This window comes from Rhizomicrobium sp. (genome assembly GCF_056722145.1).
The window spans coordinates 1-56,522 of sequence record NZ_JBWZET010000210.1 but is presented as its reverse complement, the minus strand read 5'-3'; the positions used below and the strand labels follow the sequence as shown (position 1 = coordinate 56,522).

Annotated in this window: 52 protein-coding genes and 1 tRNA gene (1 of these 53 running past the window's edge); 23 read left to right on the top strand and 30 right to left on the bottom strand. The window is 65.1% G+C overall.

The window, feature by feature from the left end; translation table 11 throughout:
* Both AC1P6P_RS11520 and AC1P6P_RS11515 read left to right on the top strand, forming a co-directional pair.
* Positions 1-775, top strand: the 3' portion of a protein-coding gene (locus AC1P6P_RS11520) for a hypothetical protein (RefSeq protein ID WP_481402584.1). The gene continues 92 nt to the left of window position 1, outside the view; the window shows 775 of its 867 coding nt (coding positions 93-867); its start codon lies beyond the left edge, outside the window; its stop codon occupies positions 773-775.
* Between the two features lie 191 nt (positions 776-966).
* Positions 967-2,031 carry an AI-2E family transporter gene (locus AC1P6P_RS11515; protein WP_481402583.1) on the top strand — a complete coding sequence of 355 codons (1,065 nt, stop codon included), beginning with the start codon at positions 967-969 and terminating at the stop codon, positions 2,029-2,031.
* 82 nt (positions 2,032-2,113) lie between these two features.
* On the opposite strand, the gene AC1P6P_RS11510 is transcribed toward AC1P6P_RS11515, so the two are convergent.
* Positions 2,114-3,610 (bottom strand): tetratricopeptide repeat protein, encoded by a 1,497-nt coding sequence (locus AC1P6P_RS11510; protein ID WP_481402582.1) that lies wholly within the window; start codon positions 3,608-3,610, stop codon positions 2,114-2,116.
* Positions 3,611-3,794: 184 nt separating this feature from the next.
* Here AC1P6P_RS11510 and AC1P6P_RS11505 point away from each other — a divergent pair, with 184 nt between their 5' ends.
* The 5 genes from AC1P6P_RS11505 (at position 3,795) to AC1P6P_RS11485 (ending at position 8,164) form a co-directional block, all read left to right on the top strand.
* Positions 3,795-4,544, top strand: coding sequence for a 50S ribosomal protein L25/general stress protein Ctc (locus AC1P6P_RS11505; RefSeq protein WP_481402581.1), 750 nt, complete (start codon positions 3,795-3,797; stop codon positions 4,542-4,544).
* 72 nt (positions 4,545-4,616) lie between these two features.
* A complete protein-coding gene (gene pth, locus AC1P6P_RS11500) occupies positions 4,617-5,237 on the top strand; it encodes an aminoacyl-tRNA hydrolase (protein ID WP_481402580.1) in 621 nt (206 codons plus the stop codon).
* The gene (gene ychF, locus AC1P6P_RS11495; RefSeq protein ID WP_481402579.1) at positions 5,237-6,334 is read left to right on the top strand and encodes a redox-regulated ATPase YchF; all 1,098 of its coding nucleotides are present in this window, start codon (positions 5,237-5,239) and stop codon (positions 6,332-6,334) included. The genes pth and ychF overlap by 1 nt, the downstream gene beginning before the upstream one ends.
* 75 nt (positions 6,335-6,409) lie before the next feature.
* Positions 6,410-7,282 (top strand): DUF4349 domain-containing protein, encoded by an 873-nt coding sequence (locus tag AC1P6P_RS11490; RefSeq protein WP_481402578.1) that lies wholly within the window; start codon positions 6,410-6,412, stop codon positions 7,280-7,282.
* Between the two features lie 129 nt (positions 7,283-7,411).
* Positions 7,412-8,164: a dienelactone hydrolase family protein gene (locus AC1P6P_RS11485; protein WP_481402577.1), complete on the top strand. Its 753-nt coding sequence runs from the start codon at positions 7,412-7,414 to the stop codon at positions 8,162-8,164.
* Between the two features lies 1 nt (position 8,165).
* Here AC1P6P_RS11485 and AC1P6P_RS11480 read toward each other — a convergent pair whose 3' ends face one another.
* From AC1P6P_RS11480 to AC1P6P_RS11455, 6 genes are all read right to left on the bottom strand, one after another.
* On the bottom strand, positions 8,166-10,316 hold the full coding sequence (locus AC1P6P_RS11480) for a M20/M25/M40 family metallo-hydrolase (RefSeq protein WP_481402576.1): 2,151 nt from the start codon (positions 10,314-10,316) through the stop codon (positions 8,166-8,168).
* Between the two features lie 55 nt (positions 10,317-10,371).
* Positions 10,372-11,451 carry an S-methyl-5-thioribose-1-phosphate isomerase gene (mtnA, locus tag AC1P6P_RS11475; RefSeq protein WP_481402575.1) on the bottom strand — a complete coding sequence of 360 codons (1,080 nt, stop codon included), beginning with the start codon at positions 11,449-11,451 and terminating at the stop codon, positions 10,372-10,374.
* On the bottom strand, positions 11,448-11,888 hold the full coding sequence (locus AC1P6P_RS11470; RefSeq protein ID WP_481402574.1) for a hypothetical protein: 441 nt from the start codon (positions 11,886-11,888) through the stop codon (positions 11,448-11,450). The genes mtnA and AC1P6P_RS11470 overlap by 4 nt, the downstream gene beginning before the upstream one ends.
* A 10-nt stretch (positions 11,889-11,898) precedes the next feature.
* Positions 11,899-12,513, bottom strand: a complete 615-nt coding sequence (locus AC1P6P_RS11465; RefSeq protein WP_481402573.1) for a glutathione S-transferase family protein — start codon at positions 12,511-12,513, stop codon at positions 11,899-11,901.
* Positions 12,514-12,750: 237 nt separating this feature from the next.
* Positions 12,751-13,278 (bottom strand): adenine phosphoribosyltransferase, encoded by a 528-nt coding sequence (locus tag AC1P6P_RS11460; RefSeq protein ID WP_481402572.1) that lies wholly within the window; start codon positions 13,276-13,278, stop codon positions 12,751-12,753.
* 124 nt (positions 13,279-13,402) lie between these two features.
* Positions 13,403-14,278 (bottom strand): S-methyl-5'-thioadenosine phosphorylase, encoded by an 876-nt coding sequence (locus AC1P6P_RS11455; protein ID WP_481402571.1) that lies wholly within the window; start codon positions 14,276-14,278, stop codon positions 13,403-13,405.
* Positions 14,279-14,389: 111 nt separating this feature from the next.
* Between AC1P6P_RS11455 and AC1P6P_RS11450 the strand changes: the two genes are divergently transcribed.
* Together AC1P6P_RS11450 and AC1P6P_RS11445 are read left to right on the top strand one after the other, a co-directional pair.
* Entirely contained in the window at positions 14,390-14,905 is a 516-nt protein-coding gene (locus AC1P6P_RS11450; protein ID WP_481402570.1) for a hypothetical protein, read from the top strand.
* A 9-nt stretch (positions 14,906-14,914) separates the two neighbouring features.
* Positions 14,915-16,249, top strand: coding sequence for a glycoside hydrolase family 27 protein (locus AC1P6P_RS11445; RefSeq protein WP_481402569.1), 1,335 nt, complete (start codon positions 14,915-14,917; stop codon positions 16,247-16,249).
* Between the two features lie 5 nt (positions 16,250-16,254).
* On the opposite strand, the gene AC1P6P_RS11440 is transcribed toward AC1P6P_RS11445, so the two are convergent.
* The 4 genes from AC1P6P_RS11440 to petA are packed head-to-tail and all read right to left on the bottom strand — an operon-like array spanning position 16,255 to position 20,525.
* Positions 16,255-17,802, bottom strand: coding sequence for an ATP-dependent DNA helicase (locus tag AC1P6P_RS11440; RefSeq protein WP_481402568.1), 1,548 nt, complete (start codon positions 17,800-17,802; stop codon positions 16,255-16,257).
* Between the two features lie 31 nt (positions 17,803-17,833).
* Complete coding sequence (locus AC1P6P_RS11435) at positions 17,834-18,673, bottom strand: cytochrome c1 (protein WP_481402567.1); 840 nt, start codon at positions 18,671-18,673, stop codon at positions 17,834-17,836.
* A complete protein-coding gene (locus tag AC1P6P_RS11430) occupies positions 18,673-19,944 on the bottom strand; it encodes a cytochrome b (RefSeq protein ID WP_481402566.1) in 1,272 nt (423 codons plus the stop codon). The genes AC1P6P_RS11435 and AC1P6P_RS11430 overlap by 1 nt, the downstream gene beginning before the upstream one ends.
* 11 nt (positions 19,945-19,955) lie before the next feature.
* Positions 19,956-20,525, bottom strand: a complete 570-nt coding sequence (petA, locus tag AC1P6P_RS11425) for a ubiquinol-cytochrome c reductase iron-sulfur subunit (RefSeq protein WP_481402565.1) — start codon at positions 20,523-20,525, stop codon at positions 19,956-19,958.
* 211 nt (positions 20,526-20,736) lie between these two features.
* On the opposite strand from petA, the gene AC1P6P_RS11420 reads away from it, so the two are divergent.
* Together AC1P6P_RS11420 and AC1P6P_RS11415 are read left to right on the top strand one after the other, a co-directional pair.
* Positions 20,737-21,201 (top strand): tRNA (cytidine(34)-2'-O)-methyltransferase, encoded by a 465-nt coding sequence (locus AC1P6P_RS11420; protein WP_481402564.1) that lies wholly within the window; start codon positions 20,737-20,739, stop codon positions 21,199-21,201.
* A gap of 100 nt (positions 21,202-21,301) precedes the next feature.
* Entirely contained in the window at positions 21,302-22,015 is a 714-nt protein-coding gene (locus AC1P6P_RS11415) for a YjbE family putative metal transport protein (protein ID WP_481402563.1), read from the top strand.
* Here AC1P6P_RS11415 and AC1P6P_RS11410 read toward each other — a convergent pair.
* Genes AC1P6P_RS11410 through AC1P6P_RS11400 form a run of 3 tightly spaced genes read right to left on the bottom strand, consistent with a single transcriptional unit; the run spans position 22,012 to position 24,655 of the window.
* Complete coding sequence (locus tag AC1P6P_RS11410; RefSeq protein WP_481402562.1) at positions 22,012-22,854, bottom strand: protein phosphatase 2C domain-containing protein; 843 nt, start codon at positions 22,852-22,854, stop codon at positions 22,012-22,014. The two genes, AC1P6P_RS11415 and AC1P6P_RS11410, sit on opposite strands and share 4 nt — an antisense overlap.
* A complete protein-coding gene (locus AC1P6P_RS11405) occupies positions 22,854-24,035 on the bottom strand; it encodes a CCA tRNA nucleotidyltransferase (protein ID WP_481402561.1) in 1,182 nt (393 codons plus the stop codon). Before AC1P6P_RS11405 ends, AC1P6P_RS11410 begins: the two co-directional genes overlap by 1 nt.
* A 23-nt stretch (positions 24,036-24,058) precedes the next feature.
* Positions 24,059-24,655 (bottom strand): CoA pyrophosphatase, encoded by a 597-nt coding sequence (locus AC1P6P_RS11400; RefSeq protein WP_481402560.1) that lies wholly within the window; start codon positions 24,653-24,655, stop codon positions 24,059-24,061.
* 152 nt (positions 24,656-24,807) lie between these two features.
* On the opposite strand from AC1P6P_RS11400, the gene AC1P6P_RS11395 reads away from it, so the two are divergent.
* From AC1P6P_RS11395 to AC1P6P_RS11375, 5 genes are all read left to right on the top strand, one after another.
* Positions 24,808-25,800, top strand: a complete 993-nt coding sequence (locus AC1P6P_RS11395) for an AAA family ATPase (RefSeq protein ID WP_481402559.1) — start codon at positions 24,808-24,810, stop codon at positions 25,798-25,800.
* A gap of 10 nt (positions 25,801-25,810) precedes the next feature.
* On the top strand, positions 25,811-26,680 hold the full coding sequence (locus tag AC1P6P_RS11390) for a DUF58 domain-containing protein (protein WP_481402558.1): 870 nt from the start codon (positions 25,811-25,813) through the stop codon (positions 26,678-26,680).
* A 175-nt stretch (positions 26,681-26,855) separates the two neighbouring features.
* On the top strand, positions 26,856-29,546 hold the full coding sequence (locus AC1P6P_RS11385; RefSeq protein WP_481402557.1) for a DUF4159 domain-containing protein: 2,691 nt from the start codon (positions 26,856-26,858) through the stop codon (positions 29,544-29,546).
* A gap of 1 nt (position 29,547) precedes the next feature.
* Positions 29,548-31,596, top strand: coding sequence for a hypothetical protein (locus AC1P6P_RS11380; protein ID WP_481402556.1), 2,049 nt, complete (start codon positions 29,548-29,550; stop codon positions 31,594-31,596).
* A gap of 68 nt (positions 31,597-31,664) precedes the next feature.
* Complete coding sequence (locus AC1P6P_RS11375) at positions 31,665-32,555, top strand: S1/P1 nuclease (protein WP_481402555.1); 891 nt, start codon at positions 31,665-31,667, stop codon at positions 32,553-32,555.
* A 14-nt stretch (positions 32,556-32,569) separates the two neighbouring features.
* Here the strand turns inward: AC1P6P_RS11375 and AC1P6P_RS11370 are convergent, their stop codons facing one another.
* On the bottom strand, positions 32,570-33,115 hold the full coding sequence (locus tag AC1P6P_RS11370; protein ID WP_481402554.1) for a GNAT family N-acetyltransferase: 546 nt from the start codon (positions 33,113-33,115) through the stop codon (positions 32,570-32,572).
* Between the two features lie 42 nt (positions 33,116-33,157).
* Positions 33,158-33,616 carry an NUDIX domain-containing protein gene (locus tag AC1P6P_RS11365; RefSeq protein ID WP_481402553.1) on the bottom strand — a complete coding sequence of 153 codons (459 nt, stop codon included), beginning with the start codon at positions 33,614-33,616 and terminating at the stop codon, positions 33,158-33,160.
* Between the two features lie 72 nt (positions 33,617-33,688).
* Here AC1P6P_RS11365 and AC1P6P_RS11360 point away from each other — a divergent pair, with 72 nt between their 5' ends.
* Genes AC1P6P_RS11360 through motA form a run of 3 tightly spaced genes read left to right on the top strand, consistent with a single transcriptional unit; the run spans position 33,689 to position 35,653 of the window.
* Positions 33,689-34,204 carry a response regulator gene (locus AC1P6P_RS11360; protein WP_481402552.1) on the top strand — a complete coding sequence of 172 codons (516 nt, stop codon included), beginning with the start codon at positions 33,689-33,691 and terminating at the stop codon, positions 34,202-34,204.
* Positions 34,195-34,731, top strand: coding sequence for an Hpt domain-containing protein (locus tag AC1P6P_RS11355; RefSeq protein WP_481402551.1), 537 nt, complete (start codon positions 34,195-34,197; stop codon positions 34,729-34,731). Before AC1P6P_RS11360 ends, AC1P6P_RS11355 begins: the two co-directional genes overlap by 10 nt.
* Before the next feature lie 52 nt (positions 34,732-34,783).
* Positions 34,784-35,653 carry a flagellar motor stator protein MotA gene (gene motA, locus AC1P6P_RS11350; protein WP_481402550.1) on the top strand — a complete coding sequence of 290 codons (870 nt, stop codon included), beginning with the start codon at positions 34,784-34,786 and terminating at the stop codon, positions 35,651-35,653.
* A gap of 3 nt (positions 35,654-35,656) precedes the next feature.
* On the opposite strand, the gene AC1P6P_RS11345 is transcribed toward motA, so the two are convergent.
* The 5 genes from AC1P6P_RS11345 to AC1P6P_RS11325 all read right to left on the bottom strand — a co-directional run bounded on the left by AC1P6P_RS11345 (position 35,657) and on the right by AC1P6P_RS11325 (position 39,248).
* Positions 35,657-35,836: a hypothetical protein gene (locus AC1P6P_RS11345; RefSeq protein ID WP_481402549.1), complete on the bottom strand. Its 180-nt coding sequence runs from the start codon at positions 35,834-35,836 to the stop codon at positions 35,657-35,659.
* Between the two features lie 55 nt (positions 35,837-35,891).
* Positions 35,892-36,182, bottom strand: a complete 291-nt coding sequence (locus AC1P6P_RS11340) for a hypothetical protein (RefSeq protein WP_481402548.1) — start codon at positions 36,180-36,182, stop codon at positions 35,892-35,894.
* A gap of 62 nt (positions 36,183-36,244) precedes the next feature.
* Positions 36,245-36,487 (bottom strand): hypothetical protein, encoded by a 243-nt coding sequence (locus tag AC1P6P_RS11335; RefSeq protein WP_481402547.1) that lies wholly within the window; start codon positions 36,485-36,487, stop codon positions 36,245-36,247.
* Between the two features lie 101 nt (positions 36,488-36,588).
* Entirely contained in the window at positions 36,589-38,100 is a 1,512-nt protein-coding gene (gene amaB, locus AC1P6P_RS11330; protein ID WP_481402546.1) for an L-piperidine-6-carboxylate dehydrogenase, read from the bottom strand.
* The gene (locus AC1P6P_RS11325; protein ID WP_481402545.1) at positions 38,097-39,248 is read right to left on the bottom strand and encodes a saccharopine dehydrogenase family protein; all 1,152 of its coding nucleotides are present in this window, start codon (positions 39,246-39,248) and stop codon (positions 38,097-38,099) included. The genes amaB and AC1P6P_RS11325 overlap by 4 nt, the downstream gene beginning before the upstream one ends.
* A gap of 43 nt (positions 39,249-39,291) precedes the next feature.
* Between AC1P6P_RS11325 and AC1P6P_RS11320 the strand changes: the two genes are divergently transcribed.
* A complete protein-coding gene (locus tag AC1P6P_RS11320) occupies positions 39,292-39,714 on the top strand; it encodes an Lrp/AsnC family transcriptional regulator (protein WP_481402544.1) in 423 nt (140 codons plus the stop codon).
* Positions 39,715-39,757: 43 nt separating this feature from the next.
* On the top strand, positions 39,758-40,525 hold the full coding sequence (locus AC1P6P_RS11315) for a hypothetical protein (protein ID WP_481402543.1): 768 nt from the start codon (positions 39,758-39,760) through the stop codon (positions 40,523-40,525).
* Here the strand turns inward: AC1P6P_RS11315 and AC1P6P_RS11310 are convergent.
* Positions 40,506-41,711, bottom strand: coding sequence for a threonine ammonia-lyase (locus AC1P6P_RS11310; protein ID WP_481402542.1), 1,206 nt, complete (start codon positions 41,709-41,711; stop codon positions 40,506-40,508). The two genes, AC1P6P_RS11315 and AC1P6P_RS11310, sit on opposite strands and share 20 nt — an antisense overlap.
* A 152-nt stretch (positions 41,712-41,863) precedes the next feature.
* Here AC1P6P_RS11310 and AC1P6P_RS11305 point away from each other — a divergent pair, with 152 nt between their 5' ends.
* Positions 41,864-43,363, top strand: coding sequence for a tryptophan halogenase family protein (locus AC1P6P_RS11305; protein ID WP_481402541.1), 1,500 nt, complete (start codon positions 41,864-41,866; stop codon positions 43,361-43,363).
* Between the two features lie 3 nt (positions 43,364-43,366).
* Here the strand turns inward: AC1P6P_RS11305 and AC1P6P_RS11300 are convergent, their stop codons facing one another.
* From AC1P6P_RS11300 to flgK, 8 genes are all read right to left on the bottom strand, one after another.
* Positions 43,367-44,368, bottom strand: coding sequence for a cupin-like domain-containing protein (locus AC1P6P_RS11300; protein WP_481402540.1), 1,002 nt, complete (start codon positions 44,366-44,368; stop codon positions 43,367-43,369).
* On the bottom strand, positions 44,365-45,057 hold the full coding sequence (locus AC1P6P_RS11295) for a SapC family protein (protein WP_481402539.1): 693 nt from the start codon (positions 45,055-45,057) through the stop codon (positions 44,365-44,367). The genes AC1P6P_RS11300 and AC1P6P_RS11295 overlap by 4 nt, the downstream gene beginning before the upstream one ends.
* 2 nt (positions 45,058-45,059) lie before the next feature.
* Entirely contained in the window at positions 45,060-46,622 is a 1,563-nt protein-coding gene (locus tag AC1P6P_RS11290; protein WP_481402538.1) for a tryptophan halogenase family protein, read from the bottom strand.
* Positions 46,623-46,695: 73 nt separating this feature from the next.
* Positions 46,696-49,695 carry a TonB-dependent receptor gene (locus tag AC1P6P_RS11285; protein ID WP_481402537.1) on the bottom strand — a complete coding sequence of 1,000 codons (3,000 nt, stop codon included), beginning with the start codon at positions 49,693-49,695 and terminating at the stop codon, positions 46,696-46,698.
* A gap of 403 nt (positions 49,696-50,098) precedes the next feature.
* Positions 50,099-50,173, bottom strand: a tRNA-Met gene (locus AC1P6P_RS11280).
* A 68-nt stretch (positions 50,174-50,241) separates the two neighbouring features.
* Complete coding sequence (mnmA, locus tag AC1P6P_RS11275; RefSeq protein ID WP_481402536.1) at positions 50,242-51,324, bottom strand: tRNA 2-thiouridine(34) synthase MnmA; 1,083 nt, start codon at positions 51,322-51,324, stop codon at positions 50,242-50,244.
* A gap of 48 nt (positions 51,325-51,372) precedes the next feature.
* Positions 51,373-52,311, bottom strand: a complete 939-nt coding sequence (locus AC1P6P_RS11270) for a flagellin (RefSeq protein ID WP_481402535.1) — start codon at positions 52,309-52,311, stop codon at positions 51,373-51,375.
* Between the two features lie 8 nt (positions 52,312-52,319).
* A complete protein-coding gene (flgK, locus tag AC1P6P_RS11265) occupies positions 52,320-54,446 on the bottom strand; it encodes a flagellar hook-associated protein FlgK (protein WP_481402534.1) in 2,127 nt (708 codons plus the stop codon).
* 267 nt (positions 54,447-54,713) lie between these two features.
* Here flgK and AC1P6P_RS11260 point away from each other — a divergent pair.
* Positions 54,714-56,522: flagellar hook-length control protein FliK (locus AC1P6P_RS11260; RefSeq protein ID WP_481402587.1), on the top strand; the 1,809-nt coding region annotated here is incomplete at its 3' end.

The following is a 56,522-nucleotide window of genomic DNA, read 5'->3' as shown; positions in this document are numbered from 1 at the left end:
GCTGGAAACAGCACAAGAACTCGGTCGTCGCCGTCCGCTGGTGCTGCTGGCATTCGCCCCCCGAACAGCCGGCACTTTTCTGCGGACGGCGGCGATCGAGGCCCTCGGCGGCCAACTGATGCGCTTCACCCACGCCGAAGGCGGCCGTGACGCGACGCTCTATATTCCCTGGCTGCTCGCCTATTTCCGCGGCGCCCTGACCGCCGACGTCGCCGTCACTCACATGCATATGCCGGCCGCCACCGCCAATCGCCACCTGCTCGATGCCTTCGGCCTGCATCCCTGCGTCATGCGCCGTTCGATCCCCGACAGTTTGCAGAGCCTGCTCGCGATGATCGAAGACGACCCCGCCATGCCGATCGGCTTTTCGTTCCAGCTGCCGCCCAATTTTGCCGACAGCGATGCGACGCGGCGCGCCGACATGCTGATCGACCTGATGGGACCGTGGTACGCCCAATATTATGCCAGCTGGAAAGCGTACTCCGACGCGGCGCCCGGACGCGTGCTGTTCACCGACTATGCCGACTTCTGCAGCGAGCCGGCCGACGTGCTCGAACAGATCCTGGCGCATGCCCGCGCTCCCCAGCCGTTCGACCGCTGCCAGGGCGCCATCGACGCCGTCTGGCGGGTGCGCGAACAATTCCGCTGCAACCGCAGCCGCGCCAGTCACAAAGCGGCCCCGTTCACGCCGGCCCAGCGCCAACGGCTGGCGCGATTGGTGTCCTATTACCCCAACCTCGACGCTTGGCGCGATCTGCTGACGCCTACCGACTGAACAGCCCGAGCGGATTGCGCGCCCGCGCAGGAACGACCGGCCACCGCAGCGGTGTTGCCGCCGCGGCTGACATTTCCGGCAACTGCGGCATAATGGGCACCCTCGACCGAGGCGCCAGACCGCTCAGACACGGGATGGTCGCAAATCCCTGCCCAAAAGCGTGTATCGTCAGGCTCGACTCGGTGAATGCCATGGAAAACGACAGCCCCGAATTCGACGCCCCGCGCGGAACCATTCCGCACCAGCCCTCGCCCGACGCCGTGTTCCTGCGCCGCGCCCTGATCGCCGCCTTCGTCGTCGGCATGATGCTGGTGGTGTGGCAGGTGTCGCAGGTCCTGATCCTGACCTTCGGCGGCATCGTGGTGGCGGTGGCGCTGCGCAACATGGCCGGACCGTGGGGCCGGTTCCTGCGCATCTCCGACCGCATGGCGCTGCTGCACACCGTCCTCAACATCACCGCGGTCGCCATCGCCTTCTTCTATCTGTTCGGGGCCATGGCGGCGCACCAGTTCGCCGCCCTCGCCGACCGCCTGCCGCAGACCCTCGCCACCGCCCAGGACTGGCTCAACGAGACCCTGCTCGGACGGCAGATCCTCGGCGCGCTGAAGTCGGGCGGCGACCCGACCGAGCGGCTGATGGCGGCGCTGCCGTGGGCCGGCGGCATCCTCGGCGGCTTGGGCGAAGCGCTTCTGATGATCGTCGTCGGCATCTATTTCGCCGCCGATCCGCAGCTTTACGTCAACGGCGTGATGCGCCTGGTGCCGCCGCGCAAGCGCATGCGCCTGCATCAGGTACTCGCGGCTGTCGGCGAGGCGCTGAAGAACTGGCTGTTCGGCATGACGCTCGACATGCTGCTGCTCGGCGTCATGACCTTCATCGGGCTGTGGGCGATCGGCGTGCCGCTGCCGTTCGCGCTGGCGGTGCTGTCGGGCGCCGCCGTGTTCGTGCCCTATATCGGCCCGGCGATCGCCACCATTCCCGGCCTGTTGCTGGCGTTCAGCGTCAAGCCGATCCTGGCGGTATGGGCGGCGATCGTCTATCTCGTGGCGCTGACCATCGAAGCCTATGTCAGCCAGCCGCTGCTGCAGCGCTGGGCGGTGTCGCTGCCGGCGATCTTCAATCTTCTGGCCATCCTCGTCTTCGCGCCCTTGTTCGGCCTCTGGGGCGCCATCCTGGCGACGCCGCTGTCGGTCGCGGTGTGGGTGCTGGTGCAGAAATTCTACATCGAAGACGTGCTCGACGACCGCAAGCGGTAACCCCCTCGCGAAGGCTCGGCACCTCCCCCGCTTTCTTGCGAACACTCGCGCAAAGATCGCACCCCGCGGGGGAGGAAAGCATTTACTGCACGATCGGCAGGGTCAGGATGTGGCCGAAGGTTTCCACCGCCTTGACGATCTCCGGCCGCTTGCCGAGCGCGATCCAGCGCCCCCGCATCAACGTGCCCCACGGCTCGGCGGCGCCCCTGGCCGCCAGCTTTGTGATGTGCAGGGCATCGCGAATGCTGTCGCGTTTCTGCTTGTCGCCAAGGTATTTCAGCGCCACCGTCGCCGCTTCATCCTCGTGGCCGGCGCACAGGAGCATCTGCACCGCAGCGGTAGGCGCATCGTCGGCATGGGCGCGGGCGAACGCCAGCGTGGTGTCGAGATTGGCCGTGTCGCCGAGTTGGGCGTAAGCGCAGGCGCGTGCCTCCTCCGCCGCCATCACGCCATAAGGACTGGCGTGTTTGGGATCGAAATTGGCCAGCACCTTCACCGCTTCGGCGGGCCGGCCGAGATTGTCGAACATGTCGGCGAGATTGATCGTCTGGCTGACATTGAAGCCGTCCTCGCCGATGTGCGAACCGGCCTCCATCGCCACCACCGCCTCGTCGGCGCGGCCGAGCGCCATCAGCACATGGGCGCGCTGATTGTAGACCCAGTTGAGCTGGTCGCCGGCGTCGGCGAATTTCGTGCCCGCCTTGACCTTGGCCAGGGTGTCGTCGAGCAGCGCCAGCGCTTCGTCCTGGCGGTCGAGCTGATACAGCGCCTCGGCAAGATAGATCAGCGGCTCGAGCTTGTCGGGTCTGGCGGCTACGCGCGCCTTGTACCGGCCCACCGACGCCGCATAGGCCTTGGCGATATCGAAGCGCGCCGGATCGGTGGCAACGACGGCATCGAACAGCTTGGTGGCGCGGACCGCGGTGATGGTGTCGGCCGTGGTGATGATCGCCAGCGCCTTGCGGGACGCGGCGGCGTCGCCCGCCTCAGCGTCGTAACGTGCAAGCCGCAGCCAGAAGCCATCCGCCTCTTCCGGCGCCTCAACTGTCGGGCGCCAGTTGGCGGCGAACAGCGCCTTCAGGATTCGGGCGTTGCGGGCGTCCCCCTCCGGCTTGCCCGCGGCATCGTTGAGCAGACGATAAATCGCGCTCAACTTGAGGTCGTGCAGCGCATCCGGCCAGGTCGTCGCCAGCTTTTCCAGCGTCGCGGCGGCATCCTCATGATCATTGCCGCTATAGGACGCCAGCAAGCGCATGTACCAGTCGCCCCGCTCGGCCAGCGGCATCGCCGTCACCTGCCGCGAAACCCGCATCGCGGTTGGATAATCCTCGGTGTCATAGGCGCAGGCCGCCAGGATGCGCTGAGCGATATACTGTTGGCGGTCGCCGAGCTGGCTGAACGCGGCCGCATCGACCGCCTCGCGCATCGCTTTGATCGCACCCGGGCAGTCGTTGGCCTGGGCCCGCTCGATCCCGCGCTGCAATAAGGCAAATTCGTCGTCGGCAGTGCCCGCAGTGCTGGCAAAGGCCGCACCCGACAGCAAAACCAGCGCCAAAACCGTAAAACCTGCCCGCACCATCCCCGCCCCCGACATTTGGCCGGCCCAGAATGCGCTCCCTGGGGTGCGCCCGAAAGTACCAGTTTGGAGACGAGACGCCGCGGCCGTTGCCTTTGCGCCCTCCTTCCGCTACAAGCCAGCCCTTCGCGGCCGCGGGCACTTTGGGCTTCCGCGCGTTTTGCTGTACTATCAAGGACTTACCGATATGCGCGAAATTCAGGAACTCACCGTCTCGCCGCGCCTGGGAACGGGCAAGGGCCCGTCCTTCCAGACCCGCCAGAAAGGCCTCGTGCCGGCGGTCGTCTATGGCGGCAATGAAGAGCCCGAAAACGTCGCGGTTGACGCCCACACCCTGGCGCTCACCGTCGAAAAAGGCGCCTTCCTGACGACGCTGCTCCGCCTCAAGGAAGGCGACAAGCTCACCCGCGTGATCCCGCGCGACCTGCAGCTCGATCCGGTCAGCGATCGCCCGGTCCACGTCGATTTTCTGCGTCTTCCCGAAGGCGCCACCATCCGCATCGCCGTCCCGGTCCGCTTCCACGGCCAGGAAAAGTCGCCCGGCCTCAAGCGCGGCGGCGTGCTGAACGTCGTCAGCCACACCCTCGAGCTGGTCTGCCCGGCCGAGAGCATCCCGGAATACATCGAGTGCGACGTGTCCGAGATGGACATCCGTGACTCGCTGCACGTCAGCCACGTCAGCCTGCCGGAAGGTGCGCGCACCGTGATCCGCGGCAAGGACATCACCCTGGCCTCGATCGTCGCCCCGACGCATGTGATCGAAGAAGCCCGTGCCGCCGCCGCGGCGGCCTCTGCTGCCGCCTCCGCTCCCGCCGCCGAAGCCGCTCCGGCGGCAGGTGCCGCTCCGGCCGCGGGCGCTGCCCCGGCAGCCGGTGCCAAGGCTCCCGCTGCTGGCGGCAAGGCCCCGGCCGCTGCCAAGGCGCCGGAAAAGAAGTAAGTGTAGTCTGTTCTCGCGGGCGCGGCGCACCGCAAGGTGGCGCCGCGCTTTTCGTTTCAGGATCATCGATCGATGGCGGATGCCCCGCTTCTCATCGCCGGGCTTGGCAATCCGGGTTCGCAATACGCCCGCAACCGCCACAATGTCGGCTTCATGGCCGTCGATACGATGCATCAGAGCTACGATTTCGGCCCCTGGCGGTCGAAATTCCAGGGCCTGATCGCCGAAGGCAAACTCGGCCGCCGCAAGACCTTCCTCTTGAAGCCGCAGACCTACATGAACGAGTCCGGCGCCGCCGTCGGTGCGGCGATGCGGTTCCTCAAGCTGCTGCCGTCGGCGGTGGTCGTCATCCATGACGAAATCGATCTCGCCGCCGGCAAGCTGAAGGCCAAGACCGGTGGCGGCGATGCCGGCCACAACGGCCTGCGCTCCATCACCGCCACGCTGGGGCCCGATTACCACCGCGTCCGCATCGGCGTCGGTCATCCCGGCGGCCAGAGCAAAGTCGTCGGCCATGTGCTGGCCAATTTCGCCAAGGCCGACGAAGACTGGCTGGTGCCGATGCTGGGCGCCATCGCCGAGGCGGCGCCCCATTTCGCCAGCCAGGACATGATCGGGTTCATGAATCAGGTCGCCCTGATCCTGAAGCCGCAAGACCACAAACCATCCAAACCGAAGCCGGAGTCTGCCTGATGGGTTTCAAATGCGGCATCGTCGGATTGCCCAATGTCGGCAAGTCGACTCTTTTCAACGCCCTGACGCAGACCGCCGCGGCCCAGGCCGCCAATTATCCCTTCTGCACCATCGAGCCCAATGTCGGCGATGTGGCGGTGCCCGATCCGCGGCTTGATACGCTGGCCAAGATCGCCAGTTCCGCGCAGATCGTGCCGACCCGCATCACCTTCGTCGATATCGCCGGCCTGGTGCGCGGCGCCTCCAAGGGCGAAGGCCTCGGCAACCAGTTCCTCGCCAACATCCGCGAAGTCGACGCCATCGTGCATGTGCTGCGCTGCTTCGAGGACGGCGATATCACCCACGTCGAAAACCGCATCGATCCGGTCAGCGACGCCGACACGGTCGAAACCGAATTGATGCTGGCCGATCTCGAAAGCCTGGAAAAGCGCCTCAAGCCGCTCGAGAAGAAGGCCCATTCCGGCGAAAAGGAAGCCAAGGAACAGGTCGCGCTGATGACGAAGGCGGTCGAGCTCTTGCGCGACGGCAAGCCCGCCCGCAATGCCGAACTGACGCCGGAACAGAAGGAACCCTTCCGCCAGCTCCAGCTTCTTACCGGCAAGCCGGTGCTTTATGCCTGCAATGTCGACGAGGGTTCAGCGGCGACCGGCAACACATTCACCGCCGCGGTCGAAGAAATGGCCAAGCGCCAGGGCGCCGGGGTGATCGTGATCTCGGCCAAGATCGAAGAGGAAGTCGCCCAGCTGGCGAACGAAGAGCGCGTGGAATTCTTAAGCGCGCTCGGCCTCGAAGAACCGGGTCTCAACCGCCTGATCCGCGCCGGCTACGATCTGTTGGGGTTGATTACATTCTTCACCGCGGGGCCGAAGGAGGCACGGGCCTGGACGGTGGTGAGGGGAGCGCGCGCGCCACAAGGGGCCGGCGTCATCCACACCGACTTCGAAGCCGGATTCATCCGTGCCGAGACGATTGCCTATCAGGATTATGTCGCGAACAACGGCGAAGCCGGCGCCCGCGAGGCCGGTAAATTCCGCCTTGAAGGCAAGGACTACGTCGTGGCGGACGGCGACGTGATGCATTTCCGCTTCAACATCTGACGGCCGCGATCCGGCCCAAAACCCGCCCCAATCGCAGCGCCAAACTTCTCCAGTCCAAACTCTGGGGAGGGTGCGATGGTTCGCAAGATTGGACCTGTTGCGATCGCAGCGTTGCTGCTGATCGGATGCGGCAGGCAGGACGACCAAAAGGACGTCCGGCTGGCGATGGCGAATTCCAACAAAGCTGTGCCGGCCTTATACGCCCCGCCGCCGCCCTTCGTACCGCCGCCGGACATTGCCATTCAGACCGACGCGCCAAACAGTTTGTTCAGCCAAACTCATGCGCTAACCGTCGCGATGGCGCGGGCGGCGGTGGCGAGCCGTTATGAGGCGGTGCGCACGGCCTGCCTCAAAGACAAGGCCTTGAAATGCGTTCTGACCTCGGCCGCGCTCACCAGCGGCCCGCAATATAGCGCCTCGCTTTCTCTCGCCCTGCCGCACGAGGCGGTCGCGGCCCTGGAAAAGCGACTGATGGCACCTCTGAGCGCCGACGGCGGCGAAAAGCCCGAGATCACGGCGCAGTCGAGCGCGATGGAAAACGAAACCCGGCGCGCTGCCGATGTCGAACGTCAGCTTGCCCAGGCAATTTCGTACCGCGACAAGCTGGAAGAATTGTCCAAACGGGCAAACCTCTCGGTCGAAGAGGTGTTGAAGCTGCACGAGGCGCTCGCCCAGGCGCAAGCCGCCGTCGAGAACGCAACCGCTGCCAAACGCGCGACCGAAGCCGACGTCCGTCTTGAGAAGATGGACATCACGCTTGAGGAGAAGGAAGTGCCGCCCGAGACTTCGGCATTCGCGGGCTTCTGGCCTAATGCGGGCAGCAGTTTCACGCAGTCGCTTGCCGACATGCTGCTGTGGATATTCAAGGCCCTGCCGTGGCTGCCGATCCTCGTTGCCGGACTGTGGCTGGTGCGCTGGCTGTGGTCGAAACGGCGGCGGTCAGTGTAATCGCTGTGCGTCCACTGTTGTTGATACGACTGGCAATTTGGGGTGGGGGCCCACTTCCCCGGGCGTTGGCGGCGACGCGGCGTCCGGGGAAAAGTCAGCCGGCCGGGGGAACTTGTTTGCAATCCAAACATGCGGCCGGCTGACGAGCGCCCGATTGACGCCGCCCTGAACCTCGCCGACAGTGCACCGTGGACCCCGGCGGAGCGCGGCATGGGCAAAGGCAATATAATCACGATGACGATGGCGGACGGCGCCAGCGTCGGCGTCTATCACAGCGAACCGTACGGCGTCAGGCGCGGCGGACTGGTGCTGATCCAGGAAATTTTCGGCCTCACTGAGCACATCAAGGACACCGCCGATTCCTTCTGCAGCGAGGGCTATGAGGTGCTGGCGCCGTCGCTGTTCGACCGCGAGGAGCCCGGCTTCATCGCGCCCGCCGACGCCATGGAGAAAGGTGTCGAGCTTGCCTACAAGCGCCATCCCTTCGCGGCCTCGGTTGCCGATACGAAAACCTGCGCCCATGCCTTGAAAGCCAAGGGCCTCGTCTATGCCGTCGGCTATTGCTATGGCGGCTCGGTGGCGTGGGCGCTGGCCTGCCGCTCCGAGGAATTGGCGGCGGTCTCCAGCTATTACGGCAAGATGGCGCCGGACATGGCCGACGACGTGCCGAACTGCCCGGTGATCTGCCACTTCGGCAAGCGCGACGCCTCCATTCCGCTCGACCGCGTCGAACAGTTGCGGCTCAAGCGGCCGGAAGCGGAAATCTATCTCTACGACGCCGGCCACGGCTTCAACTCGTCACGGCCGACCCATCACGATCCCGAAGCCGCCCGGCTGGCCCGCGACCGCACCCTGGATTTCTTCCGCGCCCACGGAGCGTGATCTAAGGCATCCAGATGCGGCGCTTGATGGTTTCGGTGGCGGCGTAATGGCCGAATGCCATGCGCTCGCGCGGCAGCGGAGGCAAGGAGGCGGCATCGGCCGGCCAGAGCGGATAAAGCGTGGTCACACGGACCTCGACCTTGCCCTTCGGCGCTTTGACCTGCCAGGAAAAGCCATCGCGGCCCGGCACATAATAGCGGAACGCGTGCGCTTGCCCCGGCTTTATGGCGCCAAGCGCGACGCCTTCAAAAGTTGACGCGGCAAAACCGGATTCACTCGTCACCGTCACCAGCAGCGAGAAGGCACCGGGGCGCGGCTGCACCACGAGGCGAAGATTGCCGGCTTCGCTGAGCAACACGACATCGCTGTCGGGCACGTTGGCGGCACCGGCCGGGCTCCACCACACGGCGCGCTCGCCGCTCCATGGCAGCGACGAATGGTTCGTCTCGCCGAACGTGGCGCCGAGATAGGAGACGCGATAGGCTTTGTTGCTGTCGAGATCCTCGACGTAGTGCACCTCGGCCGGCGTCGGGCGTTCGGGCGTCGGTCCGGCGTAGCGGCCACAGGCGAACAGCACGACGCCCAGCGCGGCGATGGTCAGCGGCACCCACCGCGACGGCTGTTTCTCGGGCAGCAGCAACAGCACCGGAAGACCGGTGAGGAGCGGCAGCACCAGCACGGCCGGCAGATCGACCCCGACCGCGGTGAACAGCGCGATGGCGGTCGCCAGCGTCATCGCCAGCGACACCAGCGCCAGCACTGCGCAAATCATCGGCGCGGCGAATTTGCGGCGGCTGAGACCGAAACGGACGACGGCGATCGCGCCGGCGATCAAGGCCGGCCACACCAGCGCAAACGCCGCTTCGGGCACCAGGAATTGCGCCGCGGTGCCGAGGATCAACAACAGCAACACCAGCACCTGCCAGACCGCGGCGGGACGATCGCGCGAGATTAGCCGCACCATCGCCAACGCCGATCCGAGCGCCAGCGCGCCCGCACCGGCCAGGAGAAAATCGAAATGGGCGAGGCGCAGGAAATGGTCCGTGTCGCCCCACGCCATCCCGGCACCGACCAGCACCGCCGCCGGCACTACGAGTGCCGACAGGGCCGCCGCCGCGCCCCGGCCCCATGCCGTCGGACCAGCGGCACGGATGCCGATGACGGCGAGCACCGCCGCGATGGCAAGCACGATCCAGCCGAACCACAAGGGATACTGGATCAGGAAAAAGCCGAGCACGTCGGAGAAGACGGCATCGGCCTTCTGCTGCGGCAGGCGCCCGATGAAAGCACGGGCGGCGGCGAGCGACTGATCGCCCATGTGCTGCACGCTGCCGAGCGCGAGATGCGCCGGGGTCGCCAGCGGCGAATGATAGGCCGCCTCGTCGCCGATGAAGGCGAAGTTGAGCGCCGGCAGGCCCTTTTCGAGTGCGACGGAGAGATCGGTGCCGTTCGGCATGTTTTTGTAGATGGCGCGCGACAGCGAATTGGCGGCGGGCCGGCGAACGTTGGCATAGAGCGCGATCGCATCGGCATTGTTGGGGCCGGTCTCGAACATGTTGGCGAGGCCGCCGTCGCCGCGGGTCTCGAAATTGATCACGGCGCCGACGTGGCGCGCGAGCGGATCGTGATGAAAGAAGGCGACGGCGCCCATCAGGCCGAGCTCTTCACCGTCGGTGACGAGGAAAATCACGTCGCGCTCCGGCACGCCGCCGGTCTTCAAGGCGCGGGCGATTTCGAGCGCGGTCGCCACCCCGGCGGTGTCGTCGGCGGCGCCGGGCGAATCCGGCACGGTATCGTAATGGCTCATGATCAAGACGGCGGGCTGCGACCGGCCCTTGCCGGGCAGCGTGCCGATGATGTTGGCGACCGGGGCCGAAATCGTCAGACCACGGAATTGTTGGGTGGAACGCTCGGACTGCAGCCGCGGCGCCAGCCCGAGTTCGTTCATGCGGCGAACGATATAGTCCCGCACCCGCGCATGTTCGGCACTGCCGACCGGATGCGGTTTTTGCGCGATGGCACGGATATCGGTGAAGGCGCGCGCCGCGGAAAATTCGGTCGCAGGCGCGGTGACGGGTTCGGGCGCCGGCGGCTGCGACCGCCACACCGCCAAGATGAGCGCCAGAATGAGAACAATGTAGCCGTTACGCATGCCGCTCCCCCCAGTTGGTGGAAGGCTAGCACCGGTCGCGATACGCGCAAAACCCTCAGCGGTCCGGGAACAGGCTTTTCAAGCCCGCTTCGGTGGCGTCGCAGACGCCGCGTTCGGTGATGAAGGCGGTCACGAGGCGCGCCGGCGTCACGTCGAAGGCGGGGTTGGCGGCGGGCGAGCCGGGGGCGGCGATCTCCACGGTGGCAAGGCTGCCTTCGGCCAGCCGTCCAGTCATCTTGAGAAGCTCGTCCGAAGAACGCTCTTCGATCGGGATGTCGGCACCCTGGGCGAGGCTCATGTCGAGGGTGGGCGACGGCAGCGCGACGTAGAACGGCACGCCGTTGTCCTTGGCCGCCAGCGCCTTCAGATACGTGCCGATCTTGTTGGCGACGTCGCCGTTGCGGGTGACGCGATCGGTGCCGACGATGCAGAGATCGACCTTACCGTGCTGCATGTAATGACCACCGGCATTGTCGGCGATGATGGTGTGCGGTACGCCGTGGGCGCCGAGCTCGTAGGCGGTCAGCGAAGCGCCCTGGTTGCGCGGCCGGGTTTCGTCGACCCAGACATGGATGTCCATGCCTTCGTTGTAGGCCATGTAGATCGGCGCCAGGGCCGTGCCCCAATCGACGGTCGCCAGCCAGCCGGCGTTACAATGGGTCAGCACATTGAGCGTGCCGGTCTTCTTGGCGGCGGCTTCGCGGAAGATCTGAAGACCGTTCTCGCCGATGGCGCGGCAAACCTCCACGTCTTCGTCGCAGATCGCGGCCGCTTCCGCCCAGGCTTCGGCAAAGCGCTCGCCATGGGTTTTCGCATGCAACACATCGTGCATCCGCTTCAGCGCCCACCTGAGATTGACGGCGGTCGGGCGGGTCGAGCCCAGAAGATCGAGCGCGGCAATCAGCGCTTTCGACGACGGGTCTTTCTTCATCGCGAACGCCACGCCGTAAGCGGCCGTGGCGCCGATCAAGGGCGCCCCGCGCACCGTCATATTGCGGATCGCTTCGGCGCAGTCCTCGGCCGTCCTCAGCACCACGGTGTCGAAGCGATGCGGCAGCTTGATCTGGTCGATCACTTCCACGGATTCGTCGGGGCGGGTCCAGATGGTGCGGTAAGGGCGGCCGTGAATTTTCATTGGGCGGCAACGCCCCCAGGGAAGGCGGCGACCAGGGCGTCGATGTCGTCCGGGTCGTTCTTGAGGGTGATCTGCAGTTCCTTGGTCTTCACCGGCGCATAGATGACCGGAAGAAAGATCAGGCGACCATTGAAGAGGAAGGCAACGCGCTCGCCTTCCTTGTCGGCGGACAGATCGTACAGCCGCTGCGAGGCGGCATCGGAAATCTCCATGACGGCCTTGGGCAGCACCGGATAGCGCTGCACCTTCACCACGCCCGAGGCGTCGAGCAGGGTGTCCTTGCCGAGGCAGACTTCCTCGTTGCCGCCGACCAGCGCAAAGGTCGGGTCGCCGGGCTGACACGGCACCACCAACCGCACCTCCAGCTTGGCCGGCGGCGTCGCCGCCATCGCCGCCCCCGCGAAAGCAACCGCCATCCCCAGCAGCATCGCGCGCATCGTCATGTCCTCATACCAGTTGCGCCGGCCAAGTCGCCTGCATCGAGGGATATTGCGCAAATTTTTCGTACCAGTCTCGCAAATTCGGACGGGCATCGCGCCAGGACAGCTCCGGAATGCGGAAATCGAGGTAGCCGATGGCGCAGGCGACCGCGATCTCGCCAATGGTAACCTTATCGGTGAAGCGGGTCCGCTCCAGCACGTCCAGCCCGAAGGTCACCGCATTCATGTGCTTGGCGATCACCGCCGCGCTCTGCAATTCGGCCGGCCTCAGCCGCTCGTAATTGCGCGCCACCGCCGCGTCGCAGATGCCGTCGCCGAGTGCCTGCAGGGTCAGGGCCCGCCAATGGCCGGAATTCTCCCTGAGCAGCGCCCGGCCGGGGAAGAACCGGCCGCCGCCGGTTTCGTTGAGGTATTCGCAGATCACCCGGGAATCGAAGATGGTCGAACCATCCGCCAGCGCCAGGACCGGAATCTTGCCGAGCGGATTGATGGCGCGGAAGCCATCGCCGAGGCCTTCGCGCGGCACGTCCACTTCCTCGACCACGGTGGTGAGGTTCAATTCGCGCACGATGATCCGCGCCTTGCGCGCAAACGGCGAGGCGGGATTAGTGTAGAGCTTCATGGTGCTGCTCCAAAAAAACGAAGGGTCTCGTCCAACCCCCTGGTGTCATCCCCGGCTGAGCAAGCGAAGCGCAGCGAGGGGAAGGGGACCCAGGTCTCTCCACCTGGATAACTCGGCGCCATCTTGACGAAGAGCTTCTTGCCAGATGACCGAAACCGCCTTGCCGGCAAACCCTGGGTCCCCTCCCCGTCTTAAGCGCTTTCGCGCTACGTCGGGTCGGCCGGGGATGACAGAGGTTCACTCGCCTTCGAACGCCACCAGCGTGGTTACGTCCTTGCCCAGCGCGCGGATTTTGTCGGCGCCGCCGAGATCGGGAAGATCGACCAGGAACAGGCAGCCGACCACCTTGGCCCCGGCGCGCTCCAAGAGCTTGATCGCGGCAAACGCGGTGCCGCCGGTGGCGATGAGATCGTCCACCACCACGACATGGTCGCCGGGCTTGACCGCGTCGACGTGAATCTCGACCTGATCCTTGCCGTATTCGAGATCATATTCCTCGGACAGCGTCTTCCACGGCAGCTTGCCCTTCTTGCGGACGGGCACGAAGCCGGTGGAAAGCTGATGCGCCACCGCCCCGCCGAGAATGAAGCCGCGCGCCTCGATCCCGGCGATGCGATCGATGTTCACGCCGGCATAGGGCTGGACCAGGGCATCGACCGCGGCGCGGAAGGCACGCGGGTTGCCGAACAGGGTCGTCACATCGCGGAACTGGATTCCCTTCTTGGGATAATCCGGAATCGTGCGGATGTAAGGCTTGAAATCCATTCCCGAGGCTCCCGAAAGCTACGCCCCCGGGGCACCCCCGTTGGCGACCTTCTATTGCACATTTTCTGCCGCGGCGCACACCTCGATCAGGGGCCGGACCGCAGCGCAGCAGAACGCCGCAGCGCTATTTCTTCAGCACCCGTCCGGCGACCGCGTCGAGCTTGGCCATCAAGGCCGGATCGCGCTTGTCGGGCGCCGTCATGATGGCGACGTCGAGCACGGTTTCCACGCCGATCGGCGAGGGCTTGCGCTCGGGCCCGAGGCGCTCGGCGACCGCGGTGACGAGCCGGCGCGCATTGGAGGCGTTCTGCATCAGCACCTTGATCACTGCATCCACCGTGACGTGTTCGTGGTCGGGATGCCAGCAGTCGTAATCGGTGACCATCGCCACCAGGGCGTAGGGAATTTCCGCTTCCCGCGCCAGCTTGGCTTCCGGCGCCGCCGTCATGCCGATCACCGAACAGCCCCACTGGCGGTAAAGGTGGGACTCGGCCAGGGTCGAGAATTGCGGCCCCTCGATGCAGATGTAGCTGCCGCCGCGGGCGTGGCGGATGTTCTCGGCCGTGGCGGCCTCTTCCAGCGCCGTCGCCAGCGCCGGGCAGACCGGGTGGGCCATCGGCACATGGGCGACGAGGCCAGGACCGAAGAAGCTCTTTTCCCGGGCAAAGGTGCGGTCGATGAACTGATCGACGAACACGAAGGTGCCGGGCGCCAGGTCTTCCTTGAGCGAGCCGCAGGCCGAGACCGAAATGATGTCGGTGACGCCGGCCCGCTTCATCGCATCGATGTTGGCGCGGTAATTGATTGTCGACGGCGTCTGGACATGGCCGCGGCCGTGGCGGGGCAGAAACACCATGTCGACGCCGGCATAGCGGCCGAACAACAGCTCGTCGGAAGGCTGGCCGAACGGGCTGACAACCCGGTGCCATTCCGCCCACTCCAGGCCTTCGATGTCGTAAACGCCGCTGCCGCCGATGATTCCGAGAACGCGCTTGGCCATGGGTATCCCTCTTTTCGGGGCGCCTTTTAGCACGCGGCGGGCGCCGGGCAAGCCGATGGACCCTGAGCCGGCAGGCTGGTACCAATAGGTGGGGCTCATCGGGGGGATACGATGCGTTCGAATGCCGCTTTTGCCGCCATACTGGCCACGGTTGCCGGCTGCACCGACGCTCCCGGGCCCCTGACGAGCCGCTTCGAGCCCGCCGAGGTCGCGTGGTTTGCCGCCCGCGGCACCAACACCATCACCGGCAGCGCCATCCTGCGCACCGCGCGCGGCACCGTGAAAACCTGCGCCGCTTTGCCAGTGACGCTGTTCCCAGTCTCGATCTATGCGCGCGAACGGATGCGGGCGCTTTACGGGTCCGAGGAGGACGGCTTCAATCCCTATCTCGGCGGCCGCCCGGCCGACTTCGGCGGCGACGATCCGCGCTATTTCACCACCGCCCGGACAACGCGCTGCGACGCCAAAGGGCGCTTTTCCTTCACCGAACTGCCCGACGGCGCGTATTATGTCGTCACCACCATCACCTGGCGCGACGGCAAATTCCGCCTCGAGTCCGGCGGCTCGCTGATGCTGCAGGTGCATGTTCAGACCGGCGAAAGCCGCGACATTCTGCTGGCTCATTAGAGGAATCCCATGCTCCGCTACGCCCTCCTGTTCTCGGCAGCGCTTACCGTCGCCGTGGCCGCCGAGCCGTTGGCGCCAACCCCGCCGATGGGATGGAATTCGTGGGACGCCTATGGCTTCACCATTACCGAAGCCGATTTCAAGGCCAACGTCGCGGTGTTGGCGACGATGAAAACGCTGGGCTGGACCACCGCGGTGATCGACGAAGGCTGGTACATGGACAATCCCGCCGGCGCCAAGCTGGCCGACCGGCGTTACCAGCTCGATGCCCATGGATTGCTCATCCCGTCGCTGGCACGCTTTCCCTCGGCTGCGGGCCAGGCCGGCCTGAAACCGCTTGGCGACTGGGTGCACGCGCAAGGCCTGAAATTCGGCGTCCATGTGGTGCGCGGCATTCCGAAGGCGGCGGTGGAGGCCGATTTGCCGATCGCGGGTTCTCGCTTTCGTGCCAGCGAGGCGGCCGATCGCGGCGATCTCTGCCCCTGGGACGACGGCAATTACGGCGTCGCTGATAACGCCGCCGGACAGGCCTATTACGATTCCATGGTCAAGCAGTACGCCGACTGGGGCGTCGATTACATCAAGGTCGACTGCATTTCCGACCATCCCTACAAGCCGACCGAAATCCGCCAGGTGCACGACGCGATTGTGCACAGCGGCCGCGACATCGTCCTTAGCCTGTCGCCGGGGCCGACCGCCATCACCCACGCCGAAGAGGTCGGGCGCTTGGCGCAGCTGTGGCGCATCGCCGACGATTCCTGGGATGGTTGGGACTTCGCGCCCAACGCCTGGCCGAACGGTCTTCTCACCGGCTTCAGGAAACTGGCCGAGTGGCATGCTTATGCCAAGCCCGGTGCCTGGCCCGATGCCGACATGCTGCCGTTCGGTTCTCTGACACCGCATCCCGGCTGGGGCGAACCGCGTCCATCGCGCCTGACGGCCGACGAAACCCGCACCTGGTTCACGCTGTGGGCGATCGCCCGCTCGCCGCTGATCCTCGGCGCCAATCTGACCAAGATGGATGACTCGCTGAAGATCCTCATCACCAACAAGGATTTGATCGCGGTCAATCAGACGGCGTGGGAGAGCTATCCCGTCGACGGGCTGAAACAGGCGGATGCGCGCGTCTGGGTGGCGCTGACCGGCAGCCGTGCCAACCCCGTCGCCACCGTCGCCGCGTTCAATCTTTCCGACAAGCCGATGACGGTGTCGGCAACGTGGAAGGAACTGGGACTGAAGGGCGCCGCACTGAAGGACCTTTTCACCGACGAGAAGAAGGCGGCACCGCACGGCATCAACGCCACCCTGCCGGCGCACGGCAGCATGATTTGGCGGGTGGAGTAAGCGGGCTACGCCGGCGCCAGCTTGATCGCGAGGATGCGGTCGACGCGGAACATGCGGTCTTCGTCGCGCAGGGTGCAATAGGCCCGCATGCCGATGAATTTCTTGTCGCGATAGATCTCGGCCCCGACCGATAGCGGGCGCACGATGCGCTTGGACTTGGTGTCGTTGGCCTTCAGGTAGACGATTTCGAGCAGGCGCTTGTCGCGGATGGCCGTTTTGATCAGCGCCACCTTCTCGTCGCACGGCAGGGCGGCCTCGGCTTTGCGATATTGATGGCCGGTGAGGTACGAATAAATCCGCCAATCGGCGCGGATGCTGCCTTTGGTGATCGGACGCTGCAGCGCGATGCCCTCGAACGAGGTGCAGCGGCTCAAGGCGACATAGGTCTGGCCGGCCGCAAACGCGCCGCGGTCGAGATCGATTGTGACGCTGTCGAAGGTTTTGCCCTGGCTCTTGTGGATCGTGATCGCCCAGGCCAGCCGGAACGGCAGTTGGGTGAAGGTTCCGACCGGCTCCGACACCAGCACCCCGCCTTCAACCCGGAAACGGTACACACTCCAGGCGTAAGGCGTGACGTCGACGGTGTCGTCGCTGTCGCGCAGGCGGACGCGCACGACCATCTCACCGTCGTCGTCCGATTTCACCGCCTTGATGACGCCGATGCTGCCGTTCACCCAGCGCCGCTCGCTGTCGTTGTTGAGCATCATCACCTGGGCGCCGACCTTGAAGGCAAGCTCGGTGGCGGTCGGATAATACTCCTCGGTGAATTCGCCTTCGACGACCGCTTGGGCGCGATATAGCTTGCCTTTGACGGCCGCGAGGCGGGCCGTGTTGATTTCGTCCGCCCGCTTGTTGGTCGCCGTCAGATGGATGGCAAGCGCATCCGTCGATCCCGAGCCGACCCGGCCGTTGAGCAGATCAAGGTCGGTCTCGTCGATGGAATTGTTCCTGATCCGGTTCAGCAACGCGATGAAATGCGCGTCTTTCTGGCGGTAGACCTTTTCCAGCTCGATGATTTCCAGCGCCATGTCGGCGATTGCCGGCGCACTGAAGAAAAACGGCGTCTGGTAGACCGTGCTGAAAACCTCGCGCTCGCGCGACGTGACGACGGGCGGCAGCTGGTAAAGATCGCCGACGAAGATCATCTGGACGCCGCCGAAACGCTTGCCCGGCTCTGGTCCATACATCCGCAGGAACACGTCGACGCAATCGAGCAGGTCGGCGCGGACCATCGAGACTTCGTCGATGATGATCGTGCGCAGCGACTTGTAGAGCTTGGGGGTACGCGGCTTGACCTTCTTGGCGCGGATTTTCTCCGGCGTAACGTCGACATAGAAATTGAAGAAGCTATGGATCGTCTGGCCCTTGACGTTGAGGGCCGCAACCCCGGTCGGCGCCAGCACGACGGTGCGCTTCTCGGTGGTCTGGCAGAAGTGCGCCAGCAGCGTCGACTTGCCGGTACCCGCCTTGCCGGTGATGAAGACGCTGCGGTCGGTGTGCTCCATCACGTCAAGAGCACGGCGGAATTCGTCGTTGATCTCGAGGCCGGACATGACGCCCCTTCATTGCTTAAGGCGTCTTACCTTACGGCTTTTCGGTTTCCGTTGCCGGCAAATCGTGGACGGCGCCTTCGTCTTCGGGCTTGCCGTGCCAGATTTTGCGATAGGAGAGGAACAACAGGCCGGCCAGCAGCACCAGGAATGCCATCACTTCGAGGCCGATACGGTGGCGGGCTTCAAGCTGCGGCTCCGAAGCCCAGGCGAGAAACGTCACCACCGCCTTGGCTTCGTTGTCGACCGTCGCCGGGGTGCCGTCGCTGAACGTGACCGAGCCCTGGTTCAAGGGCGGCGGCATCGAAATGTTGCGGCCGGCGAAATAGGGATTGTAGTACTTGCCATCCTGCACCGCGAAGCCGTGCGGCGGACGCTGATGAAAGCCGGTCAGGATCGAATAGACGTAATTCGCTCCACCCGGACGCGCCTTGATGATCAGCGACAGATCGGGCGGCAAGGCGCCGCCATTGGCCGTCCGCGCCGCCGGTTCGTTGGCAAAGGGCGGCGGAAAATGATCGGCGAGAATGCCGGGGCGCGTCAGCCGGTTGCCCTTGTCATCGAATACCTCGCCGCGGTCGTTGGGCTCGGCCGGGATTTTATAGCCGCCCGCGATCACCTTGGCCTGTGCCTCGGTGAAGCCGGGACCGCCCGGACCGCTGAGATCATGGAATGCCACCATGTTCAGGCTGTGGCAGGCGGAGCAGACTTCCTTGTAGACCTGAAAGCCGCGCTGCAGCGCCCCCTTGTCATAGGTGCCAGCGGCACCGTCGAAGGACCACCTCTGCTGGCGTGGCGGCTGCGGCTGGGTCAGATCCTCGGCGAGCGAGGGCGCCATCAGCGCCACAACGGCAACAAGCCATAGCGCTTTCATCACTGCCCCCCTTTGCCGAGAACCGACTGGGCGACGCTCTCGGGCAACGGCCGCGTCACTTCCTTCTTGCCGATCCACGGCATCAACACCCAGAAGAAGGCGAAATAATAGAGCGTGCCGGCCCGCGCCAGCCACACCAGCGGAAAATCGATGCCGCCGAGATTCCAGGCGGCGTCGGCGCCTTGCGAACCGACATAGCCCAAGAGAATGCAGTCGGCGGCGAACACCCAGAACAGCTGTTTCATCAGCGGCCGGAAACGGCAGGAGCGCACCTTGGAGGTGTCGAGCCAAGGAACGCCCAGCAGCGTCAGCAGCGACACCACCAGCACCAGTACGCCGATCACCTTGGACGGGATGGCGCGCAGCATGGCGTAGAATGGGAGCAGATACCATTCCGGTACGATGTCGGGCGGCGTCACCAGCGGATTGGCCTGGATGTAATTGTCGGGATTGCCGAAGAAGTTCGGCGCATAGAACACGATCCCCAGGAACACGATGAAGAACAGCGACATGTAGAAGGCGTCTTTGACCGTGTACCAGGGATGGAACGGCACGGTGTCCTGCGGGCCTTTGACATCGATGCCGAGCGGATTGTTGTTGCCCGGCACATGCAGCGCCCAGATGTGCAAGCCGACCACGCCAGCGATCACGAACGGCAGCAGGTAATGCAGCGAGAAGAACCGGTTGAGGGTCGGATCGCCGACCGCGAAATCGCCCCATAGCCAATGGGTGATGGCGGTGCCGAGGTTGGGGATGATCTGATCGATCGCCGAGAACAGCGAGGTGATCACGGTGGCACCCCAATAGGACATCTGGCCCCACGGCAGCACATAGCCGAAGAACGCCGTCGCCATCATCAGGAGATAAATGAAGACGCCGAGAATCCACAAAACCTCGCGCGGCGCCTTGTAGGAACCATAATAGAGGCCGCGGAAGATGTGGATGTAGACGGCGAGGAAAAACATCGAGGCGCCGTTGGCGTGGATGTAGCGGATCAGCCAGCCGTAATTGACCTCGCGCATGATGCGCTGCTCGACCGAGGCGAACGCAAGATCAGCGCTCGGCACGTAATGCATGGCGAGCACGATGCCGGTGACGATCTGCACCGCCAGCATCACGGTGAGGATGCCGCCGAAGGTGTACCAGAAATTCAAATTGCGCGGCGTCGGGAAGGTCACGAACGAGTCGTTCACCAGCCGCACGATCGGCAGGCGCTGGTCAAGCCAGCGGGCGATCCGGGTCTTGGGAATATAGGACGATTGGTGCGCCATCAGAGCTTCCCTTAACCGATCTTGAGCTTGGCGGGGCCGGTGAAGGCGTAGGGGGGAACGGCCAGATTTTGCGGCGCCGGTCCTTTGCGGATACGCCCGGCGGTGTCGTACTCCGAGCCGTGGCAATGGCATAGCCAACCGCCATAGCTTCCTTGCGGCGACTGCGGTGTCGACACCGTCGGCGTGCATCCCAGATGGGTACAGACCCCGACCACGACCAGCCACTCCGGTTTGATGGCGCGGTTGGCGTCGGTCGCCGGCGCCGAGTCGGTGAGATTGGCATTGCGCGCCAGCCCGTCGGGCAGATCGGAGGGCGGCACGGCGCGGGCCTCCGCGATTTCTTTGGGCGTGCGGCGACGGACGAACAAGGGATGACCGCGCCACTTGAAGATCACTTGCTGGCCCGGCTGAACGGCGCTGATATCGACCTCGATGGAGGCCATCGCCAACACCGCCGTCGACGGATTCATCTGATCGAGAAAGGGCCACGCCGCCAAGCCGACGCCGAAGGTGGCCGCCGCCCCGGTCGCGATGTAAAGGAAGTCACGCCGCGTCGGTTCGGGAGTGGTATCAGTCGCCAAAGTCGAGTCCTCGCGTCAGGTCGTACGATCCAGCCGGGCACCGCGATAAAATAGCGCGGCCCCCCAGAGGAAAAGGCCAAAATAGAGAGTCGATTATGAAGGGGATTGCGGCACGATGCCGCAGAAATCTTCAGCATCCCCGGGCTGTTGCGGGCACTTCCCGCCCCCAAATCAACCTAGCGACACGATCAACAAATACCGTCACGGAAGCATGCGTCTAGCCCTTTTCGAACCCGACATCCCGCAGAACACCGGTGCGCTGCTGCGGCTGGGCGCCTGCCTCGGCGTGCCGGTCGACATCATCGAACCCTGCGGCTTCCTGTGGAGCGAGCCCAAGCTGCGCCGGGCCGGCATGGATTATCTCGGGGTCGCCGACACCACCCGCCACGCCAGCTGGTCGGCTTTTGCCGAAACCCTCGCCGGGGCGCGACTGGTGCTGCTGACCACGAAAGCCGCAATGCCCTATTGCGACTTCACTTTTGCGGGGTCTGACATCCTGCTTCTGGGGCGCGAGAGCGCCGGGGTGCCGGCGGAAATTCATGACCGCGCCGATGCCCGCCTGCTGATTCCGATGCGCGAAGGCCTGCGCTCGATCAATGTCGCCATGGCCGGCGCCATGGTCCTGGGCGAGGCGCTGCGCCAGACCAGCGGCTTCGCTCGCGGCAATTTCCGTTAGGCCAACACTGAGGGATTTCGCGTATAAGCCATATTGGCACTGGCATTTCGGCCCACCGGACCCCACATCAGTTCGCAAGGCCCGCTCGAGGTAAACACCGTTGGCTTTCTTCAACCCGCTCGACATATTCACCCAGGGCGGGGTTTTCGCACTGCTGCAGGTCCTCCTGATCGACGTCGTTCTGGCGGGCGATAACGCCATTGTCATCGGCATGAGCGCTGCCCAAGTCGCCAAGGCCGACCGCAAGACGGTGATCTTCTGGGGCCTCGCCACCGCGGTGGTGCTGCGCATCCTGCTGGCCGTCTTTGCCATCGAAATGATGAAGTGGGTCTCGCTGGTGATCCTGGGCGGCTTCCTGCTGCTGTGGGTGACGGGGCGGCTGGCGCGCGACGTCTGGCATGCCAACAAGGAACATGCCGCGCAGAAAATCCTTGCCGGCGAGAATGGCCACGAATTGCCCAATCCGGCCTGTGCCATGGTCGAGGACAGCCGCTGCCATGCGCAGGCGATCCGGCGCGCCATCGTGTCGATTGCCATCGCCGACATCTCGATGTCGCTCGACAACGTGCTGGCCGTGGCCGGCGCGGCGCGCAACCATATTGAAGTTCTGATCATCGGCTTGCTGCTGTCGATCGCCCTGATGGGCGCCGCCGCCACCCTGATCGCGCGGCTGCTGCACAAATATCCCTGGATCAGCTATGCCGGTGTGTTCATCGTCTTCTTTGTCGCCATGCGCCTGATCTGGGAAGGCTTCGTCAAAGTGCACACGACAGGCGGCACCGACCCGATCCTGCGCGCCCTCGGTATCGCCTAAATCCGCAGCAGCACCGCCGTGGCGTCGTCGCTTGTCTTGAAGCGCGGATGCGTGATCCCGTCGGGATCGCCGGTTTCAATCGCACGCAATTCGGTGCCCAGAGCGGCGAGACCCGTTTGCGCCGCCACGCCGACCAGATCGCCGACCTGATAGCGCCCGTACAAAACCAGCGCCAGAAAGCCGTCGGAGCACAACAACACCTGCGATCCCGGCGGAGCGCTGATGCGGCGATGGCTGACATGCTCGGAGGCCGGCGCCTGGGGCGAGAACAGCCACGACCCGCCGCGGCCGTTGATGGTGCTGCGTCCGGCCCGGAAATAGGCGATGTACTCCGGAAGTTTCAGGGCTTCGACCGGCGCGAGACCCGTTCGTTCGGCAAACAGCCGCGCGTTGTCGCATTCGCCGGCGCGCGCTTCCACGGGCTGACCGACGACCTCGCAGGCCTCACCGGGACGCTGCACCAGCGCGACGCAGTCGCCATACCACAACGCCTCGAAGCCGCCGTCGCACGGCACCGCCGCCATCATCGAGGCACACGGCATTTCCCACGGCTCGGCCGGCGCGCGCTTGCGCAGGCCCGCAAACGAGCGCTCGGCATCGGCAAGGGCATGGCGCAAGGCGGCGCGGGGTGTATCCCCGCTTTTCAAATGCGCCAGCAGCCGGCGGGCGCCGAAACTCGCGATCCAGGCGGCATCGCTGCGCCCGGGCATCAGGTTTTCCGACACCATGGTAGCGCCATCGAGCACCACCGCGGCGAACGGCTCGGCGGCCAAGGCGTCCTCGTTCGGCTTGGCGGCATCACCCGGCAGGCTGAGGGATTCCACAATTTCGAACGCCATCAGCGCACCTTTCCCACCGCCGTCTGCAGCGCCTTGTGCAACGCCGCGGCATCGTCCGTGAAGCCATTGTCGATCCACCACGCTTCCACCTCGGCCAGCACCTGGCCGACGGCAGGCCCCTTGGCGACGCCGGCCGCCAGGACATCGTTACCGCCGAGCGGAAAAACCGGGCGCTGCCAATCGTTGGCGGTGGCGAGAAAAGTGCGCCATTGCACGAACGCTGCGGGCGCATCGGCCCATGCCAGCCGGACGCGATCGCGCAAGCGCTCGGGCCCGAGACGGTACAGCAGCTTCGCCACGTCCTGGGTGGAAAGATAGGGCGTCAGCGCCTCGCCGCGGCCGAGGTCGATGAGCCGGTCGCGCTGGGCGTTGGAAAGTTTGAGCCGCGCCGCCACCGCGGCCGCCGCCGTCGGCGGTATCAGCGCGGCCAAGCGCAGCAATCCGTCGGGCGCCAGCGCCGCGGACGCTTCGGCGGCGATGAGCCGCTTGAGGCGCAAAATGTCGGGCGCTCCGGCGATCACCTCGGACAGCACCCCGATCTCGCCCATCGCCACCAGCACCGCCACCGGCGCTTCGGCCTCGAGCAGCTTCAGCATTTCCTTGGCGATGCGTTCGCCCGAGAGCCTGGCCAATCCACCCTTTTCCTGTTCGGCGGCGGCAAGCGCCTCGGCATCGAGCGGGCCGGCGCCATACCAGGCGTGGAAGCGGAACAAGCGCAAGATGCGCAAATAATCCTCGCGGATGCGCGTCACGGCATCGCCGACGAACCGCACCTTACCGGCTTCGAGATCGGCAATGCCGCCGACCGTATCGAACACCTCGCCGCTGCGATCGGCATAGAGTGCGTTCATGGTGAAATCGCGCCGCTGGGCATCCTCGGCCCAATCGTCGGTGAAGGCGACCACGGCGCGGCGGCCATCGGTTTCCACATCGCGCCGCAAAGTCGTGACCTCGAACGGCACGCCCGCCACCACCGCCGTGATGGTGCCATGCTCGATGCCGGTCGGCACCGCCTTGATGCCGGCCGCTTCCAAGAGAGTCTGCACCTTCTGCGGCGGATGGGGCGTCGCGATGTCGATGTCGCGGACCGGCTTGCCGAGCAATGCATTGCGCACCACCCCGCCGACAAAGCGCGCCTCGCCCAGCGCCGCCATCAGCGCCACCGTTTCCGGCGCGGACATGAAGGGTTGCGGAGGAAGTCGCGTCATCGAAGCCGTCCGGCGAGCGCCACCAGCATAGCAGCCGTGGCACCCCAGATATAATGGCTTTCATAATGGAAGGCGTAGAAGCGGCGCGCCCGGCCGCCGATTTCGGTCCGTTCTTCACGGCAACTGGCCGGATCGATCAGGAAGGCAAGCGGCACCTCGAACACCAGATCGACCTCGCGCGCATCGGGGGCCAGCGTGAAGCCTTCGTCGACAAGGCCCACCACCGGCAGCACCGCAAATGCGGTGACGGTTTCGTAGGCGTCGAGAAAGCCGGCGACGCGGACCAGCGCCGGATCGATGCCGGTCTCCTCGTTGAGTTCGCGCAAGGCGGTGGCGACCAGCGAGGCATCGCCCGGATCGGCGGCGCCACCGGGAAAGCTGACCTGCCTGGCATGGCGCTTGAGCGCGATGCTACGCCGGGTGAACAGCACCGTCGGCTCGGCCCGCGCCACGATCGGCACCAGTACTGCCGCCGGCGTGAGCGTGCGCGCCCCAGCCGGACGCGCCGCAGGATTGAGATCATAGTCGCTGCGGACCGGCACCAGCGGCGGCGGGGTCTGATTCAGACGCGATCGTAATGTTTCCAGCTTCAAAAAGGCTCCGGCGTCCATGGTCGGCGTGGCGTGTTATCCTTGTTGCCTTGCGCCCGCCGGGGTACAAAACGGGGGCTGCCGCGCATATCCGCGCGATGCGGCAACAATAGGCAAGCCTAAGCCTTCCCTGCAACCGACCTGGATAGCTTTCCATGAACGAAACGATCGGCGAGGAACCAGCGGTCGAACGCGCCGAGCGGGCCGCCAGCCTCGCAAAGGCGGTGCGCGCCGGCATCGGCGAAGTCATCTTCGGCCAGAAGGACGTCATCGATCAGGCGCTGATTACGCTGCTGGCCGGCGGCCACGGCCTTCTCATCGGCGTGCCCGGCCTCGCCAAGACCAAACTGGTGGAAGCGATGGGGACCGTGCTCGGCATGAACTTCAAGCGCGTCCAGTTCACCCCCGACCTGATGCCCGCCGACATCATCGGCTCGGAGGTCTTGGAAGAGACCGACGACCGCCATCGCGCCTTCCGTTTCATTCCCGGCCCGGTGTTCACCCAGCTTCTGATGGCCGACGAAATCAACCGCGCCAGCCCCCGCACCCAGAGCGCGCTGTTGCAAGCGATGCAGGAGCGGCAAGTGACGGTTGCCGGCGCTCGCTACGATCTGCCGGCGCCATTCCACGTGCTGGCGACGCAGAACCCGCTCGAACAGGAAGGCACCTATCCGCTGCCCGAAGCCCAGCTCGACCGTTTCCTTCTGCAGATCGATATCGGTTATCCCGACAAGGATGCCGAAAAAGAGATGCTGCTCGCCACCACCTTCGGGAAGGAAAAGCAGGCCAAGGCGGTGTGCACGCCGGCCGACCTGATGGACGCGCAAGCCATCGTGCGCCGCATTCCGGTCGGCGACACGGTGGTCGAATCCATTCTGCGCCTGGTGCGTTCCGCCCGCCCCGAAGCCGACGCCGCGCCCGACTTGCGCAATGTCATCGCCTGGGGACCGGGGCCGCGCGCGTCCCAAGCCTTCATGCTGGCGTGTCGCGCCCGCGCCTTGATCGAAGGCCGGCTGGCGCCCTCCACCGACGACGTCGTGGCACTGGCTCAGCCGGTGTTGCGTCATCGCATGGCGCTCAATTTCGCCGCCCGCGCCGAAGGCCTGACCGTCACCACCGTGATCGAGCGGCTGTGCCGCACGCTGTAGGAACGCGGCGATGACCCGGCTCACCGACAGCGCCGAATCCCTTGCCGCCGCGCTGCCGGCGCTGATGGTGCGCGCCGAGCGCCTCGCCTCGTCGGTGACCCTCGGCATGCATGGCCGGCGCAAGGCCGGCATCGGCCAGAGCTTCTGGCAATATCATCACTATCGCCCCGGCGATGCCGCCACCGCTATCGACTGGCGCCAATCGGCCAAGAGCCAGCACCTGTATGTGCGCGAGCGCGAATGGGAAGCGGCGCAATCGGTGTGGCTGTGGCGCGACGGCGCGCCGTCGATGCGCTTCGGTTCGGGGGCCGAGACCAAACTCGAGCGCGCCAGCCTGCTGACGCTGGCGATCGGCATTTTGTTGGTGCGCGGCGGCGAACGCATCGCACTCTATGGCGAACGCGAACCGCCGGCCAATTCGCGCGCCGCCTATCGCCGGATTGGTTTTGCCCTCAGCGAACGCGCCCCGCGCGATGACCTTCTGCCGCCCGAGGCGCCGCTGCCGAAGAATGCCCAGTTCGTCTGGTTCGGCGATTTCCTGCAGCCCTTGGACGACATCGAGCACACCATCCGCCGCCTGACGCGGGCCAATGCCGGCGGCAGGCTGGTGCACATCATCGATCCGGCGGAAGAGGATTTTCCCTTTGCCGGCCGCACCCGGTTCGAAACCGTCGACGGGGCGCTTACCCGCACGCTGGGACGCGCCGAAGGCGTCGCCGGCGCATACCGCGCCCGCTTCAAGGCCCATGCCGAAGCGGTGGCGTTGCTGGCGCGCAAACTCGGCTGGAACTATACCGCCCACAGGACCGACCGCTCGCCGCAAGGCGCGCTGGTGGCGCTCTACGCCGATCTGTCGGGCGGACACCGGATGGCAGGGTGATGACGCCAGAAACGCGCGGAGCAGAGCAGCTGGTCTCACGCGGAGGCGCGGAGGCGCGGAGCGACCGTGCGAACGAAACCGCATGGCGGTTGAAACCCACTCATCCGAGGTATGATGTCTCCGCGCCTCCGCGCCTCCGCGTGAGATTTTCGTCGCCTTGGCGAGGGTTCGCGCGATGAACCTCCTGCCCCATATCAGTTTCGGCGCACCCTGGATTCTCGCCGGCCTGGTCGTGTTGCCGGTAATCTGGTTTTTGTTGCGCGTCACCCCGCCCTTGCCCAAGCGCGTGGTGTTTCCACCGCTGCGCCTGCTGCTCGGCCTTCACAACGAGGAAGAAACACCATCGGGCACGCCGTGGTGGCTGATGCTGCTGCGCCTGATCGCAGCGGCGGCGATCATCATCGCTCTCTCGGAGCCGCAGATCGGGCGCACGCTGACGCTGACCGGTACTGGCCCCTTGGTGCTGGTGGTCGACAATGGCTGGACCGCAGCGCCGGAGTGGGACGCGCGCGCCGGTCTGATCCGCGAAGCCCTCGACAGCGCCGCCCGCACCAATCGCCCGGTGGCCCTGCTGGCGACCGCCGACCACAGCGATCCCGAACTCCTCGATGCCGGCCGCGCCGCCAAGGCCGCCGCCGCGCTCGAACCGCGCCCCTGGCTCGCCAGCCGCAAGGATGTGCAGGCCGCGCTCGCCAAACTGCAACCCGGCGCCGAAGTGTTGTGGCTGTCCGACGGGGTCGATGATGGCCTCGCCGCCAAAACCGCCGCGGCGCTGAAACGGCTCGGCTCGGTGCGGCTGTTCAAGAATGCCAACGGCGGGCCCGTGGCTGTGACGGCTGCCGCCAACACCTCGGCCGGGTTCGAGATCACGCTGATCCGCAGCGGTGACGACGGGGTGCGCGACGGCGTCGTGGCGGCGCTCGGCGAACAAGGCCAGACGCTGGCGACGGCGCCGTTCCGCTTCGACGACGGCAAAGCCAAAACCATTGTCAAGATCGCCATTCCGCTGGAAATGCGCAATCAGACGGCACGGGTGGAAATTCTCGGCAGCCATAGCGCCGGCGCGGTGCATTTGCTCGATCGCGGTGCGCCGCGACGTTCGGTCGGGCTGGTCTCCGGCGCCCAGAACGAAGAACCGCTGCTGAGCGGCGCCTTCTATCTCGACCGGGCGCTGGCGCCGTATGCCGATCTCAAGCAAGGCGGCATCAGTGATCTGCTGGCGCGCAACGTCTCGGTGCTGATCCTCTCCGATGTCGGCAAGATTGCCGGCGCCGATCACGACAAGGTGGCGAAATTCGTCGAGAACGGCGGCCTGCTGATCCGCTTTGCCGGCGAGCACACCGCCGGCGGCACCGACGATCTGGTGCCGGTAGCCCTGCGCGCCGGTGGGCGCACGCTGGGCAGCGCGCTATCGTGGGGATCGCCGCAGCACCTCGCCGCCTTTCCCGATGCGAGCCCGTTCAGCGGCCTTGCCATTCCCGGCGACGTAACGGTGTCGCGCCAGATTCTCGCCGAGCCGTCGGTGACGCTGTCGTCACGTACCTGGGCGCGGCTCACCGACGGCACCCCGATGGTCACGGCGGCGGCGCGCGGCAAGGGGTGGATCGTGCAATTCCACGTCGCCGCGGCGCCAAGCTGGTCGACGCTGCCGATGTCGGGGCTCTATGTCGACATGCTGCGCCGGCTGATGACGCTCTCCACCGGCGTCGAACCGGCGGAACTTTCGGCGAGCGCCACCTTGCCGGCCGCCGCTGCACTCGACGGCTTTGGCAAACTCGGCCCCGCCAATGCTGATGCCCAGCCGTTGCGCGGCACCGATATCGCTGCCGTGGCACCGTCGCGCAACCATCCGCCGGGCCTTTACGGCGCCCCGGGCGCCGAACGGGCGCTGAACGCGGCGCGGGCCGATACCGTTCTGGCGCCGATGCCCAGGCTCGATTTTGCCAGCGATCCTTATGCAGCGCGGGCCGCCCAACCCCTCAAGACGCCGTTCCTGATCGTGGCCGCCTTCCTGTTGCTGACCGATTTCCTGATCGCGCTGGTGCTGCGCGGCTATGTGCCGAACGTCAAACGCTGGCTCGGTGCCGCGCTGGTGCTGCTGTTGCTGTACCCAGGTGCGGCGCGGGCCGACGATGCCCAGGCGATGAAGGCGGCCCTCGATACCCGGCTTGCCTACGTCGTCACCGGCCTTGCCGATGTCGACGCCATGAGCAAGGCGGGGCTAAGCGGGCTCGGCACCGTGTTGGCACAGCGCACCACCTATGCGCCGCAGGAGCCGATGGGGGTCAATCTCGAAAAGGACGACCTGTCGTTCTTCCCGTTGCTCTATTGGCCGATGGACCCGCGCCAGAAAGATTTGTCGGCGGCGGCGCTGTCCAAAGTCGCCGAGTATATGCGCAATGGCGGCACCATCCTGATCGACACCCGCGACCTGACGCTGGGACCGGTACGTGGTCCCAACAATCCGGGCGAAGTCACGCTGCGCCGCCTCTTGGGCAAGCTCGACCTGCCGCCGTTGGCGCCGGTGCCGCCCGCCCACGTCCTGACCAAATCCTATTACCTGATTTCCACCTTCCCCGGGCGCTGGGACGGCGGCACGGTGTGGGCCCAGGCGCTGCCCCCCGGCGACGCCCCGATCCGTGGCGGCGACGGCGTGTCGCCGGTGATCATCGGCGGCAACGATTGGGCGGCGGCGTGGGCGACCGATGGCAAGGGCCATGCCCTGGTCGATGTCGCGCCCGGCGGCTCGACCCAGCGCGAACTCGCCATCCGCTTCGGCGTCAATCTGGTGATGTATGCCCTGACCGGCAACTACAAGACCGATCAGGTGCACGTCAAAGCCATCCTGCAGCGATTGGGGAAGTAGGATGAGCATCGTCTTCGCCCCCCACATCCCGGCGGCGCTGCTTGGCGTTCTGATCGGCGTTGCGGTGCTGTTCGTCGCCTATGGCTTCATTGTCGGCGCGCGCGGGACCTGGGCCCGCGGCCTCGCCTTCCTCGCCCTGATCCTGACGCTCGCCAATCCGCTGGCGGTGCGCGAAAACCGCGAGCCGCTCAGCGATGTCGCCGTGATCGTGGTCGATCATTCGCAGTCGATGAGCATCGGCAGCCGCAAGGCCGACGCCGACAAAGCCGCAGCGGCGCTGACGGCGCGGCTGAAGCAGGAAAAGAACCTCGACGTCCGTACCGTGACGATCACCACCAACCCGGCGGGCGAGGATTCCGGCACGCTGGCGTTTGCCGCGCTCAACGCCGCGCTGGCCGACGTTCAGCCCGAGCGGGTGGCGGGTGCCTTTCTGATCACCGACGGCGAGGTGCACGATATTCCGGCCAAGGCCAAGGCGGGACCGGTGCATGCGATCATCGTCGGCCAACGCGGCGAGAACGACCGCAAGCTGACCGTGGTGGATGCGGTGCGCTATACCATCGTCGGCCAGAAGGCGAGTGTGGTGGTGCGTGTCGACGATCTTGGCGGCGGCAATGCCGGCACCGCACATGTCGCCGTCCGCATCGACGGCGCCGACGCGGGCGCTGAGGATATCGCCATCGGCCGCGACACGCCGATCGAAATCCCGATCACCCACGAGGGCGAAAGCGTCGTCGAAATCGAGGCGGCTCCCGGCCCGGCCGAACTGACGCTCGAAAACAACCGCGCCGTAGTGGCGATCAACGGCGTCCGCGACCGGCTGCGCGTGCTGCTGGTCTCGGGCGAACCCAATGCCGGTGAGCGCGTCTGGCGCAGCCTCCTAAAGGGTGATCCCTCCGTCGATCTCGTGCATTTCACCATTCTGCGCGATCCGGAAAAGATCGAGCCGGCACCGATGAGCGAGTTGGCGCTGATCGAATTCCCGCGCCAGGAACTGTTCGAGGAAAAGCTCGACGGTTTCGACCTCATCATCTTCGACCGCTATGGCGAGCGCGGCATCCTGCCGTTGCGCTATTACCAAAACCTGTCGGGCTATGTGTACAACGGCGGCGCCCTCTTGGTTTCGGCGGGGCCGGAATTCTCCACCTATACCAGCATCTACCGCACGCCGTTGTCGGTGGTGCTGCCGGCGCAGCCGACCGGCGAGGTCATCACCAAGCCGTTCAAGCCGATGGTGACTCAGCTCGGCCAGGCCCATCCCATCACCAAGGATCTTCCCGGCGCCAACACCGACAAGACCCCGCCCAGCTGGGGCCGCTGGTTCCGTCAGATCGGCGCCCAGAAAGTGATGGGCGATGTGGTGATGAGCGGTCCCGGCGACAAGCCTTTGCTGGTGCTCGACCGCATCGGCAAGGGTCGCGTCGCCGAACTGTTGTCGGATCAGGGCTGGCTGTGGGCACGCGGCTTTGAAGGTGGCGGCCCGATCGCCGAACTTTTGCGCCGCATCGCCCATTGGTCGATGAAAGAGCCGGAGCTGGAAGAGGAGCGCCTGACGGCAGCCATCGCCGGCGGCGATCTGGTGGTGGAACGGCGCACCCTGGCCAACCAGCCGCCGGTGGTGACGGTGACGAGTCCGGGCGGCGCCAAATCGACACTGCCGCTCACCAAATCGGAAGCCGGATTGTGGCGCGGGCGCCTGCCGGCCGAAGCGCTGGGGCTCTATCGCGTCAGCGACGGCACCTTGTCGGCGGTGGCGGCGGCGGGCCCGCTGAACCCGAAAGAAGTCGCCGACATGCGTGCCACCGACCGGCTGCTGCAGCCGGTGGTCGAACAATCCGGCGGCGGCATCGCCTGGGCTGCGGAAGGGCTTCCCGACATCCGTCGAGTCGGCAAAAGCGGTCACATGGCTGGGGACGGCTGGATGGGAATTGCCGCCAACGAGACCTCGCGGGTGACAAGCGTCGACCAGACCCCGCTCCTGCCTGCCTGGCTGGCGCTGCTCCTGGTCGTCGGCACCCTGTTGCTGGCCTGGCGCCAAGAGGGGCGGTAAGGCACCGCAGCTCGCGCCCGGGCGCCGATCTTGTATGCTGCCGGCCGCACTCCAACCGGGACGATCCCATGCACGCGAAACGTCTGATCCTGTCGCTGGCCCTTGCGGCCTTGGCGCTGACGCCGTCGCTGGCGTGGGACAAGGTCGGCCACCAAGCCGTCGCCCAGATTGCCGCGCCGCGCCTGACGCCCGCCGCCGCCGCCGCCGTGGCCGATCTGCTCGACGCCACGGATGCCATCACCGGCATGACCGCCGTCGCCGCCTGGGCCGACGAAATCCGGCGCGGTCGCGGCGACACCGCGCATTGGCATTATGTCGATATCGAAATCACCAACGACGGCTATGATGCGGCCCGCGACTGCGCCAACGACGACTGTGTCGTCGCCCAGATCACCAAGGAAATCGCGGTCCTCAAGGACAAGACGCTGGCCAAGCCGGTGCGGACCGAGGCGCTGAAGTTCCTGATCCACTTCGTCGGCGACATCCACCAGCCGCTGCATTGCGCCGACAACCAGGACAAAGGCGGCAACAAAGTCCTGCTGATGGCAGGCGCCAAGAAGACCAACCTGCATTCGGTGTGGGACAACGCCACCGTCGCCGCCATCGGCCCCGATGCGCCCACCATCGCCGCGGCTCTATCGGCGAAGATCACGCCCGAAGTGGCCGCGCAATGGTCGACCGGCACGCCCGAGATCTGGGCGAACGAAAGCTTCCTGATCGCCAAGACCAAAATCTATCCGGCGTTTCCCGGCACCGGCAGTACGCTGGCACCGATCATGCTCCCCGACGGCTATCCGGCCAGCGTCGGCCCGATCACGGCGATGCAGCTGACCAAAGCGGGCCTGCGGCTCGCGGCGGTACTGAACGACGCGCTCGGCGACACGGTGCTGACCCCGGCCGGAACGCCCGCGACATCAGCAACGCCAGATACGGCACCGCCTCCGGAACCACAGAATTAATCGAAAGGTGGCCGTCAGCCTGCCACATCGGCGCCGCAGGCGCAGACCGGATGGGCGATGACGGCGCGGCGGACCTCGCCTTTGATCGTCAGCATCACATTGTGCTCTGCCAGCGACAGGCCGAGGACGCGCGCCGGATCGACCGGACCGGGGAATTTGATCCGCCCGGGCGCCAGCCGCGCAAAGCCGACGCGGACGTAATAAGGCTCGTCCCCCACCAGCACCATGGAGGGATAGCCCTGGGCGCGGGCCTCGGCGATGGCGTGTTTCATCAAGGCGATACCGATACCGCGGCCACGCAGGCCCGGCTGCACCGCCAAGGGCCCCAACAGCAACGACTTGTCCCTGCCGATCGCCACCGGCCAGAAGCGGATGGAGCCCAGCACATCGGCGCCGTCCACTGCGACAAATCCCAGCCCGGCGACCGGATCGACGCCCTCGCGCAGGCGATAGGCCGACTTGGCGTAGCGCCCGGGACCGAAACTGACGGCGTTCAAATGCTCGACCAGCGGCGCGTCTTCGGCGCGTTCCGGCCTGATCTGCCAGCTCTGCTCGGTCATGACGCTTTCGCTAACGGCAGCGTGTGGCAAATGCAACCCTGCTCACCACGTCACGGCTTGCGAAGCCGCACCGATCAGCTCCTGGAGGCGGCGGCGGATTGCCGGGCCGGTCCCCTCCGGCGGGTTGGCGGGATCGGCCAGCCTGAGTTCGCGGATCTCCCAATTCGGCCGAAACACAAACACCGCCTCGCGCACCCGGTAGAGCAGAATCAAATTGGTTGCCCACAGCCGGCGCCGCGTAAAGACGCCGACAAGCTGGGGCGGCGCCGACTGGGTCAGGCCGATCTCCTCCTGCAGTTCGCGGATGATCGCCGAAGCCGGCGCTTCGCCCCGCTCCACCGCACCGCCCGGAAACAGCCAGCCGGACTTGTAGGAATGGCGCACCAGCACGACGCGGCCGCCCTGTTCGACAATGGCCGCCGCGCCGACGTCCCAGGGCGTCACTACCATCGCACGCCCATGTGCCACCACACTGGCCGCGAGCTTTTCGATCCACCGCATGGCGGGCTAACCACTTCCTAACCCCCCGCTCCGTATCGTCCGATCCGTCAAGCCGGGGGGTCGGCTCGTTTCATGTCGGACGCTAGCATCGAGAGTTTGAGGGCGCTGGTCGTCGAAGACAACGTCCATATGCGCGCACTGATCCGCTCGGTGATGTATGCACTCGGCTTCAAGAATATCCGCGAGGCCGACAATGGCGACACGGCGTTCGCATTCCTCAAGGAAGAAAGCGTCGATCTCATCCTCACCGACCTGTCGATGCCGGTGATGGACGGCATCGCCTTCATCCGCGAGGTCCGTACCTCGCCCGAAAGCCCCAATCCGTACGTTCCCATCATCATGGTGACCGGCCACACCGAACGCCATCGCGTCGAGGCGGCGCGCGACGCCGGCGTCACCGAATTTCTCGCCAAACCGCTGACCGTGCAGAAGCTCTTGCTGCGCGTGCTGGAAATCGTCGAACGGCCACGGCCGTTCGTGCGCTGTGCGGGCTATTTCGGCCCCGACCGGCGCCGGCGCAGCGACCAACCTTACGACGGACCGTGGCGCCGCAAAGACGACCGCCACGACGAGCAGGCATGCGCATGAAGAATTCCGGCAAGTGCATCATGATCCAGCCGGGGGCCTATCCGGTGCTGCCGGCGACAGCGGCGGCGGCGATTTCCCGCCGGCTGCGCGATCCAGCGACGACCGAAGCTGCGGAGCAGGCGTTGGACGGCGGTGCCGGACAAATCCGCGAAGCCGTGATGGTCTACATCGATCGCCTGCAGCTCCAATTGGAACGCATGCAAGCGGCGGTTGCGGGCGGGGCTTTCGAATGCATCTACGGCGAAGCGCATGAAGTGCGAGGCCTTGCCGGCAACGCCGGATTGACGGCAGCGGCCGCAATCGCCGGTCAGTTGTGCCGCTATCTCGACGCCCTGACCCGTGCCGGGCTCGCCCCGGAGACGGCCGTGGTGCAGCTTCACCTGGAAGCGGCCATCCGCGCCGCCCGTGCCGAAGACGAAGCCACCCGTCTCGGCGGCACTGTCGCCGACGTTCTCGCGCTATTGGTCAGCAAGAAACTGTCCGAAATTAATCTCTCGGAAACCAGCAGCCGCTCCGGTTCGGTTTAGGCCGCGTTAAGCCCTTCACCGCGATAATAACAATGCACTTGGGGCGTTCCTTATGCTTCAGATTATCGGGATTGTGGTGTTGTTCGCCTGCGTGTTCGGCGGCTTCCTGATGTCAGGCGGCTCGCTGACGTCGGTGATCGAAGCCGCGCCGCACGAACTGCTCACCATTCTCGGTGCCGCCCTGGCGGCGCTGCTGATCGCCTCGTCGATGTATACCTTGAAGAAAGTCGGTGGCGACTTTGGCAAGGTGATGAGCGGCCCGAAGTGGAAAACCACCGATTTCCGCGAACTGCTGTGCCTGCTGTTCCTGCTCACCAAGACGATGAAGTCGAAGGGCTTGATCGCGCTCGAAGCACACATCGAAAAGCCCGAAGAATCCTCGATTTTCAAGCGCTATCCCAAGATCAGCAAAGATCATTTCGCGCTCGCCTTCATCTGCGACACGCTGCGCATGATGACGATGAGCCTGGAAGACCCGCTCCAGGTCGAAGCGGCGATGGAAAAGCAGCTCGAAAAGCACCATCACGAGGCGCTGTCGACCGCCGTCGCGCTGCAGAACATGGCCGACGGCCTGCCGGCGCTCGGCATCGTCGCCGCCGTGCTCGGCGTCATCAAGACCATGGGCTCGATCTCGGAGCCGCCGGAAATCCTCGGCGGCATGATCGGTTCGGCCCTGGTCGGCACCTTCATGGGCGTGTTCCTGGCCTATGGCATCGTCGGACCGCTCGGCACCCGGCTCAAATCGATCGTCGACGAAGAGGCGATGTTCTACCACGTCATCCGCGACATCCTGGTCGCCCACCTGCACGGCAATGCCGCCCAGGTGTCGGTCGAAATCGGTCGCGGCAGCGTGCCGAGCGAAGCCCAGCCCACCTTCCAGGAGCTGGAAGAAACGATCAACAACATCCCGAAAGTAGAATAGCGCCTAGCGCTGTTTGGCAGGCTCGTCCGACAGCGACACAAAAAACGTCGCCAGTCCGCCGGCGAGAATTCCGAGCGGAATCGCCAGCAGGATGTCGGTATCGGTGCCGAACACCACGATCGAGGTCACGATCATGCCGGTGACTTGCGCAAATTTCGGGAACTGCAACGGGTGCGGCCTCATGCCCGCCACTGTAAGCCTGTCCCGTTTTGACGCGAAGGGGATGCTTAAGGAAAGGTTAATCGGCCTCTTCGGCCGAGGGAAATCCGCTTCTGGCCTTGGGATCCTCGGCATCGTGGGCATGGCCTATGGCGCGGCGCAGCGACAGGTCCAGACGGGCGCAATTCAGCACCACCTTGCCCGCCACCACCTCCATCACCGCGGTCCGTGGCACGAAGAAATCACCGGCGTTCTCGACATAGACCTGAAGCTCCCGCGCCGACAGGCCGCGCACGGCGCCGATCTTGACGTCTCCGTCGTGGACGAAAACGTCATAGCCCTCTTCGATGGGCGGAAAAGCATTGTTCATCACGCCAGCCTAGACGAGGCCGGCGGAGTGCGGTGTGACAAGCGTTGCCGTGGCGGCAGCACTTAATCTTCTTCGTATTCCTCGCCGTGCAGATGCCCGATCATGGCGCGCAGCTTGATCGGCAATTTGCTGCAAATCAGCAGGACTGCATTGCTGGCGGCCGTCTTCACGGCGGTGCGCGGCAGGGTGACGTCGCCCTGATCCTCGACGAAGATCACCAGCTCGCGCAGATTGGCGCGCCGCACATGCCCGACAATGCCGGTGCCGTCGTCGACATACACATCGTCGCCCGCTTCAATCGCCATGGCCCGGTGCCTCTTCACGCTTCTGCGCGTCAGGCTAGCGGGTGGATCGGTAAAAAGTGATGAATCACGACACGCCGTCGCATACGGAATAGCCGCAAAACTTACAAATCGAAGGCGATGCCCTGGGCCAGCGGCAGCTGATGGCTGAAATTCACGGTTGCCGTCTGGCGCCGCATATAGGCCTTCCAGGCGTCGGACCCGGACTCGCGCCCGCCGCCGGTCTGCTTCTCGCCGCCGAACGCGCCGCCGATCTCGGCACCCGAGGGGCCGATATTGACGTTGGCGATACCGCAATCGGAGCGCGACAGAAACCGCTCGGCCTCTTCCAGATCACGGGTGAAGATTGCGCTCGACAGCCCTTGCGGGACGGCGTTGTGCTCGGCGAGCACGGCATCGAAATCGTTCCAGGTCATGACGTAGAGGATCGGCGCGAACGTCTCCTGGCCGACGATCTCGGTCTGGCGCGGCATCTGGACCAGGGCCGGGCGCACATACCAGGCGTCGGGGTAGCGCTCGGCAAGGACACGGCCGCCGCCGAACACGCTGCCGCCGTCACCCGCCGCGGCCGCCAGCGCGCGCTCCATTGCCTCATAGGCGGCGCCATCGATCAGCGGGCCGACGAGCGTGCCCTTCTGCAGGGGGTCGCCGATCGGCAAACGCGCATACAACGTCTTCATCCGCTCGATCAGTTTGGACGCGATCGAGTCGTGGACGAACAGGCGCCGCAACGTTGTACAGCGCTGACCGGCGGTGCCGACGGCGGCGAACAGGATTGCCCGTTCGGCCAAATCGAGCCGCGCCGACGGACAGACGATCATCGCATTGTTGCCACCAAGCTCGAGAAGGGAGCGGCCGAAGCGGCCCGCCACCTGCGGCGCAACACTGCGGCCCATTGCGGTCGACCCGGTGGCGCTGACGACGGCGATGCGCGGGTCTGCGGCCAGCTTTTCGCCGCCGCTGCGATCGCCGAGAACGAGCTGCGACAGATGCGCCGGCACCGTTCCGGCGGCGGCTTCGAATTTCGCCAGCGCGCGATCGAACAGGCTTTGCACGGCGAGCGCGGTGAGCGGCGTCTTCTCCGATGGCTTCCACACCACGCTGTTGCCGCAGACGAGCGCCAGCGCCGCATTCCACGCCCAGACCGCGACCGGAAAGTTGAACGCCGAGATCACCGCCACCGGACCCGCCGGATGCCAGGTCTCCATCATGCGATGGCCGGGGCGCTCCGAGGCAATGGTGAGGCCGTAAAGCTGGCGCGACAGGCCGACGGCAAAATCGCAGATGTCGATCATCTCCTGCACTTCGCCGCGGCCTTCTTCCAGGATCTTGCCGTTTTCGACGGTGACGAGACGCCCGAGCGCGTCCTTGTTGGCGCGCAATTCCTCGCCCAACAGGCGCACCAGTTCGCCGCGGCGCGGCGCCGGAACATCGCGCCAGGCATTGAACGCTTCCACGGCGGCGGCAATCTTGTCATCGATCTGGCCGGCATCGTCGAACGCAACGCGCGCCAGCTCCGAGCCATCGATCGGCGACCGCACGACATGATCACCGCGCGCTTCGATGCCGAATTCGACCAGCAGACCGGCGTGGCGGGAGGTCTCTCGAAAACTCATGCGTAATGGCCTCCGAAACGGTTGGCGAGGAAATCGTCGAGACGGCATTCTTCCTGCCGCACGAAGCCCTTCTGCGGCAGCTTGCCGGCGACGACGAGATCGCACATGGCGCAGATGCCGGCCGCGGTGGTGATCTGGATCGCACTCATCAGCCGGCCGCCGATCTCGCGGGCATAGATCTTTTTTGCGAAGCTCTCCTGCGTCAGCAAGCCATCGCGCCACCCCGACACCGTAACGAAGATCAGCACCACGTCCTGGAAGGTGACGGGGATGGCGGTTTCGAGCACGTCTTTCAGCACATCGCGGCGAAGCCCGAGACGCAGGTCGCGCACCAGCATTTTGACGATGTCGCGATGGCCGGGATAGCGCACAGTCTTGTAGTTGAGGTTCTCGACGCGGCCTTCCAGCGTATCGCACAAGGTGCCGAGCCCGCCGGAGGTGTTGAAGGCTTCGTACTGGCTGCCGTCGAGCGCGAAATGCTCGATCTCCTCGAGCGCCGGCACTTCGCCGCGAACATGGTCGCGGATCGACTCGCAGGGATTGCAATATTCGTTGATCAACCCGTCGGTGGACCAAGTGAGATTGTATTTGAGGGCGTTGGTGGGAAACACCGGCAGGGCGCCGACCCGCATCGACACGTCGCGCAGCTTGTCGAATTTTCGCGCCAGATCATGCGCCGCGATCGAAATGAAGCCGGGCGCCAGTCCGCATTGCGGGATGAAGGCGGTATCGGCCCCTTCGGCCAGTACCTTGATGGCCCGCGTCGAGGCGACGTCCTCCGTGAGGTCGAGATAATGGGCGTTCGCCGTCCGCGCCGCAGCCGCGATGATGGCATTGAGATAATAGGGTGTCGCCGACAATACGACGTGGTGGCCGGCGATCTCGCGCGCCAAGCTTGCCGCATCGTCGATCACGACCCGGCGGCGTTCCACGGTCGAGGGCATGCGCGCCAGCGCCTCGTCATCGCGATCGGCGACCGTGACACGGTAGTCGCCGCTGCCGGCAAGGAATTCCGCAATGGCAACGCCGATTTTGCCGCCCCCGACCAGCATCACGTTCGTCATCTTGCACACTCCCGCATTCGCCTCAGTGTCCGCCAAAGAAAGCCAATCGATCAGCCGGCAAAGCGCCGGAAGATGCGCTATCATCCGGCAGAGTGCCGAAGATGACGGCGAAACCACGGAACCGGTGATGCGTCCCACCGACAGCAAATTGATCGCCCTGCTCAGGGCCAATGCGCGCGAGCCGACCGCATCGCTGGCGCGCAAACTCGGCCTCGCCCGTTCCACCGTGCAGGACCGCATCGCCCGGCTGGAGCGCGAAGGCGCCATCAAAGGCTACACGGTGAAGCTCGCCGAAGAGGATAGCCGACACCTGAAGGCGATCGTGATGATTTCCACCGATCCCAAATGGGGCGCGCGGGTGGAAGCCGAACTGAAGAAGATGCCCGACGTGCGCTCGCTCGCCGCCGTCGCGGGCGCCTCCGACCTGATCGCCACCGTGGAAGCCGAAACCGCGCCCAAGCTCGACGCGGCGCTCGACCGCATCGGCCGGCTTTCCGGCGTGGCACGCACGGTGTCGAGCATCATCCTGTCGGAAAAGTTCGCCCGCTGATCCGGCCGTGCTATCATCGCGGCACAACTGCCGGGGGGGACCAATGTGGCCATTTAGGAGCAAACCGTTTCTCGATCTCGAGGACGAGGCGTGGCAGCTGGACTTGTGGCGCTGGTTCCTCGACAAGCTCGGACGTGAAGTCGATTTCCGCACTACGCCCTTGGTGCTGCCGACCCGCGCTTTCTTCCCGCCGACGCCCGCGACCGGAGCGGCCCGCGCCGAACACGTTTTCGGCTGCGTCAAAAAGCTGGCGCGGATGGATCGCTGGCCTTGCCGGCTCGAAGCCCAGCCGCAACGCGCTCCCCTCCTGGTCAACGAATACACGGCCTTGAAGCCGATCACGCAGGGACCAGGCGGCACCTTCGGCCACGACGGAGACGAGGTGGTGATCACCTACGATCCCGGTGCGGTCGACGATCCGGGCAAGCTGGTGGCGATCCTGGCGCACGAGCTGGCGCACTATCTGATCGGCGCATGGTGGCGCGACATACCGGGTGGCCCGGAGCTTTACGAGCCGGCCACCGATGTCGCCACGGTTTATCTCGGTTTCGGCGTGTTCGGTGCCGCCGCGTCATTCAACTTCGAAGCCGACATGACCGGCTGGAGCTGGTCGCGCGGCGGCTATCTCAGCCCGCGTACCTGGATGTTCGCGCTGGCACTGTTCCTGGAATTGCGCGGCGAGGACGCCGCCGCCGTCAAGCCGTTCCTGAAACCGCACCTTTACAGCGATCTTACCGAAGCGGTTCGCTACTTACGCAAGCGCGGCCTTGCCGAACCGTTGAAGGCGGTGATCAGCTCTTCAAAAGCTTGAAGCCGGCGTCGTCCAGCACTTTGCGGATTTCCGCGGCGTGATCGGCATCGCGCGCTTCCACCGTCATGCCGAGGTGGGCGAGCTTGGCCGAGGTGTCGGTCGCCATGCGGTTGTGCAAGACCTCCAAAATGTTGCCGCCCGCTTCGCCGACCAGGGTGGCGACCTGCGCCAGAACGCCGGGGCGGTCGACAATCTCGATCACCAGCGACAGGATGCGGCCCTCGCGCGACAGCTCGCGCAAGATGACGTTGGACAACAGCCGCATGTCGACATTGCCGCCCGACAGGATGAGACCGACGCGCTTGCCCCGGAACAGCTCGCGATAGGAATCGACCGCGGCAAAGCCGGAGGCGCCGGCCCCTTCCACCAGCGTTTTTTCGATCTCGAGCAGGGTGGCGATGGCGTGTTCGACCTCGGCCTCGCCGACCAGGAGCACATCCTTGACGAGTTCGCGCACGACTTGGCGCGTCAGCGTGCCGGCCTCCTTCACCGCGATGCCTTCCGCCATGCTCTGGCCGGCGCACGGCAGCGCCTCGTCTTTCAGCGCGTTGTACATGGAAGGATAGGCGCGGGTCTGGACGCCGTAGATTTCGATGTTGGGGTTCAGCGCCTTGGCCGCAACCGCAACGCCACTGATCAGGCCACCGCCGCCGATCGGCACCACCAGGCAATCGAGCTGGGGCGCATCCGCGAGGATTTCGAGCGCCACCGTGCCCTGCCCGGCCATGATCTGGGCATCGTCGTAGGGGTGGACGAAGACAAGGTTTTCCTCTGCCGCAAGGCGCCGCGCCGCTGCCGCCGCCTCGGTCAGCACCTCACCATCGAGCACCACGCGGGCGCCGAATTTCTTGGTGTGGGTGACCTTGGCAAAGGGGGTGCCGAGCGGCATCACGATGGTCGCCGGAATGCCGAGGCGGCCGGCATGATAGGCGATACCCTGGGCATGGTTGCCGGCCGACATCGCAATCACGCCGCGGGCCCGCTCCTCGGCGCTGAGCGACAACAACTTGTTGAGGGCGCCACGCTCCTTGAACGAGGCGGTGAACTGCAGGTTTTCGAATTTCAGCCAGATCTCGGCGTCGACGATTTCCGACAGGGTGCGCGAGGAGCGCATCGGCGTGCGTTCGATGCTCGCGGAAATGGCACGGGCAGCCGCCTTGACGTCGTCGATGGTGATGGGAAGCAAACCGGGCGATCCTTGCAAAAATCGCCGCGTGGTATGGGCCCTGAGCCTCGGCAAATCAATTGGTCGCGATGACCAGGCCACCCGGCGATTTTCGCGCCAAGTTCCCCGGGCGGCAGCGTTGGCGGGGGTCGCGCGGCGCGCTAGCGTTCGGCATGGACAACCGCATCCGCAGCATCGTCATCGTCGGCGGCGGAACCGCCGGCTGGATGGCGGCTGCCAGTTTCGCACGGCTGTTGCGCCCGCTTCGGTGCCGCATCGAGCTCGTCGAATCCGAGGCGATCGGCACCGTCGGCGTCGGCGAGGCGACCATCCCGCCGCTCATGGATTTCCTGCGCGTGCTCGCGATCGACGAGAACGAACTCATTCGCGCCACCGGCGCCACTTTCAAGCTCGGCATCCGGTTCAAGGATTGGACGCGGATCGGTCAGACCTACGCGCATCCCTTCGGACAGACCGGCTTCGACATCGACGGCATCCCGTTCGCCGCCGCCTGGCGGAAGCTGAGGCGCGAGGGACGCGCAGCGCCGCTCGAGGAGTATTGCCTGCAAGCGGTGGCGTCCGACCGCGGCCGGTTCATGCGGCCGGTCAAGGCCCCCAACTCGCCGCTCGAGACCATCACCTATGCCCTGCATTTCGATGCCAGCTTGTTCGCAAAGTTCCTGCGCACCTATGCCGAGGCGCGCGGCGTGACCCGTACCGAAGGGCGGATCGAACGGGTCCATTGCCGCGCGGAGGACGGCTTCGTAGAAGCGGTGGAGTTACAGGACGGCCGGCGCGTGGACGGCGATCTCTTCATCGATTGCAGCGGCTTTCGCGGCCTGCTGATCGAACAGGCGCTGGCGACCGGCTATGAGGACTGGAGCCGATGGCTGCCGTGCAACCGCGCCGTCGCCGTGCCGTCGAACCGCAGCGGTCCGCCTGCCTCCCACACCCTGGCAACGGCACGCCCAGCCGGGTGGCAATGGACCATTCCGCTGCAGCACCGCACCGGCAACGGCTATGTCTATTGCAGCGACTTCATCAGCGACGAGGAAGCCCGCGAGCAGCTGATGGCACACCTCGACGGACCGCCTCTCGCCGAACCGAAGCGGCTTACCTTCACCACCGGCCGGCGCAGGCTGTTCTGGAACCGGAACGTCGTCGCGCTGGGGCTTGCGAGCGGTTTCCTCGAGCCGCTTGAATCGACCTCGATCCATCTCGTCCAGCGCGGCTTGGCGCTATTGATGCAATTCTTCCCCGACCGCCGCTTCGAGCCCGCCGACCGCGACCGCTACAACAAAATTCTCGCCGGCGAGTACGAGCGGGTGCGCGATTTCCTGCTGCTGCACTATACCACCAACCAACGCGACGACACGGCGTTCTGGCGTCACTGCCAAGCCATTCCCCATCCTGACAGTCTCGCCGAGAAGCTGGAATTGTTCCGCGCCAACGGCCGCGTCCTGCGCGAGGACAATGAGCTCTTTCCGGTGCAGAGCTGGCTCTACATCTACGCCGGCCAGAATATCGTGCCGCGCGGCTACGACCCGCTCGCCGATATGCTGGAGCGCGATCAACTGGCCTCGATATTGGAGAACATCCGTACGGTGGTGTCCGATTGCGCCGATGCCATGCCGCTGCACCAAGCCTTCATCGACCGGACCTGCCGGGCCTGACGATCACCCGCCGCGCAACAAATGCATCACCCAGGCGCGGATGCGGCCGTAATTGTCGGGCCTCAGCGGCCCCAGAATGCCGTGCTTTTCCGGCGGCAGATGGCGCAGGGGATGGCCGTCGGAGCGGAAGACATAATGATCGAAATACGCCCGCCAAGCCGCACGTTCCGCCGACGGGCGTTCGGCGATGGTGATCAGCGCCAGTAAGAGCGCCGTGTAGGGCGCGTCGGGGCCGATGCGAAACCCATCCCACCAGTAATTGACCAGGGCGTTGAACGGGGCCGTCGCCTCGACGCCGTGCCACCACAGCTTGGGCAGATAGAGCGCATCGCCCGGCTCGAGGTCGGCCACCAGCGCCTCGTCGCGCACCTCTTCGAACATGGGATAGCGTTCCGGGTCGGGCGGCGAGGAAGCGGCAAGGCTGACCGGCTGGCCGGCCATGGTGTGATCGATCGGTCCGACGTACAGTTTCGCCGTCGCCTCGGGCGGATAAAGCGTGAAGCGGCGGCGGCCGGCGATCACGCACGCGATGTTGTCCATTGCGTCGTAATGCACCGCAACGTTGGAGGCGTGACCAAGCCAGATGCGCGGTTCCACCGCCGGCCCCACGAGCGCCATTGCATTGGCGCGCGCAAACCCGGGCAGGTATTCCTCCAGCGGCAGCGAGCCGGCATAGACCGATGCCGAGCCCGGCATGTCGAGACCATCGAGGATCGCCGCCAGGGCCTCGGCGAACCGCAGCGTTCGACGCTCGAAATTGAAGCCCTTGAGGCCGGGACCATAGAAATATTTTCCCGCGATGTCGGGGGGGCCGAAGAAGGCATCGAGATTACGGCCACAATCGAAGCGCGAGAGATAGTCGCATAGCGCCCACGGCGAAACCGAGGCCGCCGCCACCACCGGCCAATCCGCCACCAGCTGCCTCAGCACCACCGGCCGGCAGGCGCGGGCGATGGCGCCGAAATCTTCCGGCGTGCAGCGCTCGCGCTCGGCGATCCGCGTCACGCGAAGGCGCCGGCCAGCGCCGCGCCGCCTCTCAGCCCGGCGTTCTTGCGGGAGGCCAGGACCGGCACTTGCCTGAGCGAAGCCAGCATCAGATGGCAAAGCTCGAGGTAGCCGCGGCGGAACATCAGCACGACCTCGCTATCGGGCAGCCGGCGCAGCGCCTCGGCATCGATCGTATAAAGCCCGTCCAGAGTGCGTGAGCTCCCGTCGTCGAACGAAAGTTCCACCGCCAACGGCGCGATCAGATTGCGTTCGGCCAGCACCGCGAGGAACACTCTCGTCTGCTCCAATCCCGGCTTCAGATCGCGAAACAGCGCCATGATCGACTTCAGATAGGGGGTGGGGTCGCCGTCGTCGCCGAACAGCCGCTCGCCGCCGCCGATCGCAGCACCGTCGAGATCGATCGCAAGATCGGTGCCCGCCGCGAAGAACGGCCCGCGCTGCAGATTGAGCGGGCGATAAATCTCCCGGTCGGCGGCGAACAGGTTCTCGCCTTCGTCGATGCCGAGCATGGCGCCGCAATAGAAGGCGCCGGTATCGGAATCTTTCGAGATCAGGATCGGATAGTGGGCGACGAGATGAGAAAACTCGCTGACCACAACGGCGACGAAGTTGCGCGGCGCGGCGGCGATCGGTTTGACCCGCAGATCGCGATGGGCTTGCCGATTGAGGGCAACAATGTTGGTCATCGTCAGATCGCCTTGAGGCCGTAGGTCTGGATCTTCTGCACCAGGTCGCGGTTCTTCGGCAACTGCGTTTTCAGTTTCTGGATCGCCATCGCATTTTCGCGCAGGAACCGGTCGGCAAACGCGGCGGTCGCGGCGATGTCGTCGGCATCGACCTCGGTTTTGAAACCCATACCGTAGAGCACGTACTGGTACGACGCCGCCGGGAACACTTCTTCCAGGCGGTCGAACTCATCGAAGAACCAGGGCGCGCGCGTCTGCCACAGCTTGAGCAGGTTCTGCAGCCGCTCCGGAATGCCGGCAGGATCGACATTGTCGATCCAGAACTGCGTGTCATTGCGCTTGGTGAGGCAGTAGTGCAGCTTGAGGAAATCGATGATGCGGCCCCAGCGGTAGAGCGTGACCTCGTTGAAGCGCGCCGCCACGATATCCATCACCGCGCGGGTCGCCGGCATCTGTTCCGCGATCAGCTTGGCCGACAATTCACCAAGCACGATGGCCGAGGATTCGAGCGGCTCGAGAAAGCCGGCAGCAAGCCCGACGGCGACGACATTGTTTTTCCAGAACGTCTCGCGATGGCCGGCGCGGATTGGGATTTTCCGTACCGTGAGCGTCTTGATCTGCTCGCCGACATAGCGTGACAGCGTTTCGTAGGCGTCGTCGGCATTGGTGTGGCCGCTGGAATAGACGTAGCCGATGCCGCGCCGGGTCGGCAGGCCGATATCCCAGATCCAGCCGGCACTCTGCGCCGTGGCATTGGTGTGAGACGCCATCGGCGCGTCGGGCGTCGGGTACGGCACCTGCACGGCGAGCGCAGTATCGCAGAAGAGCACGTCCTGGCACGGCTTGAACTCCACCCCCAGCGCCCGGCCGATGAGGAGCGATGCAAAACCGGTGCAGTCGATGAAGAGATCGCCGCGGACCGGACCGGCCTGGCGGGTGTCGAGATGGGTGATGTCGCCGTTCTCAGCCTGGTGGACTTCGGTGACGTCGGCCTGGACATGGCGCACACCAAGCTTCGCGGTGGCGTGGCGTTGCACGAATGGGGCGAATTTGCCGGCATCGAGATGGTAGGCGTAGTTGGCGGCACCGCGATATTCCGCCGTGGCGATGGTCTTGGGCGCGAGCCCCTCGTCGCACAACGCCCCTTGGGGACAGACGGCATCACAGAATGACGTTGTGCCGCCGTGCGCCAGCCAATGCGGTACCAGATTGATATCGGCAAAGCCCTTGGGCAATTCCAGCGGGTGATAATAGAAATCGTCATCGGCGCCCGTGGTCCAGCGCGCAAAGCGGCCGCCCTGCTTGAAGGCGCCATCGCATTCGCGGAAGAAATCGGTTTCGGAGACGCCGATCTTTTCCAGCGTTGTGCGGATCGTCGGCCAGGTACCTTCGCCGACGCCGATAATCGGCACATTGGGCGATTCCACCAGCGTGATCGAGAAGCTGCCTTTCTTGATGCGGGCCTGATGGCGCGCCGCGATCACGGCGGCAGTGAGCCAGCCGGCGGTGCCGCCGCCGACGATGACGATGTTGCGGATGTGCTGCACGGCGCCCGTTCCGTCCATGAAATCCCCCGATGATGCCCTGAAGAACAAGGGCCGCCAAGCGCGGCGGCCCTGTCGTTACAGTTGGGAAAGCTTACAGCTTGAAGTGGGCACCGACGATGAATTTGCGCCCGTAGTCGACGACATCGAGGAGCTGGTTGGAGAAGCGGCCGTGGGTCGAATAGGTCGCGTCCGTCAGGTTCATTGCCTCGAAATACAGCGTCAACTGATTGGTGAGATCGTAGCTCGTCGAGAAATCCATGTTCCAGTTGGTGTTCACGAAGGTCGGTTCGGAACCGAACTGCGAACCATTCTGGATCTGGCCGAAGTGATCGAGGTAGCTATCCTGCCAGTTGGCCGCCAAGCGGGCCTGGAAGCCATTCTTGTCGTAGAACACAACCATGTTGGCGGAATCGGCAAGCCCGGTCACCGAGAAGCCTGACACCGACAAATTGGTTTGATCGTAAGGCTTGTTGGTGCCGACGATCGTTCCGTTGACCTGGAAGCCGAAGCCGGTGTCCCCGAACACGTACTGCCATGCCATTTCGAGGCCATAGACGTTGGCGGCCGGACCGTTGACGGTGGTACTGAGCGTATACGGGATGCTGGTCCCGCCGGGGCCGACGCCGACAAACGTCTGCTGGGTCGAACCGGCGACGATGAAATTGTCGACTCCCTTAAGGAAGGCGTCGACGGAAACGTAGGAGTTCTCGGCATAATACCACTGGGCACCGACATCGAGGTTGTCGGAGAGGAATGGCAACAGGCTGGGATTGCCGCCACTCGCCGCAACGTCGTTGGTGCGCTGCGCCGTGATGCTGTAGGTGGGCGACAGATCGCTGATCGGCGGGCGGGTCAGTGTCCGCGAGGCGTTGAAGCGCAGGTCCAAGTCGTCGGTCACGGACAGCGTCAAATCGAAATGCGGCAACAGGTATTGATAGCTGTGGTCCGCCGAGACGTCGGTGGTGCCGCTGTAGGCAATGTCGTAGGCGGTGTGGTCCGCGGCGTCCACCGTGAAGGAAACGGGCACGCGACCGAGGCCGACGACGTGTTCCTGCGTGATGTCGTAGCGCGCTCCGATGTTGATCTTCAGCGGCATGTTGGCAAGCGTGGTCTTCAGCGCCATCTCGGCATAACCCGAATACGTCGCTTCGCTGAGGACGTGATAGGAACTCGGATTGAATGCTACCTGATAAATGCCGTTGAACGGCCGGCCGGCTTCGTTTGGCGGCGGCGCACAGCAACCGCTGCCGAGACCGTTATAGCCGGCGATGACGCCGCTTTGCGGATTACCGAGACTTTGGAGATAGGCGACCGTCGGACCCGGATCGTATTGCAGGATGTTCGACGGCAGGTTGTTCGATCCGCCCCAACCGTTGATGAAGCTGGAGGTCGAGAACGAGTTCGAAAACAGGTTCTGCGGCAAGGCCACGCCGGCCGGCTTGCCAAGGTAGGGGTCGGCGGGATTGGCGCTCTTCCAATAGTAGTTGTTCGATGCCGGGCCATAGCCGGAATACGCCTGCCAATCGTTGTTTTCGAAGCTGTCGTAGCCGGCTTCGTTCTTGTGCTCGGCGACGTACTGGAAACCGAGCTTGATCGACATGTTGTCGCTGTCGGTCCAGGCACCCTCGGCCTTGAACTGGTTGATGGTGTCGAGGTTCTGCGCCGCCGTCATCGGCAGCACATGCGAACCGATCAGGCCGTTGTTGATGAACCTGGTCTTGTCGCCGGAGGGGCCGTACGCGGTGGGATAAGGCAGCTGATGGCCGCCGGGTACCGCAATGCCGAACCCGACGCCGTAAAGACCGCCGGTATAGGACGCAGTCTGACAAGTCGGGTCGTAGGTCGGACTTCCGACGACGTTCGAACAGGCCGATTGCGAAGGGCCGTAGCCGACGTCCACGTCGGTGCCGATAATGAGGCCGGGATTCGACCAACCTTCGGCGTGGTCGAAGTCTACCATCAGCGTCAGCTTATCGTTGACGTTCAGCTTTACGTTGGCGCCGACGTCGTTGTACTGCAGGACCTGGTTGTTGTACTGGCCCTGGAAGTCGGTCGGCGTATTCGGCTGGATGAAATTGACGACCGTTCCGTTGGAATCGAGCTGCACGTTCTGCAGCGAGCCCGAATTGAACCAGACGCTGTAGCCGTACTGGTTCTGATGGGTGTGCGAGCGCGAGAAATTGTCGTTGACGGTAATCTCCATCGCGTCGGTTGGGCGCCACTGCAGAACGACACGGGCCTGCATGCGCTCGGTGTCCTGCAGTTCGTGGTAGATGCCGTAGTCCTGAATGAACCACGCCGCCGCATTGGGATCGGTGCCGGACACCGTCGAGGCGAAGGCGTTGGCATGGGTGCCTTCCCAGCCCTGCACGTTGATGTGGTTCTGGCGCGTCTTGATGTCGGAATAGGAGCCCGCAACCAGGATGCCGAACGTGTCGTTCATGAAGGTGTCGCTGAGAAGGAAATCGCCGTTCGGCGTCCACTTGCCGCTCTCCGGCGACACCATGCCGGAGAACGATCCGGCGACCACCAGCCCGGGATTGTCGAGCGGCTTGGGGAAGCGGACGTTGATCGTCGCGCCGATCGCACCCGACGACATCGAGGCGTCCGGCGTTTTCATGACGTCGATCTGACGAACGAAATCGGACTGGACCGAGGAAAAGTCGAAGGCGCGATCGCCGGTGCCGGTCGCAACCTGGCGACCGTCGAACAACGTCTGATTGAAGGTCGGACCGAAGCCGCGCACGGTGATTTCGGTCGCCTCGCCGTTGGTCGAAGTCGAGCCGGTGCCGCTCATGCTCGAGGCCTGGCGGGTGACCGTCACGCCCGGGATGCGCATCATCGACTGCGCCAAGTTGGTATCAGGAAATTTGCCGATGTCTTCGGAACTGATGGCATCGACGATGCCAAGCGACTCGCGCTTGACGTCGAGGGATCGCTGCAGCGATCCGCGGATGCCGGTCACAACGACGACTTCACCGGTCGACTGGTCCTGGGCCTCAGCCGGCAATGGCAGCAACGCCGCCGCGCAGGCTCCGCCAAGCAGACCGGCTTTGATCCACGCCATCGAATGGGTACGAGTCCAATTCACTGTGATGTCCCTCCTGCTTGGCCTCTAAGTTGGCCGATTTAATCATCCTAAGGTGCAGTCGCATCTCGAGTTGTTGAGTCGCCAACTCCAGTCAAATGTGCGGATGAGAGTTCCCGCTCGCGTTTCCAATCTGGGAGATTTGGGCGACTTACCGCACTCGGTAAGCGCTATCTCCTACTGTTTTCGTTGAGAACGCTAACAAACGCGCACGTCGCAATCCAGCGATTGCAACACACTCTCAATATAAAGTTTGCGGAATTGGAACGACACGTTGCAGTTTTGCACCGCGAATTCCCCTGCGGAAACAATAGATTACCGAATATGCCCAGCGTCTTAACCGGGACGCCGGACGGAAACCGGTGACCACGCGCGCGGGGATTCCAGACAAGGGATAGGGGGATAGTGGTAGCAGCGGAGGGATTTGAACCCCCGACCAAGGGATTATGATTCCCCTGCTCTACCGCTGAGCTACGCTGCCACGGAGGCGCGGGTGTATTGGGGCGCCGGAACGCTGTCAAGAACCCGCGTGTCGCCGGGGATCGCGGCTTAATCTCTCACGATCCAGCCGCCACCCAGAACCCGGCTGCCCTGGTAGAAGACGCAAGCCTGGCCGGGCGCAACGCCCTCTTCGGGCTCGAGCAGTTCCACGACGGCGCCGTCGGGCGCAACCGTGACGTGGGCCGGCACCGGTGGGCGCATCGAGCGCACTTTGACAGCGCATTCCGCGGCCTCGGCCGGATCGCCGAGCCAATTGACGTCCTTCAACGTGATCCGGCGGGTTTTGAGGGCGGCGCGCGGTCCGACGACGACGCGGCGGGTCTCGGGCTCGAGTTTGACAACAAACAGCGGCGCCTCATTGCCCGACAGGCCGAGGCCTTTGCGCTGTCCGATAGTGAAATTGACAATGCCGGCATGGCGGCCGAGCACGCGGCCCGCGTCATCGACGATCTCGCCCGACTCGCCGGCGTCGGGGCGAAGGCGCTTGACGACCTCGCCGTAGTCGCCGGTAACAAAACAGATGTCCTGGCTGTCGGGCTTTTTGGCGTTGACGAGACCGAGATCCGCCGCGATCGCCCGCACGTCCGGCTTGGTCATGCCGCCGAGCGGAAAGCGCAAATAATCGAGCTGGCTGCGGCTGGTGGCGAACAGGAAATAGCTCTGGTCGCGCGCCTCGTCCACCGCGCGGTGCAGCTGCGGTCCGCCCCCTCCTTCGACGCGGCGCACATAATGGCCGGTGGCAAGCGCATCGGCGCCGAGCGCGCGCGCACTCTCCATCAAATCGCCGAACTTCACCCGCTCGTTGCAGCGGATGCAGGGAATGGGGGTTTCGCCCTTGGCGTAGCTGACGGCGAAATCCTCGATCACCGCGGCGCGGAAGCGGTCCTCGTAATCCAGCACATAATGGGCGATGCCGAGCTTATCGGCGACGCGACGGGCATCGTAGATGTCCTTGCCGGCACAGCAGGCGCCCTTGCGATCGGCCTGTCCGGAATACAGCTGCAGCGTGACACCGATGACCTCGTAGCCCTCGCGCTGGAGCAAGGCGGCCGTAACCGAGGAATCGACCCCGCCCGACATGGCGGCGACGACCCTTTTGACCGGCTTTGCGGGCGACGAATGAGGCATCATGGCGGCGTCTTATCGACTTGGCCGCGTCCCCGCAAGGCGCCCCCCGGTTCAGCCGGTGGTCGGCAGGAAATTCAGCAGGCTGAGGCTGTTCAGCTTCGAGGTGACGGTGAGCACGGCCTGCAGCGCGGTCTGGTTGTTCGACAAATTGGTCAGTGCCGTCCCCATATCGGCGTCCTGGATGTCGGAAACGAAGCCGGAATAGAGGTTCTGCAGTGACTGCTGGTTCGTTACATCGCTCTTCAGCGACGTGTAGGTGTCGCCGTTCTGGGCGGTGATGGTATTGAGCGTGCTGGTGGCGGTATTGGCCAGCGGCAGGACCGTGTTGGTCAGCGCATCGTTCTGGGCGCTGGTGATCTGACCCGACAGCGACAGCGACTGGTCCTGGTCGTACAGCGCCTTCAGCGCGCTCATCAGGCCGGTGCCGATATCGGACGCCAACACGCCGATGGTCTGGGTCTGGCCATCGCCGACCGCCACCGTCTTCTTGACCGAACCATTGGTGAAGAAACTCGCGACCGTTCCAGAATCAAGATTGGCAAGACTGGTGGCGGTGAACGGCGGCTGGTCCGATTTCTCGCCGCCGTAGATGTAAGCGCCGTTGGCGTCGGTCGCATTGAGGATCGAGGATGCCTGTTCGAAGATGCTTTGCGCCGTCGTCATCAAGCCGGTGCCGTCGGAATTGGCGGCGGTCGATTGGATCGCCTTCTGCAGTTGCGTCGCCAGACCCGACAGCGTCGTCAGCTGGGTGTCCTGCAGGTCGGTCTGCGTCACCGCGAGATTGGTGTTGGCGGCATAGCCCGCCGCACGATCGGCCGCCGCCTGGGCGCCCTGCAGGGCCGCCGTCTTGTCGCCGATCCCGGCATAGTCCGAAGACACCTTGCCGGTCGTGACCTGCATCTCCGATTTCTGCAGGTTTACATTCGCCTTCGCGATCTGCGAAAGCATGTAGCTCGTCTGATTGTTCGTTGCGACGCGGTCGACACTCATCGCTTACCTCACTGGATGCTCAACAGGCTGTCGTAAAGCTGGTTGACCGTGGTCAACAGCCGGGCGCCGGCGCTGTAGGCTTTCTGGTACATGATCATGTTGGAGAGTTCTTCATCGAGGTTGACCCCCGAATTGTCGCTCAGCCGCGACTGGGCTTCGGTCAGGCGGTTGTCCTGGGTCGTCTTGTTGGCGGTCGCGGTCGCCGACTGGGTGGCGATGTCCTGATAGACCGCCCCGGCGTAGTTCTGCAGCGAAGCGGTCTGCGCTCCGAGACTGCCGACCTTATCGAAACTGAGTTGCTTGGTCGCCAGCGCCTGCAGCGCCAGCAGCCCGTTGGAGTCACCGGATCCGACGATCTGGGTGCCGGTCATGTTGGGCTGGGCGAACGCGATCCGCGACGGCGACGACGCAATATCGGAACGGACGCTGAAGCCCGACGACAGCGCGCCGATCGCGTTACTGCCGAGGCCGAACAGCGCGCTGACGCTGATGCCGGTAGTCCCGCGCAAGGTCGAGTCGTCGTTAACCTGCAAGCCGTAGCCGGCATAATTGCCGTTGACCGTAGTCTTGAGCGCGCCATTGGCGTCGAGCGACACACTGGCATAGCCGCCGAGCGAGGAGTTGATGGCGGAGATCGCCTGGCCGACCGTCATGCCCGTGGTGATGGCGACGTTCGCCGTGGTGGCCACCGCGCCGGCGGCGTTCTTGAGCGTGAAACTGATGCTGCCGTTGGCCGTCAGCCCGAGCGCGTCGGACGCCGACATGCCGGTGTTGGTCAGCGACGGCTGCGAGGTCGTGAACAGATCGTTGAGGCCGAAGAACTGCGAAAAGCCTGCACCGCCGCGCGAAGACGGATTGGCCGAATTGGCGTCGCCGACCACGACGCCCGAACTGCCACCGTCGACGGTCAGCACGCCGTTGGTGAAGCTGGCCGACCCGCCGACGCCGGAGAGGGCCCCATTGAGGGCCGAAGCAAAACCGCCGACCGTGTTGGTGAAGGCGCTGGCGCCGCCGCCGTCGACCGAAATGGTGTGGGCGTCGAAATCGATGGCGAGCGTGTGCTGCATCGCGCCGCTGGAACTCGTCAGGGCGATGCTGGTCTGGCCGGTGAAATTGAGCGAGTCGGTGGCGAGAAGACCGGTATCGTGCCCCGTCAGCGTCGTCGGCGGCGGATAGGAACTCGACGCGTTGTGAATCGCGTTGAAGCCGTTGGCGATACCTTTGGCCAGCGAACCGAGTTCGTTCTTGACGCCGGTAATGGTGGTATCGCGCATGTCGATCAGGCCGCGCATCGTTCCCGAAGCCAGATGGCTGTCGAGCGACTGCACCGAGCCGATCGGCTGGCCGGTGGTGCCGTTGGTGTCCTGGACCGAGATCGTTCCGTAGACGCCATCGGCGCCCGTATTATAAGAGAGGGCCGCGTAGTCGTTGGAGCCGACCAGACCGATGCCGTCCTGGGTGGTGACCTGAACGGTCCCGTCCGATTGCGGGGTAACGCGGACATCCATATCCTGCGCCAGGCTCTGCAAGGCGGTGTCGCGCTGGTCGAGATAGGTGGTGTCGGTATTGCCCTGGAGGTAAGCCGACTTGATCAGCTGATTGTAATTGTAGATCTGCTTGATCAGGCCGGACGCACCGGAGACCGTCGTCGCCAGCTGGTTGTCGGTCTGCGTCGCCAGACCGTCGAGCGAGGTCGACATTGTCGAGATCGACGAGGCCAGTGAACTCATCGAATTGACGACGCTCGACTGGCTCGCGCCGGTGTTGGTCGACAGCTGCGCCGCGCCGAGCTTGGTCAGCACGTCCGACAGCTTGGAGGTCAGCGAATTGCCGTCGCCGGGCGAACCCAGCAGCGCATTGATCTGGTCATAGCCCGAACTCATCGCATCATACTGCGAGGACGAAGAGGTCGCCGACAGGCTTTCCTGGGTCAGATACTGGTTGGTGACACGGGTGACGTCTTCGATAGTCACGCCGGCCGGAATGCCATTGGACCCGAGTACGCTGAGATTGACCTCACGCCGCGCGTAGTTGGCGGTGTTGAGGTTCGCGATGTTTTCCGAGACCACCTTCAAGGCAGACGTGTTGGTCTGCATGGAAGTGAGTGCGCTCGACAGAATTCCGTTCAGGGCCACGGGTCGTTTCCCGAAAATGCTTTGTCGCCGCTCAAATGATCGCAAGGCCCATGCCAGTTCCTGGGCGCGGTTTGGGGCGGAAAACCGGGGTTTTTGGAGCAGGTCGCACGGCATTTTTTGCCCCCTCCGGCAGAAGGTGCCGCGCCAGCATTGCCTCCGCAGGTCCTCGGCTCCGGCAAAAAACACAGTGTTTTCGGGCTTCGGCGAAGTGGTCCGGGCCTTGCTTCTATGGTCCGGCAACTTTCGCGGACCTCGCACTTGGTCGACGTGGCAACAGTCAGCGCGGTGAATACGACGGCAGCCCCCCAGGCCGCCGCCGCCACACCCAACACCATCGACGCTCTGTTCGGCGCCCTGCTCGAACGGATGAGCGCCGCAACGGACGCCGCCGCATCCGCTACGTCACTGCTGGCCTCGACAGCGCCGGCCATGCCCGGCACCGCCGCAGCGCCAGCCAATGCCATGCCGATCACCACCTTTGCCGCCGCCTCCATGCTGGCGCAGGCGGTGACCGGCCAGAGTGGCGGCGACACTGCTTCTGCTGCGCCGGTCACGCCCGATCTGAGCAATCTCGCGGGCGCGTCGAACTCGGCTGCACTGCCTGCCGACACGACTTCGACGCCCAACGCTCCGTCATCCACTACACCGACCGACCCGGCAGACTTGGCCGCGGCCGCCGCCGCATCCGACTCAAACACCGCGGCAGCGGCGTCGAGCGACGCCAGCGCCCCGAAGCCGGACAACAAGTCCACCGTCGATAAGAGCGGCAAAACGCCAGTCGATCTGGGCGCGCTGTTGCAGCTGACGCAGACCGTGCCTGCCGCCGCAACGGCTGCCAAGATTGCCGCGACCAGCTCCGCCAGCGATACCGAGTGCGCGACCGACGCTGCATCGGCGGAACCGACGGAGCACTCGTCAGCGACCGACAGTACTGCACCGGGGCAACCCGATCCCGCCGCAGTCGGATTCAATCCGATGGCCGCTGTTCCGATGCCTAACGTGACACCGGCGACCGGATTGCCCATTCAGACGGCCGCGGCCCCATCGGCCGCCGCTGCGCCACCAGCCGCGCCGCAAGCGGCACCGTCCCTCGCCGGCGACAGCACCGACCCTAGCGCGCCGCCGCCGGACCCGCAGTCGGCGGAGCCCGCCGCGTCGCCGACGCCGCACAGCGATCGGACAACCGAGCGCAAAGCGGCACAACAGGCAATCCAGCAGGCCGCGCAGATGGCCCCTCCGCAGACCACTCCCGCGCCCGCGCCACAGCCGGGTTCCGCCCTGCCGCCAGCCGCTGATGCAACCGCACGCCAAACAGCTGCCGTGAACGCCGCCGAAACACTCGTGGCGCGCGCACCGGTTGATGCCAAGGGCGACGTCAAGACCGACGCGAAATCGGATCCCAAAGTCAAAGCCGCGGCGAAGTCGAAGGCTGGACAGACCGCCAGTGACGCCGAACCGACCGCACGGGCGTCAACCGCGTCGCCGTCGTCGACCCCGTCCGCGGCCCAACCCGCGACCCAATCCGCCGCTCAGCCCGCCACCCAACCAACGGTCGCGCAAGCCGCCCAGCCGCACAGCATCCCGACGCACAGCGCCGCGCCGGCGAAGCTCGACCCGACCGCAGCCGAACCGGCTCCGGCCGCACCGACCGTTACCGCCGATGTCCAGGTCAGTGCGCAGCATCACCAGAGCGCCGACGCCGCAACCCCGTTCGACAAATTGGGCGTCACCATTGCCGCCAAGTCGCTCGAAGGCCTGCACCAGTTCGATATCCGGCTCGATCCGGCCGAACTCGGCCGCGTCGATGTCCGTCTCACTGTCGACAGCTCCGGCCAAGCCCAGGCCAATCTGGTGGTCGACAATCCTAAGACACTCGAACTGTTGCAGCGCGACGCCTCGAGCCTCAATCGCGCTCTGAGCGATGCGGGTCTCAACCTCGCCGGCAACGGTCTCAATTTCTCGCTGCGCGAGCAGCAGAACCAGCAGTCCGGTGGCGGCAGCGGCCGCGCCCGTGGCCGCAGCCTATCCGTTAACGCCGCGATCGCGGCCAATGCATCTGCCACCCGGTCAGCAGCC

Excerpts from the sequence above, each read along its gene's own strand:
- AC1P6P_RS11515 (WP_481402583.1), top strand. The coding sequence starts at position 967 with ATGGAAAACGACAGCCCCGAATTCGACGCCCCGCGCGGAACCATTCCG.
- AC1P6P_RS11510 (WP_481402582.1), bottom strand. The coding sequence starts at position 3,610 with ATGGTGCGGGCAGGTTTTACGGTTTTGGCGCTGGTTTTGCTGTCGGGT.
- AC1P6P_RS11505 (WP_481402581.1), top strand. The coding sequence starts at position 3,795 with ATGCGCGAAATTCAGGAACTCACCGTCTCGCCGCGCCTGGGAACGGGC.
- pth (WP_481402580.1), top strand. The coding sequence starts at position 4,617 with ATGGCGGATGCCCCGCTTCTCATCGCCGGGCTTGGCAATCCGGGTTCG.
- ychF (WP_481402579.1), top strand. The coding sequence starts at position 5,237 with ATGGGTTTCAAATGCGGCATCGTCGGATTGCCCAATGTCGGCAAGTCG.
- AC1P6P_RS11490 (WP_481402578.1), top strand. The coding sequence starts at position 6,410 with ATGGTTCGCAAGATTGGACCTGTTGCGATCGCAGCGTTGCTGCTGATC.
- AC1P6P_RS11485 (WP_481402577.1), top strand. The coding sequence starts at position 7,412 with ATGCGGCCGGCTGACGAGCGCCCGATTGACGCCGCCCTGAACCTCGCC.
- AC1P6P_RS11480 (WP_481402576.1), bottom strand. The coding sequence starts at position 10,316 with ATGCGTAACGGCTACATTGTTCTCATTCTGGCGCTCATCTTGGCGGTG.
- mtnA (WP_481402575.1), bottom strand. The coding sequence starts at position 11,451 with ATGAAAATTCACGGCCGCCCTTACCGCACCATCTGGACCCGCCCCGAC.
- AC1P6P_RS11470 (WP_481402574.1), bottom strand. The coding sequence starts at position 11,888 with ATGCGCGCGATGCTGCTGGGGATGGCGGTTGCTTTCGCGGGGGCGGCG.
- AC1P6P_RS11465 (WP_481402573.1), bottom strand. The coding sequence starts at position 12,513 with ATGAAGCTCTACACTAATCCCGCCTCGCCGTTTGCGCGCAAGGCGCGG.
- AC1P6P_RS11460 (WP_481402572.1), bottom strand. The coding sequence starts at position 13,278 with ATGGATTTCAAGCCTTACATCCGCACGATTCCGGATTATCCCAAGAAG.
- AC1P6P_RS11455 (WP_481402571.1), bottom strand. The coding sequence starts at position 14,278 with ATGGCCAAGCGCGTTCTCGGAATCATCGGCGGCAGCGGCGTTTACGAC.
- AC1P6P_RS11450 (WP_481402570.1), top strand. The coding sequence starts at position 14,390 with ATGCGTTCGAATGCCGCTTTTGCCGCCATACTGGCCACGGTTGCCGGC.
- AC1P6P_RS11445 (WP_481402569.1), top strand. The coding sequence starts at position 14,915 with ATGCTCCGCTACGCCCTCCTGTTCTCGGCAGCGCTTACCGTCGCCGTG.
- AC1P6P_RS11440 (WP_481402568.1), bottom strand. The coding sequence starts at position 17,802 with ATGTCCGGCCTCGAGATCAACGACGAATTCCGCCGTGCTCTTGACGTG.
- AC1P6P_RS11435 (WP_481402567.1), bottom strand. The coding sequence starts at position 18,673 with ATGAAAGCGCTATGGCTTGTTGCCGTTGTGGCGCTGATGGCGCCCTCG.
- AC1P6P_RS11430 (WP_481402566.1), bottom strand. The coding sequence starts at position 19,944 with ATGGCGCACCAATCGTCCTATATTCCCAAGACCCGGATCGCCCGCTGG.
- AC1P6P_RS11420 (WP_481402564.1), top strand. The coding sequence starts at position 20,737 with ATGCGTCTAGCCCTTTTCGAACCCGACATCCCGCAGAACACCGGTGCG.
- AC1P6P_RS11410 (WP_481402562.1), bottom strand. The coding sequence starts at position 22,854 with ATGGCGTTCGAAATTGTGGAATCCCTCAGCCTGCCGGGTGATGCCGCC.
- AC1P6P_RS11405 (WP_481402561.1), bottom strand. The coding sequence starts at position 24,035 with ATGTCCGCGCCGGAAACGGTGGCGCTGATGGCGGCGCTGGGCGAGGCG.
- AC1P6P_RS11395 (WP_481402559.1), top strand. The coding sequence starts at position 24,808 with ATGAACGAAACGATCGGCGAGGAACCAGCGGTCGAACGCGCCGAGCGG.
- AC1P6P_RS11390 (WP_481402558.1), top strand. The coding sequence starts at position 25,811 with ATGACCCGGCTCACCGACAGCGCCGAATCCCTTGCCGCCGCGCTGCCG.
- AC1P6P_RS11385 (WP_481402557.1), top strand. The coding sequence starts at position 26,856 with ATGAACCTCCTGCCCCATATCAGTTTCGGCGCACCCTGGATTCTCGCC.
- AC1P6P_RS11380 (WP_481402556.1), top strand. The coding sequence starts at position 29,548 with ATGAGCATCGTCTTCGCCCCCCACATCCCGGCGGCGCTGCTTGGCGTT.
- AC1P6P_RS11375 (WP_481402555.1), top strand. The coding sequence starts at position 31,665 with ATGCACGCGAAACGTCTGATCCTGTCGCTGGCCCTTGCGGCCTTGGCG.
- AC1P6P_RS11370 (WP_481402554.1), bottom strand. The coding sequence starts at position 33,115 with ATGACCGAGCAGAGCTGGCAGATCAGGCCGGAACGCGCCGAAGACGCG.
- AC1P6P_RS11365 (WP_481402553.1), bottom strand. The coding sequence starts at position 33,616 with ATGCGGTGGATCGAAAAGCTCGCGGCCAGTGTGGTGGCACATGGGCGT.
- AC1P6P_RS11360 (WP_481402552.1), top strand. The coding sequence starts at position 33,689 with ATGTCGGACGCTAGCATCGAGAGTTTGAGGGCGCTGGTCGTCGAAGAC.
- AC1P6P_RS11355 (WP_481402551.1), top strand. The coding sequence starts at position 34,195 with ATGCGCATGAAGAATTCCGGCAAGTGCATCATGATCCAGCCGGGGGCC.
- motA (WP_481402550.1), top strand. The coding sequence starts at position 34,784 with ATGCTTCAGATTATCGGGATTGTGGTGTTGTTCGCCTGCGTGTTCGGC.
- AC1P6P_RS11345 (WP_481402549.1), bottom strand. The coding sequence starts at position 35,836 with ATGAGGCCGCACCCGTTGCAGTTCCCGAAATTTGCGCAAGTCACCGGC.
- AC1P6P_RS11340 (WP_481402548.1), bottom strand. The coding sequence starts at position 36,182 with ATGAACAATGCTTTTCCGCCCATCGAAGAGGGCTATGACGTTTTCGTC.
- AC1P6P_RS11335 (WP_481402547.1), bottom strand. The coding sequence starts at position 36,487 with ATGGCGATTGAAGCGGGCGACGATGTGTATGTCGACGACGGCACCGGC.
- amaB (WP_481402546.1), bottom strand. The coding sequence starts at position 38,100 with ATGAGTTTTCGAGAGACCTCCCGCCACGCCGGTCTGCTGGTCGAATTC.
- AC1P6P_RS11325 (WP_481402545.1), bottom strand. The coding sequence starts at position 39,248 with ATGATAGCGCATCTTCCGGCGCTTTGCCGGCTGATCGATTGGCTTTCT.
- AC1P6P_RS11320 (WP_481402544.1), top strand. The coding sequence starts at position 39,292 with ATGCGTCCCACCGACAGCAAATTGATCGCCCTGCTCAGGGCCAATGCG.
- AC1P6P_RS11315 (WP_481402543.1), top strand. The coding sequence starts at position 39,758 with ATGTGGCCATTTAGGAGCAAACCGTTTCTCGATCTCGAGGACGAGGCG.
- AC1P6P_RS11305 (WP_481402541.1), top strand. The coding sequence starts at position 41,864 with ATGGACAACCGCATCCGCAGCATCGTCATCGTCGGCGGCGGAACCGCC.
- AC1P6P_RS11295 (WP_481402539.1), bottom strand. The coding sequence starts at position 45,057 with ATGACCAACATTGTTGCCCTCAATCGGCAAGCCCATCGCGATCTGCGG.
- AC1P6P_RS11290 (WP_481402538.1), bottom strand. The coding sequence starts at position 46,622 with ATGGACGGAACGGGCGCCGTGCAGCACATCCGCAACATCGTCATCGTC.
- mnmA (WP_481402536.1), bottom strand. The coding sequence starts at position 51,324 with ATGATGCCTCATTCGTCGCCCGCAAAGCCGGTCAAAAGGGTCGTCGCC.
- AC1P6P_RS11270 (WP_481402535.1), bottom strand. The coding sequence starts at position 52,311 with ATGAGTGTCGACCGCGTCGCAACGAACAATCAGACGAGCTACATGCTT.